General features: G+C 70.3%; 52 protein-coding genes, 3 tRNA genes and 1 pseudogene (1 of these 56 cut by a window edge). 40 read left to right on the forward strand and 16 right to left on the reverse strand.

Features of this window, described 5'->3' with window-relative positions; genetic code table 11:
• Positions 1–100 (forward strand): annotated as a pseudogene (locus OP79_RS58530) (helix-turn-helix domain-containing protein); the annotation flags it as partial.
• A gap of 83 nt (positions 101–183) precedes the next feature.
• Here the strand turns inward: OP79_RS58530 and OP79_RS17670 are convergent.
• A tRNA-Arg gene (locus OP79_RS17670) sits at positions 184–256 on the reverse strand.
• A gap of 197 nt (positions 257–453) precedes the next feature.
• Positions 454–544: transfer RNA gene (locus OP79_RS17675), tRNA-Ser, on the reverse strand.
• A 257-nt stretch (positions 545–801) separates the two neighbouring features.
• Here OP79_RS17675 and OP79_RS17680 point away from each other — a divergent pair.
• Together OP79_RS17680 and OP79_RS17685 are read left to right on the forward strand one after the other, a co-directional pair.
• A complete protein-coding gene (locus tag OP79_RS17680) occupies positions 802–1,251 on the forward strand; it encodes an SSI family serine proteinase inhibitor (protein WP_033321207.1) in 450 nt (149 codons plus the stop codon).
• A gap of 233 nt (positions 1,252–1,484) precedes the next feature.
• Positions 1,485–5,939, forward strand: a complete 4,455-nt coding sequence (locus tag OP79_RS17685; protein ID WP_078491849.1) for a PAS domain-containing protein — start codon at positions 1,485–1,487, stop codon at positions 5,937–5,939.
• Positions 5,940–6,026: 87 nt separating this feature from the next.
• Here the strand turns inward: OP79_RS17685 and OP79_RS17690 are convergent, their stop codons facing one another.
• The 7 genes from OP79_RS17690 to OP79_RS17720 form a co-directional block, all read right to left on the reverse strand.
• Positions 6,027–7,703, reverse strand: coding sequence for a long-chain fatty acid--CoA ligase (locus OP79_RS17690; protein ID WP_033321208.1), 1,677 nt, complete (start codon positions 7,701–7,703; stop codon positions 6,027–6,029).
• Positions 7,704–7,845: 142 nt separating this feature from the next.
• Complete coding sequence (locus OP79_RS17695) at positions 7,846–8,400, reverse strand: SigE family RNA polymerase sigma factor (RefSeq protein ID WP_033321209.1); 555 nt, start codon at positions 8,398–8,400, stop codon at positions 7,846–7,848.
• Between the two features lie 239 nt (positions 8,401–8,639).
• A complete protein-coding gene (locus OP79_RS17700; RefSeq protein WP_033321210.1) occupies positions 8,640–9,812 on the reverse strand; it encodes a lipid-transfer protein in 1,173 nt (390 codons plus the stop codon).
• Complete coding sequence (locus OP79_RS17705) at positions 9,809–10,264, reverse strand: MaoC family dehydratase (protein WP_245685354.1); 456 nt, start codon at positions 10,262–10,264, stop codon at positions 9,809–9,811. The genes OP79_RS17700 and OP79_RS17705 overlap by 4 nt, the downstream gene beginning before the upstream one ends.
• On the reverse strand, positions 10,261–11,340 hold the full coding sequence (locus tag OP79_RS17710) for an acyl-CoA dehydrogenase family protein (RefSeq protein ID WP_033321211.1): 1,080 nt from the start codon (positions 11,338–11,340) through the stop codon (positions 10,261–10,263). The genes OP79_RS17705 and OP79_RS17710 overlap by 4 nt, the downstream gene beginning before the upstream one ends.
• 1 nt (position 11,341) lies before the next feature.
• Positions 11,342–12,379, reverse strand: a complete 1,038-nt coding sequence (locus OP79_RS17715) for a bifunctional MaoC family dehydratase N-terminal/OB-fold nucleic acid binding domain-containing protein (RefSeq protein WP_033321212.1) — start codon at positions 12,377–12,379, stop codon at positions 11,342–11,344.
• Positions 12,376–13,539 (reverse strand): acyl-CoA dehydrogenase family protein, encoded by a 1,164-nt coding sequence (locus OP79_RS17720; RefSeq protein ID WP_033321213.1) that lies wholly within the window; start codon positions 13,537–13,539, stop codon positions 12,376–12,378. Before OP79_RS17720 ends, OP79_RS17715 begins: the two co-directional genes overlap by 4 nt.
• A gap of 165 nt (positions 13,540–13,704) precedes the next feature.
• Between OP79_RS17720 and OP79_RS17725 the strand changes: the two genes are divergently transcribed.
• Positions 13,705–14,574 carry a bifunctional DNA primase/polymerase gene (locus OP79_RS17725; protein WP_033321214.1) on the forward strand — a complete coding sequence of 290 codons (870 nt, stop codon included), beginning with the start codon at positions 13,705–13,707 and terminating at the stop codon, positions 14,572–14,574.
• 436 nt (positions 14,575–15,010) lie between these two features.
• Positions 15,011–15,685 carry a DUF6082 family protein gene (locus OP79_RS58535; RefSeq protein WP_425428578.1) on the forward strand — a complete coding sequence of 225 codons (675 nt, stop codon included), beginning with the start codon at positions 15,011–15,013 and terminating at the stop codon, positions 15,683–15,685.
• 245 nt (positions 15,686–15,930) lie between these two features.
• Here OP79_RS58535 and OP79_RS17730 read toward each other — a convergent pair whose 3' ends face one another.
• Positions 15,931–16,359 (reverse strand): NUDIX hydrolase, encoded by a 429-nt coding sequence (locus tag OP79_RS17730; RefSeq protein ID WP_033321215.1) that lies wholly within the window; start codon positions 16,357–16,359, stop codon positions 15,931–15,933.
• 58 nt (positions 16,360–16,417) lie between these two features.
• Between OP79_RS17730 and OP79_RS17735 the strand changes: the two genes are divergently transcribed.
• The 18 genes from OP79_RS17735 (at position 16,418) to OP79_RS17815 (ending at position 29,864) form a co-directional block, all read left to right on the forward strand.
• On the forward strand, positions 16,418–17,197 hold the full coding sequence (locus tag OP79_RS17735; RefSeq protein WP_033321216.1) for a GntR family transcriptional regulator: 780 nt from the start codon (positions 16,418–16,420) through the stop codon (positions 17,195–17,197).
• A gap of 527 nt (positions 17,198–17,724) precedes the next feature.
• Complete coding sequence (locus OP79_RS17740) at positions 17,725–18,018, forward strand: hypothetical protein (protein WP_033321217.1); 294 nt, start codon at positions 17,725–17,727, stop codon at positions 18,016–18,018.
• Entirely contained in the window at positions 18,015–18,344 is a 330-nt protein-coding gene (locus OP79_RS17745) for a hypothetical protein (RefSeq protein WP_033321218.1), read from the forward strand. The genes OP79_RS17740 and OP79_RS17745 overlap by 4 nt, the downstream gene beginning before the upstream one ends.
• Positions 18,344–18,730 carry an RRQRL motif-containing zinc-binding protein gene (locus OP79_RS17750; protein ID WP_033321219.1) on the forward strand — a complete coding sequence of 129 codons (387 nt, stop codon included), beginning with the start codon at positions 18,344–18,346 and terminating at the stop codon, positions 18,728–18,730. Before OP79_RS17745 ends, OP79_RS17750 begins: the two co-directional genes overlap by 1 nt.
• Positions 18,731–18,734: 4 nt before the next feature.
• The gene (locus tag OP79_RS17755; protein ID WP_157857323.1) at positions 18,735–19,745 is read left to right on the forward strand and encodes a hypothetical protein; all 1,011 of its coding nucleotides are present in this window, start codon (positions 18,735–18,737) and stop codon (positions 19,743–19,745) included.
• A 212-nt stretch (positions 19,746–19,957) separates the two neighbouring features.
• Positions 19,958–20,458: a hypothetical protein gene (locus tag OP79_RS17760; RefSeq protein ID WP_033321221.1), complete on the forward strand. Its 501-nt coding sequence runs from the start codon at positions 19,958–19,960 to the stop codon at positions 20,456–20,458.
• A gap of 19 nt (positions 20,459–20,477) precedes the next feature.
• On the forward strand, positions 20,478–21,041 hold the full coding sequence (traA, locus tag OP79_RS17765; RefSeq protein ID WP_033321222.1) for a plasmid transfer protein TraA: 564 nt from the start codon (positions 20,478–20,480) through the stop codon (positions 21,039–21,041).
• A 12-nt stretch (positions 21,042–21,053) separates the two neighbouring features.
• Positions 21,054–23,102, forward strand: coding sequence for a plasmid transfer protein TraB (gene traB, locus OP79_RS17770; RefSeq protein ID WP_106972416.1), 2,049 nt, complete (start codon positions 21,054–21,056; stop codon positions 23,100–23,102).
• Between the two features lie 169 nt (positions 23,103–23,271).
• Positions 23,272–23,724, forward strand: a complete 453-nt coding sequence (locus tag OP79_RS17775; protein WP_033321223.1) for a hypothetical protein — start codon at positions 23,272–23,274, stop codon at positions 23,722–23,724.
• A 20-nt stretch (positions 23,725–23,744) separates the two neighbouring features.
• Entirely contained in the window at positions 23,745–23,915 is a 171-nt protein-coding gene (locus OP79_RS56005; protein WP_169786203.1) for a hypothetical protein, read from the forward strand.
• 4 nt (positions 23,916–23,919) lie between these two features.
• Positions 23,920–24,372, forward strand: a complete 453-nt coding sequence (gene ssb, locus OP79_RS17780; protein ID WP_033321224.1) for a single-stranded DNA-binding protein — start codon at positions 23,920–23,922, stop codon at positions 24,370–24,372.
• Between the two features lie 89 nt (positions 24,373–24,461).
• Positions 24,462–24,758, forward strand: a complete 297-nt coding sequence (locus OP79_RS17785; RefSeq protein WP_157857324.1) for a hypothetical protein — start codon at positions 24,462–24,464, stop codon at positions 24,756–24,758.
• Positions 24,755–25,561, forward strand: a complete 807-nt coding sequence (locus tag OP79_RS17790) for a deazapurine DNA modification protein DpdA family protein (RefSeq protein ID WP_033321226.1) — start codon at positions 24,755–24,757, stop codon at positions 25,559–25,561. Before OP79_RS17785 ends, OP79_RS17790 begins: the two co-directional genes overlap by 4 nt.
• Positions 25,558–26,466, forward strand: coding sequence for a bifunctional DNA primase/polymerase (locus OP79_RS17795; protein WP_033321227.1), 909 nt, complete (start codon positions 25,558–25,560; stop codon positions 26,464–26,466). The genes OP79_RS17790 and OP79_RS17795 overlap by 4 nt, the downstream gene beginning before the upstream one ends.
• 188 nt (positions 26,467–26,654) lie before the next feature.
• On the forward strand, positions 26,655–26,837 hold the full coding sequence (locus OP79_RS17800; protein WP_033321228.1) for a hypothetical protein: 183 nt from the start codon (positions 26,655–26,657) through the stop codon (positions 26,835–26,837).
• A complete protein-coding gene (locus tag OP79_RS17805; RefSeq protein ID WP_033321229.1) occupies positions 26,834–28,084 on the forward strand; it encodes a DUF3631 domain-containing protein in 1,251 nt (416 codons plus the stop codon). The genes OP79_RS17800 and OP79_RS17805 overlap by 4 nt, the downstream gene beginning before the upstream one ends.
• A gap of 156 nt (positions 28,085–28,240) precedes the next feature.
• On the forward strand, positions 28,241–28,426 hold the full coding sequence (locus tag OP79_RS17810; RefSeq protein ID WP_033321230.1) for a helix-turn-helix transcriptional regulator: 186 nt from the start codon (positions 28,241–28,243) through the stop codon (positions 28,424–28,426).
• 61 nt (positions 28,427–28,487) lie between these two features.
• Positions 28,488–29,864 (forward strand): tyrosine-type recombinase/integrase, encoded by a 1,377-nt coding sequence (locus OP79_RS17815; protein WP_033321231.1) that lies wholly within the window; start codon positions 28,488–28,490, stop codon positions 29,862–29,864.
• A 135-nt stretch (positions 29,865–29,999) separates the two neighbouring features.
• Here the strand turns inward: OP79_RS17815 and OP79_RS17820 are convergent.
• Together OP79_RS17820 and OP79_RS17825 are read right to left on the reverse strand one after the other, a co-directional pair.
• Positions 30,000–30,086 (reverse strand) — tRNA-Ser (locus OP79_RS17820).
• A gap of 58 nt (positions 30,087–30,144) precedes the next feature.
• Complete coding sequence (locus OP79_RS17825; protein WP_033321232.1) at positions 30,145–31,596, reverse strand: S1C family serine protease; 1,452 nt, start codon at positions 31,594–31,596, stop codon at positions 30,145–30,147.
• A 329-nt stretch (positions 31,597–31,925) separates the two neighbouring features.
• Here OP79_RS17825 and OP79_RS17830 point away from each other — a divergent pair, with 329 nt between their 5' ends.
• The gene (locus OP79_RS17830) at positions 31,926–32,738 is read left to right on the forward strand and encodes a glycerophosphodiester phosphodiesterase (RefSeq protein ID WP_033321233.1); all 813 of its coding nucleotides are present in this window, start codon (positions 31,926–31,928) and stop codon (positions 32,736–32,738) included.
• A 102-nt stretch (positions 32,739–32,840) separates the two neighbouring features.
• Here OP79_RS17830 and OP79_RS58040 read toward each other — a convergent pair whose 3' ends face one another.
• Positions 32,841–32,966, reverse strand: coding sequence for a hypothetical protein (locus OP79_RS58040; RefSeq protein ID WP_268979219.1), 126 nt, complete (start codon positions 32,964–32,966; stop codon positions 32,841–32,843).
• Here OP79_RS58040 and OP79_RS17835 point away from each other — a divergent pair.
• Positions 32,923–33,465: an ATP-binding protein gene (locus OP79_RS17835; RefSeq protein ID WP_033321234.1), complete on the forward strand. Its 543-nt coding sequence runs from the start codon at positions 32,923–32,925 to the stop codon at positions 33,463–33,465. The two genes, OP79_RS58040 and OP79_RS17835, sit on opposite strands and share 44 nt — an antisense overlap.
• A 129-nt stretch (positions 33,466–33,594) precedes the next feature.
• Positions 33,595–34,596: a DUF5926 family protein gene (locus tag OP79_RS17840; RefSeq protein ID WP_033321235.1), complete on the forward strand. Its 1,002-nt coding sequence runs from the start codon at positions 33,595–33,597 to the stop codon at positions 34,594–34,596.
• Between the two features lie 275 nt (positions 34,597–34,871).
• Here the strand turns inward: OP79_RS17840 and OP79_RS17845 are convergent, their stop codons facing one another.
• Together OP79_RS17845 and OP79_RS17850 are read right to left on the reverse strand one after the other, a co-directional pair.
• Positions 34,872–35,432 carry a hypothetical protein gene (locus tag OP79_RS17845; protein ID WP_051744725.1) on the reverse strand — a complete coding sequence of 187 codons (561 nt, stop codon included), beginning with the start codon at positions 35,430–35,432 and terminating at the stop codon, positions 34,872–34,874.
• Between the two features lie 56 nt (positions 35,433–35,488).
• The gene (locus tag OP79_RS17850) at positions 35,489–36,154 is read right to left on the reverse strand and encodes a bifunctional DNA primase/polymerase (RefSeq protein WP_033321236.1); all 666 of its coding nucleotides are present in this window, start codon (positions 36,152–36,154) and stop codon (positions 35,489–35,491) included.
• A gap of 533 nt (positions 36,155–36,687) precedes the next feature.
• Here OP79_RS17850 and OP79_RS17855 point away from each other — a divergent pair.
• From OP79_RS17855 to OP79_RS50450, 6 genes are all read left to right on the forward strand, one after another.
• Entirely contained in the window at positions 36,688–38,136 is a 1,449-nt protein-coding gene (locus OP79_RS17855) for a PP2C family protein-serine/threonine phosphatase (RefSeq protein ID WP_078491851.1), read from the forward strand.
• A gap of 108 nt (positions 38,137–38,244) precedes the next feature.
• Positions 38,245–39,702, forward strand: a complete 1,458-nt coding sequence (locus OP79_RS17860) for an aminopeptidase P family protein (RefSeq protein WP_106972419.1) — start codon at positions 38,245–38,247, stop codon at positions 39,700–39,702.
• Between the two features lie 130 nt (positions 39,703–39,832).
• The gene (gene pdxR, locus OP79_RS17865) at positions 39,833–41,197 is read left to right on the forward strand and encodes a MocR-like pyridoxine biosynthesis transcription factor PdxR (protein WP_033321347.1); all 1,365 of its coding nucleotides are present in this window, start codon (positions 39,833–39,835) and stop codon (positions 41,195–41,197) included.
• Between the two features lie 138 nt (positions 41,198–41,335).
• On the forward strand, positions 41,336–42,610 hold the full coding sequence (locus OP79_RS17870; protein WP_033321239.1) for an MFS transporter: 1,275 nt from the start codon (positions 41,336–41,338) through the stop codon (positions 42,608–42,610).
• A gap of 281 nt (positions 42,611–42,891) precedes the next feature.
• Entirely contained in the window at positions 42,892–46,644 is a 3,753-nt protein-coding gene (locus OP79_RS17875) for an nSTAND1 domain-containing NTPase (RefSeq protein ID WP_033321240.1), read from the forward strand.
• 157 nt (positions 46,645–46,801) lie between these two features.
• Positions 46,802–48,235 (forward strand): polysaccharide deacetylase family protein, encoded by a 1,434-nt coding sequence (locus tag OP79_RS50450; protein ID WP_051744726.1) that lies wholly within the window; start codon positions 46,802–46,804, stop codon positions 48,233–48,235.
• A 79-nt stretch (positions 48,236–48,314) separates the two neighbouring features.
• Here the strand turns inward: OP79_RS50450 and OP79_RS17885 are convergent, their stop codons facing one another.
• On the reverse strand, positions 48,315–48,770 hold the full coding sequence (locus OP79_RS17885; RefSeq protein WP_033321241.1) for an ATP-binding protein: 456 nt from the start codon (positions 48,768–48,770) through the stop codon (positions 48,315–48,317).
• 223 nt (positions 48,771–48,993) lie between these two features.
• Between OP79_RS17885 and OP79_RS17890 the strand changes: the two genes are divergently transcribed.
• The 8 genes from OP79_RS17890 to serS all read left to right on the forward strand — a co-directional run.
• Positions 48,994–49,812: a hypothetical protein gene (locus tag OP79_RS17890; protein WP_078491852.1), complete on the forward strand. Its 819-nt coding sequence runs from the start codon at positions 48,994–48,996 to the stop codon at positions 49,810–49,812.
• Positions 49,813–49,928: 116 nt separating this feature from the next.
• Entirely contained in the window at positions 49,929–50,678 is a 750-nt protein-coding gene (locus OP79_RS17895) for a YcnI family copper-binding membrane protein (RefSeq protein ID WP_033321243.1), read from the forward strand.
• Positions 50,679–50,771: 93 nt separating this feature from the next.
• Positions 50,772–51,422: an SCO family protein gene (locus OP79_RS17900; RefSeq protein WP_033321244.1), complete on the forward strand. Its 651-nt coding sequence runs from the start codon at positions 50,772–50,774 to the stop codon at positions 51,420–51,422.
• The gene (locus OP79_RS17905; protein WP_033321245.1) at positions 51,419–51,910 is read left to right on the forward strand and encodes a copper chaperone PCu(A)C; all 492 of its coding nucleotides are present in this window, start codon (positions 51,419–51,421) and stop codon (positions 51,908–51,910) included. The genes OP79_RS17900 and OP79_RS17905 overlap by 4 nt, the downstream gene beginning before the upstream one ends.
• A 13-nt stretch (positions 51,911–51,923) precedes the next feature.
• A complete protein-coding gene (locus OP79_RS17910; RefSeq protein ID WP_033321246.1) occupies positions 51,924–53,819 on the forward strand; it encodes a copper resistance CopC/CopD family protein in 1,896 nt (631 codons plus the stop codon).
• 8 nt (positions 53,820–53,827) lie between these two features.
• A complete protein-coding gene (gene efeB, locus OP79_RS17915) occupies positions 53,828–55,210 on the forward strand; it encodes an iron uptake transporter deferrochelatase/peroxidase subunit (RefSeq protein WP_033321247.1) in 1,383 nt (460 codons plus the stop codon).
• A gap of 70 nt (positions 55,211–55,280) precedes the next feature.
• Positions 55,281–56,213: a prephenate dehydratase gene (gene pheA / locus OP79_RS17920; RefSeq protein ID WP_033321248.1), complete on the forward strand. Its 933-nt coding sequence runs from the start codon at positions 55,281–55,283 to the stop codon at positions 56,211–56,213.
• Between the two features lie 530 nt (positions 56,214–56,743).
• Positions 56,744–57,538: the 5' portion of a serine--tRNA ligase gene (gene serS / locus OP79_RS17925; RefSeq protein WP_033321249.1), read on the forward strand. The gene runs 492 nt beyond the window's last position; the window shows 795 of its 1,287 coding nt (coding positions 1–795); the start codon lies at positions 56,744–56,746; its stop codon lies beyond the right edge, outside the window.

Genomic DNA, 57,538 nt, shown 5'->3' on the forward strand with positions numbered 1-57,538 from the left:
CCGTACCCAGGGCGAGGTCGCTCGCGCCTACGGGGTGTCACAGGGCTGGGTCAGCCGACTGGTGGCCCGCTACCGCGCCGAGGGCGAGGCGGCGTTCGAGCCGCGCTCCCGGCCCACAACGACGATGACCCCGAACCCAGTCGTGGGTTCGGGGTCATTCCGATGTCCTGAGACATCACAGTGTGCACTCGGCAGGATTCGAACCTGCAACCTTCTGATCCGTAGTCAGATGCTCTATCCGTTAAGCTACGAGTGCCTGTGTGTTCTGTTGTGTTGGCTCTTCCTCGTGGGCTTTTGAGCCCCGTCGGCTTCGCGGGAACAACATTACATGACTGGTGCCGCCTGGCGAAATCCGTTTAGCCGACCCTGCATGACCTGCGGAAACGGCCATGGAACGGTCGATGAACGACCGAAGCCCCGGCCAGTCGTGACCAGGGCTTCAGGATCATGAGGCGGAGGCGGAGGGATTTGAACCCTCGATGGGATTGAAGTCCCAAACCGCATTAGCAGTGCGGCGCCATAGACCGGACTAGGCGACGCCTCCAGCACAGCCGCCCGCGCGAGCGCGAGTGGATGCGTGCAGATGATGACACAGCCCAGCGGGGTGTCACCAATCGCCCCCCACGGTACTAGGCGGAAAGGGCGAAGAGCAAAGGCGTAACGCGACGCAACGTCCCGGGACGGGCAGCGTTAAAGGGGTGGGCCTGCGCCCCGGACCAGCGATCCGACCACAGATCGACCGTGGACCGACCGCAGACCGCCCATCGCCCGCAACCCGCCCCGAACTTCGTGGAGCCCCCCATGTTCCGCCGTCTCGCCCTCACCGCAGCCGCCTCCGCCACGGCTTCCCTCGCCATGCTCGCCGCGGCGCCCCCGGCCGCGTACGCCGAACCGTTTCCCCTTGTGCCGCCGCCGGCCCCCGACAGCGATCGCCTCACCGTGACGGTCAGCGACGCGGGGGACGGGCTGGACGGGACGTACGAGCTGGAGTGTCATCCAGAGGGTGGCAGTCATCCCGACGCCGAGGGCGCCTGCGAGCGGCTGGACAGACGGACGGGCTGGGGTGAGGACCCGTTCGCGCCCGTCGAGCCCGGGGAGATGTGCACGATGCAGTACGGCGGTCCGGCCACCGCTCGCGTCACGGGGACGTGGGCCGGGCGGCCCGTCCACGCCACGTACGGGCGCGGTGACGGGTGTGAGATCGCGCGGTGGAACGCCATGGTGCCCCTGCTTCCGAAGCTCGGTTCCTGAGTCGCCCCCTGCTGAAGGGCGAGGGCTGAAGAGGAGGGTTGAAGAGCCGGGGTTAAAGGGGGAGGTCACAGCTTCTGCGTCTTCTCTACTTGTCTTCTGCGTGCGACCTCCCTCTCATCCGGCGTCGCGAGCGCAACCTCTGCCCGTAGACTCCCTCTCGTGACACGTGGCGGACCGGTTGGCAAGATGGCCTCCGCGGTCGGCAAGATGCGGTAACAGGGAGGAAGCGTCTCGTGAGCAGCAGGCCATCCCGAGGCGCTGCTCGCCTCGCAGCCATATTGGACGCGCTTCCCGATGCGTTGGTGCTGGTCAACGCCAATGGGACCGTCGTCAATGCCAACACCATCGCCCTGGAGGCCTTCGAAGCCCCGGGCACCGCTCTGGTGGGGCGCGGGCTGCTCGATCTGCTGCCCGAGTTCGACTCCCGGCTGATCCCCGGTTCCATGCGCCGACCCGAAAGCATCGACCCGCGTGGGCGGACCAAGCCGCGGCGGATGATGGCCCGGCGTACCGACAGCAGCGAGTTCCCGGTCGAGGTCACGAGCGCGAATCTCGAGAACGGCCACCAGGCGTACGACAGTTCCGGCTACACCAGCGATGAGCTGCTGATGCTCGTCGTACGCGACCTCTCCGGCACCGTCGACACCGAGGCCGAGCTCGCGCGTTCGCAGCGGCAGACGGAGATGATTCTGCGGGCCGCCGCCGAGGGCGTGGTGGGCACCGACATGGAGGGGCGGGTCGTCCTCGTCAATCCGGCCGCCGCGCAGATACTCGGCTTCCGGGCCAGCGACCTGGGCGGGCAGGAACTGCATCCGCTGATGCTGCACTCGCGCGCCGACGGCACGCCTTTCCCGTACGAGGAGTCGCCGCTCGCCGACACGCTGCGCTCGGGGCGCAAGCACCGGGTGCGCGGGCAGGTGGTGTGGTCCAAGAGCGGTGACCAGGTGCCCGTCGACCTGACGACCGCGCCCGTACGGGACGGGGACCAGCTCGTCGGCGCGGTGATGACCTTCACCGACCGGCGGGCGTACGACGCTCTCGTCGAGGAGAAGGACGCGGCGGCCAAGCAGCACCAGGAGGAGCTCGCCCGGGCCGCCGAAGAGCATGCCGCGGCGCTGAACTCGCTCCGGGACGAGCACGGCCGGGAACTCTCCGGGCTGAGAGAGGCGCACGAGGAGGAGCTGGCCGCGGGCGACGACCGGTACGCGGCGCTCGCCGAGCGGGAGAAGGACCGGTACGAGGCGCTGGCCGCGCGGCACGAGCAGTTGCTCGCCGTGCTCGGGCGGTCCCTGCGCGGCCCGCTCGACCAGCTGCGCGGCGACCTGTCCGCCCTCGCCGCCGACGATGCCGGACAGCTGTGGCCCGAGGCCAACCAGGTACTTCACCACCTCTCGGCCGGCTACTCCCGGATCACCACACTCATCGACAACGTGCTCGGTTATCAGCGGCTCGACGCCGGGGCCGAGGACGTCGTACGGACGAAGGTCATGCTCGACGCGGTCGTCGCGGCCGGTGTCGACGGAGCCGTCGAGCTGATCGGGCCCGGGCGGGTGCAGTTCGCCGTGCACGCGCCGCCCATCGAGGCCGAGGTCGACCCGCAGCGGCTCGCGACCGCGCTCGCGCACCTCGTCGCGGACGTCGCGGGCGTCGACTCGACGGGCAACGCGCCGGTCTCGGCCGGTGGCTACATGGACAACACGGTCGTCGTGGCGGCGGCCCAGCGCGGCGAGGTCGTACGGATCGAGGTACGGGGGCCGTATGCCGGGGGAGACCCGGTGCACGAGCCGATCGTGCGCGGGATCGTGCGGGCGCACGGTGGAGTGCTGCAGACGCATGAGGTGCCGGGGATGAGCGGCAGCGCGTTCGTGCTCGAGGTGCCCATCGGGGGTGGGGCCGGGGCGGTTTCCGCTCAGGCGCCGGCGCCGGCTCTTGGTTTGGAGGCGGCTGGTACGGATGTGGCTGCGGGCTCGGGTGCCTCGGCTGCCTCGGCGGAGGGTGGGCCCGGTTCCGCGGTCGCACTGCGCGAGCAGGCCCCCGCGCAGGCGGGTGGCGGGCGACGGCGGGCTCGGCGGGCCTCGGTGGACGCCTTCCTGGAGAGCGAGGTCACTCCCTCGGCCGAGACGGGGGCGGGAGCGGGGACGGAGACCGGAGCAGCCGCACCCACCGGGCGGCGGCGCAGGCGGGCCGCGGCGGATGAGTCGCAGGTGCCGCAGGTGCCCGTTCCGGCACAGGGGACCGGTGAAGGTGCCCTGGTGTCCGGGGGGACCGGGCGGCGGCGAGGGCGGCCGAGTCCCGCGGAAAGCGGCGGCGGGGTTGCCGAGGGTGCGGTCGTGACCGCGGCCGAGCATGCCGCGGGTGCCGCGGCCACCGGGCTCGGGCCGACAGTGCCTCCGCAGGGCGTGCCCGCGCCCGAGGGGCAGCGTGCGCGGCAGCTCGGCGGTGAGCGGCAGGCGCTGCCGGCAGCGCTGCCGATGGGTCAGGGCGGTGACGGAGCCGATCAGCAGACCGGCCAGCCGACCGGACGGCGTCGGCGTGCGCTGGCCGCGGCGGCCGAGCGCCAGGCCGCTCAGGAGGCCGAGCCGCGCTCGGTGTTCGCGCTGCCGCCGGCGGAGGCGGACCGTGGGTCTGAGTACGCCGCTCAGCAGTACGCCGCGCAGCAGGCTCATGGGCAGACCGGTCAGGTCCAGGTCGGTCACGGGCAGGTCGGTCAGGAGCAGGTCAGTCACGGGCAGGCCGATGACGGTCGTCATGATGTGGCCCTGCACGACCCGGCTGAGGATCACACTCCGCCACAGCCGCATCCGGTGTCGGCGCCCACCGGGCGGCGGCGGGCTCGGCAGGGGGATGCCACGGGGGCGGGGCAAGGTGTTCCCGGGCAGATGGCGCCCGCGCAGGCGGTGACTCAAGGGGCTCCCGCACAACTCACTCCCGCTCAGGGGATTCCCGCGCAAGGTGACGCTTCCCAGGGTGTTCCCGGACAGCCCGTTGCCGCGCAAGGTCTCCCGGAACAGGGAGCTCCCGGCCAGAGCGTTGCCGTTCCGGGGACTGCCGGGCAGGGCATGCCCCAGCCGGGTACTTTCGGGCAGGGCATATCGCAGCCGGTGGTCCCGGCGCAGGGCGTACCTCCGCAGGGGATTCCTGCGGAGGCCGCTGCCGCGACCACGCCTGCGGGCGGTATCCCCGCTGCGGGTACGTCGCCTCAGGGCACCGCTGTCGCGCAGAACGCCCTGCCTCAGTCGCAACCCCAGCCTCAGCCTCAGCCTCAGCCCATGGCGGCTCCGAGCCCTCAGCAGCCCCAGTCCCAGCCCTGGCCGGGCACGGCCGAGCTCCCGGCTTCCCAGGCCGCAACCCCCGCCACACACCAGGCCCCGGCAGAAGCGGACGCGCCCCGCACAGCCCAGCCCCTCCCCGCCGAAGCCCCACCTCCCGCGGCGCCCGCTGCCGCCGCGCCCCCCGTGGACCCCAACTCCACCCAGGGACGCGCCATCAGCGTCCGCACGCTCGGGCAGGGCGTCCCCTTCGGCCGCCGTATGAGCGACGCCCAGCAGCCCCAGCCCACGCCCTTGGGGACTCTCCAGCCACAGCCCCAGGCTCAGCAGCAACCCCAGCGGCAAGCTCAGACCCAACCCCAGCCGCAGGCCCCGACCCCTCCTCCCCACGCGACCAATGGCTCCGGCCGCCGCCGCAAGCTCGGCACCCGTAACGAAGCCATTCCCGAGCCCGCCCCCGCCGCCGAGCACCCGGAGACGGCGGCCCGCCCGCACCCCCAGCCGACCGCGACCCAGCCCCAGCCGACCGCGCCCGCGTCCGAGCCCCGGCCGGCCGACGCCACCGAGGGCCCCGGCCGCTCGTACGCCATAGGAGCACCGGACGAGAATGCCGCCGAGGGTCCCGAGCCGCTCGACGGCCCCGGCGGCGCGGTCGAGGTCGCGAACCAGCCCCTGCCGCAGCCGATGGACGACGAGCTGCCTCCAGAGCCCCTGGACAACCCGCGTCGGCTGCTGGTCTGGCCCGCGCCGGACGTCGGTACCCAGCAGGCGCTGAGCGACCGCGGTTACCGGCCGGTGATCGTGCACTCGCGCGAGGAGGTGGATGCGCAGATCGCCGCGTTCCCGGCCGCGCTGTTCGTCGACCCGCTGACCGGTCCCATCACGCGTACGGCGCTCCAGTCGCTGCGTACGGCCGCCGTCGCCGCCGAGGTTCCGGTGCTCGTGACGGCGGGACTCGGACAGGCGACGCGCGAGGCGGCGTACGGCGCCGACCCTGCCGTACTCCTGAAGGCGCTGGCGCCCCGCGACAGCGAGCAGCACCCACCACGTGTGCTGCTGATCGAGGAGCACGCGGAGATCGCGCTGGCGCTGACCGCGTCGCTGGAGCGGCGCGGGATGCAGGTCGCGCGGGCCTCGTCCGACGCGGATGCCGTCACTCTGGCCGGGCAGATGCGGCCGAACCTCGTGGTGATGGACCTGATGCAGGTACGCCGCCGTCGTGCCGGAATCGTCGACTGGCTGCGCGCGAACGGCCAGCTGAACCGCACCCCGCTCGTCGTCTACACCGCCGCCGTCGACCAGTCCGAACTCCCGCGCCTGGCCGCGGGGGAGACGGTCCTGTTCCTCGCCGAACGCTCGACGAGCAGCGAGGTGCAGAGCAGGATCGTGGACCTGCTGGCGCGGATCGGCACGAACTGATCGTTTCGCGTACGTGAGTGGGGGCGCTGTTTCACGTGAAACAGCGCCCCCACTCACGTACCGGCCCACATAGCGGGCGAAAAGCCGTCAGATCTGCGTGACGTCCAGACCGCCCGCCGCGTACTGCCTGCGCAGCACCTTCTTGTCGAACTTTCCGACGCTCGTCTTCGGCACCGCCTCGATCACCGTCCACCGCTCGGGGAGCTGCCACTTGGCGATCTTGCCCTCCTCGGCGAGGAAGGCGCGCAGGGTGTTGAAGTCGGCGGTGGCGCCCTCCTTGAGGACGACGGTGGCCAGCGGGCGTTCGCCCCACTTCTCGTCGGGGACGGCGACTACGGCGGCCTCGGCGACGTCGGGGTGGGACATGAGCGCGTTCTCCAGCTCCACCGACGAGATCCACTCCCCTCCCGACTTGATGACGTCCTTGGCGCGGTCGGTGAGGGTCAGGAAGCCGTCGGAGCTGATCGTGCCGACGTCACCGGTCTTGAGCCAGCCGTCCTCGCTGAACTTGTCGGCGGGGCGCAGGGCTTCGGTGGTGCCGTGGCCGCCGTAGTACGCGCCCGCGATCCATGGACCGCGTACCTCCAGCTCGCCCGCGGACTCGCCGTCCCAGGGCAGCCGCTCGCCACCGGGGCCGGCCAGCCGGGCCTCGACGCTCGCGGGGAAGCGGCCCTGCGTGATGCGGTACGCGAACTCCTCGTCCGTACCGATCACATGGGCCGGCGGCCGGGCGATCGTGCCGAGCGGGGAGGTCTCCGTCATGCCCCAGGCGTGGCAGACGCGCATGCCCAGCTCGTCGAAGGCCTTCATGAGGGAGGGTGGGCAGGCGGAGCCGCCGATGGTGACCTGCGTCAGCGAACTCACGTCCCGCGGCTTGGCCTTGAGCTCCCCGAGCAGCCCCTGCCAGATGGTGGGGACGGCAGCGGCGTGCGTCGGCTTCTCGCTCTCGATCATCTCGGCGAGCGGGCCCGGCTGGAGAAAACGGTCCGGCATCAGCATGTTCACACCGGTCATGAACGTGGCGTGCGGCAGCCCCCAGGCGTTCACATGGAACTGCGGGACCACGACGAGGGACGTGTCCTGGTCGGTGAGGCCCATGGACTGCGCCATGTTGACCTGCATGGAGTGCAGATAGACGGAACGGTGGGAGAAGACGACCCCCTTGGGGTCACCCGTCGTCCCGGAGGTGTAGCACATGGCCGCGCCCTGGCGTTCGTCCAGCTCCGGCCAGTCGTACGTCTCCGGCTTGCCGTCGATCAGCTCCTCGTACTCGTGCACCTGGACCGACGCCCCGTCCAGCAGCGAACGGTCGCCGGGACCCGAGACGATCACATGCTCGACCGTCTTCAGATGCGGCAGCAACGGCGCGAGCAGCGGCAACAGCGAACCGTTGGCGATCACCACGCGGTCGGCGGCGTGGTTCACGATCCAGGCCAGCTGCTCCGGGGGCAGCCGGAGGTTGAGCGTGTGCAGCACCGCGCCCATGGAGGGGATCGCGAAGTACGCCTCGACGTGCTCGGCGTTGTTCCACATCAAGGTGCCCGTCGGCTGCCCCTCTTCGACTCCGAGCTCCCGCAGAGCGTGCGCCAGCCGGGCGGCCCTTGCCCCGATCTCGGCGAAGGACCGCCGCTGCGGCTCCCCCTCGCCGGTCCACGTGATCACCTGCGACGATCCGTGGATGGTCGACCCGTGGGTCAGGATTCTTGAGATCAGCAGCGGTACGTCCTGCATCGTGCTCTGCACGGCGTCCTCCCGGGGCGACATTGCCTGCGCGGTGGCGTGAAAGGTTTGGGGCTGATTGTGCGCACATACCGCGCGGTATGTCACTAGTACCGGGATGATCGATCACGTTGCTGTGCAGGGCTTCCGTGGCGAGACCGGGCTTTGTGAGGCGGTCGAGCACAGATCAGCGAACCGGCTCCAACTCCGGGTCCTCACGCAACTTGCCGAGCGCACGCGACACCGCCGACTTGACCGTGCCGACCGAGACGCCGAGCACCTCCGCCGTCTGGACCTCGCTCAGGTCCTCGTAGTACCGCAGGACGACCATCGCCCGCTGCCGCGCCGGCAACCTCATGATCGCGCGCCACATCGCATCGTGAAGCGCCTGCTGCTCCGCCGGATCCCCGGCCGGCGGAGCCTGGGGCTCCGGCAGCTCGTCGCACGCGAACTCGTCGACCTTCCGCTTCCGCCACTGCGACGTCCGCGTGTTCAGCAGCGCCCGGCGGACGTAACCGTCGAGCGCCCGGTGGTCCTCGATCCGCTCCCACGCGACATACGTCTTCGCCAGTGCGGTCTGCAACAGATCCTCGGCGTCGCTGGGGTTCGCGGTCAGCGAGCGCGCGGTACGCAGCAGCACGGGCTGGCGGGCCTTCACGTACGACGCGAACGACGGGTACGCGAGGGTCTGGGCCCTTGGCGTAGCGGCGTTCGAAGCGCTGGTGCAGACGGGTGTGGTCATGGCTCCACGCTAGGATCGCCCCCTACTCGAGCGGATCGGCCGGAGGTCCTGAAGCCTTGTCCGCCTCAGGTTGTAGGAGTGGTGCCACCTCCACCTCCTGGAGGTGGACGTAACGGCCCGTACCCCTGAGGGTCCACCCCTGAGAGACCGCTCCCTCAGGAGTAGTACGGGGGCGCCGCGCGGTTCCGGAGGAGTACGGATGGGCTGTGGGGAGCAGCGCAACGCGGCCCACTCGGTGTTCAGCCTCCGTCATCCGCCCCCAGGATCAACCCCGAGGTGGGGACCCCTGTGCCCGCCGTGACCAGTACCCGTCGGGCGTCGGGTATCTGGTTCACGGACGTCCCGCGCAGCTGCCGTACCGCCTCCGCCACACCGTTCATCCCGTGCAGGTACGCCTCCCCGAGCTGTCCCCCGTGTGTGTTCAGCGGCAGCCGCTCCTCGGCGACGAAGTCCGCCGCCTCGCCCGGCTTGCAGAACCCGAACTCCTCCAGCTGCATCAGCACGAACGGCGTGAAGTGGTCGTACAGAATCCCCACGTCCATCTCGGCCGCCGTCAGCCCGGACGTGCGCCACAACTGCCGCGCCACCACCCCCATCTCCGGCAGCCCCGTCAGATCGTCCCGGTAGAAGCTGGTCATCTGCTCCTGTCTCCGGCCGGCGCCCTGGGCCGCCGCCGTGATCACCGCGGGCGGCTGCGGCAGGTCACGCGCCCGCTCCACGGAGGTGACGACCAGGGCCTGACCGCCGTCGGTCTCCTGGCAGCAGTCCAGCAACCGCAGCGGCTCGACGATCCAACGCGAGGCGGCATGGTCGGCGAGCGTGATCGGTCTGCCGTGGAAGTACGCCGCCGGATTGGTCGCCGCATACTTCCTGTCCACGACCGCGACCTGCCCGAACGCCTCTGACGTCAGCCCATACGTGTACAGATAGCGCTGCGCCGCCATCGCCACCCAGGAGGCGGGCGTGAGCAGCCCGAACGGCAGGCCCCAGCCGAGCGCCGCACCCTCGGCCGACGGCTCCCGCCGCTGCACCCCGGACCCGAATCTCCGCCCCGACCGCTCATTGAACGCCCGGTAGCAGACCACGACTTCGGCCACCCCCGTCGCCACCGCGAGCGCGGCCTGCTGAACGGTCGCGCAGGCCGCCCCGCCGCCGTAGTGGATCCGCGAGAAGAAGGACAGCTCCCCCATACCGGCCGCCTGGGCGACCGTGATCTCCGGGCTGGTGTCCATCGTGAACGTCACCATGCCGTCCACATCGGCCGGCGTGAGCCCCGCGTCGTCGAGCGCGGCCCGCACCGCCTCCACCGCCAGCCGCAGCTCACTGCGCCCCGAGTCCTTGGAGAACTCGGTGGCCCCGATCCCCACGACCGCCGCCCGTCCGCCGAGCGTGTCCCTCGTCCGTACGCTCATGACCGGCCCACCCCGTCGGTGCCGCCCGGGACCGTCACGATCACCGTCCCCGTGACGTGCTTGCCGATGCCGTTGGCCCCGGCCACCTTCACCGTGACCGTCTTGCCCGCGGCGTCTTCACCCTCGACCTCCGCGACCTCCTCGACCGTGCCGGTCAACACCATCGTGTCTCCGGGGTAGTTGGGCGCCCCCAGTCTGATCGCCACTCTGCGGAGGACGGCCGTGGGACCGAAGTGGTCCGTGATGTAGCGGCCGACCAGACCATTGGTCGTCAGGATGTTCATGAAGATGTCCGGCGAGCCCTTCTGCCGTGCGAGCTCCGCGTCGTGGTGCACGTCCTGGTAGTCGCGCGACGCGATGGCCCCGGCGACGATGAGCGTGCGGGTGATCTCGATCTCCAGTGGCGGCAGCTCATCGCCGACACAGACCATCTGCCCGACACCGGCGCTCATGCCTCCACCGCCCCCTTTCCCTCTCCCTCGCCCTCTCCGTTCACGATCAACTCCCCCAGCTCCTGGAGCAGTTCGCTCCCGCATCCCAGATACGCGTCCAGCTGCCGCCCCCACAGAAAGTGCCGGTGCACGGGATGGTCGAGGTCGGCTCCCATGCCGCCGTGCAGATGCTGACCCGTGTGCACAACGCGCTGCCCCGCCTCCGAGGCCCACCATGCGGCGGTCAGCGCATGACTGGCGTATTCCAGCCCCTCGTCACGTCGCCAGGCCGCCTCGTACGCCGTGACCCGTATCGCCTCCGTGTCCATGTACGCGTCCGCTGCCCGGAGTTGAACCCCTTGCTTGGCCGCGAGCGGCCGTCCGAACTGCTCGCGGGTGTTGGTGTGCTCCACCGCCCGGGCCAGCGAACCCGCGCACACCCCGGCCTGCAGCCCCGCGAAGGCGGTACGCGCGGTGGCGAGCACGTCGTCGTACGCACGGCTCTCGTACGCCTCCTCGTTTCCCGCCCCGTCGCCGAGCCGCTCCGCCGGCGTGCCGTCCAGCGTCAGCCGCCCCGCCGACCAGGGCGCCGTCAGCTCGACGGGCTCACACTCGGCCTCACCCGTCCGCACCAGCCACAGTCGACGCGCATCGTCCGCGACCAGGACATGCGTGGCTTCGCGGAGCCACGGCACCACGGCGACCGTACCGCTCAACCCGCCGGGCCCTTCCTCCCGTACGGCCGCTCCGCGCAGCGCCCCGCTCACCACCACCGTCCCGTCCCCGATGCCCGGCAGCAGCCGCTCCTGCTGCTCCGCCGAACCATGCGCCGACACCGCCGACAGCCCGTACACACAGCTCGCCGCGAACGGCACCTGGGCCGTCGTCCGCCCCTGTTCCTCCAGCAGGAGCACCAGCCCGAGGAGCCCTATGTCCTCGACGGCGGCCACGAGCCCGGCCTCGCACAGCGCCTTCCACAGCTCGGCATCACTGCCCGTCCCGGCGGCGGCGAGCCGCTCATGCGTGGACAGGTCGCCGAAGATCCGCGCGGCCAGCTCACGGGCCGCCGCCTGCTCCTGTGTGGGTGTGAAGTCCATGTCAGCCCCCGTTCCCCTCGACCGGCGCGACGGCCGCGACGGCACGGAAGACCGGCAGCTCCAACTCCTCGTCCGCCTGCTCGAATTCGAGCCGTACCGGCATCCCGATCCGTACCTCTTCGTGCGGTACCCCCACCACGTTGCTGATCATCCGCACACCCTCGTCCAGTTCGATCAGTCCGACCGCATGGGGAGGATCGAAGGCCGGGAAGGGCGGGTGGTGCATCACGACGTACGAGTACACGGTGCCCTCGCCGCTCGCCTCGACCGTGTCCCACTCCAGTGACCCGCATGCGTTGCACCCCGGCAGCCAGGGAAAGCGCAATGTCCTGCATCCGTCGCAGCGCTGGATCAGCAGCCGGTGCCGGGCCACGCCCTCCCAGAACCCGGCGTTGTCACGGTTGACGACAGGACGAGGACGCCGGGGCTGTGACACCGTCGAGGCCTCTGAAGCGGTCGCGGCCGTCGCCGGTGACGCAGCCTCTGAAGCCGCCGCCCCGGTCTCTGATGCCGCATCCTCCGGAGCCCTCGGTTTCCGGACCGCGGGCGCGTACTTGAAGATCCGGAACCGATGCGTCCCCGTCGGCCGATCCCCTGCCCGTACATCCATGCGCGTAGTGACGAAATACCCCGTGCCCAGCTTGGTCGTCTTGCGCGCGGAGACCGACTCGATCACCGAGTCGAAGGTGATCTCGTCCCCCGGCCGCAGCGGCCGCAGATACTCCTGCTCGCAGTCGGTGGCGACCACGGAGGTGTACCCGGCACCGTCGAGCAGCCCGAGCAGTTCGTCGTACGCCTGCGACCGCCCCGTATGCCCGGAATGACCGGACAGGCCTCCCATGGTCCACGCCTGGAGCATGGTCGGCGGAGCTATGGCATCCGGCCCCGCATACGCCGGATTCCTGTCTCCCATCGCCTCGCACCAGTGCCGGATCATCGGCTCGTTGACCGGGTCCTTGCCCACTCCCGCGACCGCTGCCGCCCGCCCCTCGTACGCTTTCAGCCGTGCGTCGAGGTCCCCGCCGGACTCCTCGCTCACCGCCGCCCCCTCGTCATCCCGAGCCGCATCGTCGCCACGATCTCCCGCTGCACCTCGCTCACCCCGCCCCCGAACGTGTTGATCTGCGCCGCCCTGTTCATCCGCTCCAGCTCGCCGCCTTCGAACACACCCGGCGAGCCCGAGCGGATCAGCCCGTCCGCTCCCACAATTTCCTGACACATTCGATACACCGCGACCGTCGATTCGGTTCCCGCGAACTTCACGCCGCTCGCATCGCCGGGCGCCAGCCGGTCGGCCCCGACATCCCCCGCCAAACGCCAGTTGAGCAGGCGCGATGCCGCCAGCCGGGCATGCGCCTCGGCCAGTCTCGATCGCACCCACGGCTCGTCAACCCTGCGCCGCCCGGTCACCGGATCGGGCGTACGGGCCGCGGTCAGCGCGGCGGCGTAGAAGTCCTCGGCCTGCATGCCGATCGCCGCGAGCGCGACCCGCTCATGGTTGAGCTGGTTGGTGATGAGACCCCAGCCGCCGTTCTCCTCGCCGACGAGATTGCCCGCCGGAACGCGGATCTCGTCGTAGTACGTGGCCGTCGTGGTCAGCCCGCCCACTGTCTCGATCGGTGTCCATGAGAACCCGGGGGCGTCGGTGGGCACGAGCAGGATCGAGATGCCCTTGTGCTTGGGCGCGTCCGGGTCGGTGCGGCAGGCGAGCCAGATCCAGTCGGCGTTCTGCGCGTTGGAGGTGAAGACCTTCTGCCCGTCGACGATCCAGTCCCCGCCGTCACGCACGGCGCGCGTCCGCAGCGAGGCGAGATCGGTCCCGGCCGACGGCTCCGAGTACCCGATCGCGAACACGACGTCCCCGCGCAGAATCCGCGGCAGAAAGAAGTCCTTCTGCTCCTCGGTCCCGTACTTCATCAGCGTCGGCCCGACCGTGTTCAGCGTGACCATGGAGACGGGTGCGCCCGCCCGGTAGGCCTCGTCGAAGAACACGAACTGCTCATCGGCGCCGCGCCCTTGACCGCCGTACGCCACCGGCCAGCCCAGCCCCAACCAGCCGTCGGCGCCGATCCGCCGCAGAAGCGCCCGCTGCCGCCCCGAATCGGCGGCGGGCAGCGGCCCGTCAGGCATCAGGTCCCGGAAGTACGTACGGAGTTCGGCGCGCAGCCGTCGCTGGCGCTCGGTGGGGGCGAGGTGCACGACGACGGCCCTCCCGGACCTCGTACGAACAAGGATTTCTGACTGTCCGTCAGATCCTGGGGACTGTCAAGGTCGCCGGAAACACCCCGTCGAAACCGAGGCCCAACCGCCTCCACGGGGCCGCCCCCTCTTCCTTTTTTCGAACACCCGTACGAACATGGAGTCATGGCCACCATCGACCGGCAGGCCACCACGCTGGCCCTTGCACACGCGCTGTCAGCCGCCGAACGCGGACTGGCCGTCTTCCCGCTGTCCCGAACCAAGCTCCCGGCACTGCGCTCCCCGCACCGCGACGACCCGACGGCGCCGCCCTGCCACGGGGAGTGCGGGCGCTTCGGGCACGGTGTGTACGACGCCTCGACCGAACCCGAACGCATTCGCGAGCTCTTCGCCGCCGCCCCCTGGGCCACCGGCTACGGCATCGCCTGCGGTCTTGAGCCACACCACCTCATCGGCATCGACCTCGACACCAAATCGGGCACCGACTCCTCGGCGGCGCTGCGCGAACTCGCCCTGCGCCATCTGTTCACGATCCCGGAGACGGTCGTCGTCCTGACTCCCAGCGGCGGCCGCCATCTGTGGCTGTCCGGCTCACCCGACGTCGTCGTCCCCAACTCCGCGGGCCGCCTCGCCCCCGGCATCGACATCCGCGGCGCCGGCGGCTACCTCGTCGGCCCCGGCTCGCGCACCGCGCACGGCGTCTACGGCACGGCTCCGGGCACCTCCCACCTGGCGCCCGCACCCTGCCCACGCGCCCTCCTGCGCTTACTCACGCCCCCGCCCCGAACGCACCACCCCACGCCGTCCTCAGCGGGCGGGCACGGCCAGGGTCTGGTCCAGTTCGTCGCCGCCGCCCACGAGGGCCAACGCAACACCCGCCTCTTCTGGGCGGCCTGCCGGGCGTACGAGAACGGGATCGGCGACGAGCTCGTCGAACCGCTGGTGGACGCGGCGGTCCAGGTGGGCCTTTCGGAGCGGGAGGCACGGTCGACGGTGGGGTCGGCCCGGCGGCTGGTGGGAGGCCGACGGGGGTGAAGGAGGACCGGGCTCCTGACGCAGAAGGGGTGCCTCTCAGCGAGAGACACCCCTTCTGACCTGCAATCCTTCTGACCTGCGCGGTGGGTGTGGGATTTGAACCCACGGTGACATCGCTGCCACGACGGTTTTCAAGACCGGCCAAGAAACATTGCCGATGAGGTCCGTGACCTGGCCCTTCTTCGGCAGCGCAGGACTAGCGAGCGATGTCCTGGCCAGAGGATGGCCACAGACCCACTCGCCGCCTGCTACTTCGCCGCGACCGCTCGCCCTTCAGGCCGTGCCCTGGCGCGGCTCCGCGGGTGCGCCGTCGTTGGCGTCGGCGCCTGGCTCGACGACAGGTCCCGGCACCCAGCCGTGCCGAGACCTGTCATCTCTTGATCTCGTCCTGCAACCATGTCCCCAGGTCTGCGTCTTGATCTGAAGCGGGGGCAGGATGGTTCATCCGAACGCAAACGGCAGAGTCAACAAGATCATCAAGCGTTTCAGCGCCTACGCCGCCATAGGGCTTGTGTTGCTGGGCTCTCTACTCGGCACTCCCTTCCTGCTACGAGCAGTGGCACCCGAGCGGACTGACTGGTCAGAGCTGAGCGACATCAGCCAAACGTACGGAGCCGTCTCAGTCGGCGTATCTGCACTCGCGTTGGCCGGGGTCGCGGCATCGCTGATCTACCAGGCTCGACAGACTCGGGTAGCTCAAGAGGAAGCAGCTCGGGCTGCTCACAGAGAGCTGGTCCTCTTCTCGCTGAGCGATCCGGCCTTGTTTGCGTGCTGGGAGCCCTCACGAGATCCAGTCACCGTAGAGGAATGGAAGCGACTCGCCTTCACCAACTTGATCTTCCAGAGGTGGGCAAATTCCTTCGCACTGGGACGCACCACGGAACAGCAAGCACGCGGGATCCTGCTAGAGCACTTCCGGGGACAGCCCGCCCGAGCGCACTGGGAGCAGGCTCGCACTGGGTGGATCCGGCATGCAGAGGCCGGTACCAATCGCCGCGCGCGTCTGTTCGCTCACATCGCGGAGGAGTGCTACCAAGCAGCGGTCGCAGCCGGTCCTGCGGTCGCGGTGAACCAGTACTTCGAGCCTCACACCACAGCAACGGCGGACTGATCATCCCATTGGCGTACCGGTTGGCGTAACCGACACGAAAGCACGCCCGTCGACGATCTTCGACGGGCGTGTATTCCCTCGTCAGGGCTTTGCGGCTGGGGCCGGGGTCGAACCGGCGACCTTCCGCTTTTCAGGCCGTGTCCTGGCGGGGTGAGCCCTGATCATGCGGTGTGTGAGCGATCGCGGCCGGCCGTGGTTGTACGCCACTGTTGGCGTACGGGTTGGCGTACGCCACGGGGCGCGACTCAGGCGGATTCGAGCAGGTGGCGGCCATCGTGGACGCGCACGTGAGGTGCGCTCGCCGCGTCCAGGGCGTCGAGCACGCGGACCGCGTAGACCTCACCCATCCACTTCTCGGCTTCCTCGGGAGTCAGCCACTCCACAGCCGTCGACTCATTCGACGTGCGCTCCACGCCGTCGACCGGACGGCACAGGAAGACGAGAGCGACGATGCCCCGGCTCATGTTCTTGTAGACGCCCGTGAGCCGTTCCACGGAGACGCGGACGCCCGTCTCTTCCAGTACCTCACGTACGGCGCCATCCTCCGGCCGCTCGTCCAGTTCGAGCACCCCGCCCGGAGGCTCCCAGGTGCCGTTGTCCGCGCGTCGGATCGCGAGGACGCGGCCATCATCGCGCACAACCACGCCAGCGACCGAGACCGAGTGAAGCGGCATAGACGCGCCTTCCGGGTAGCGTTGCTTATGTACAGGAGCTTAGGAGGAACTGAAGGACATGGGGCCCACCCCTTCCCGGAACTCCGGGAAACCAAGGTACCTACAGATCGCGGACGACCTTGTCCAGCAGATCCAACAGAAGGTTCTGGAGCCTGGAAAGCAGGTACCCAGCGAATCCGACCTCATGAAGAAGTACGCCGCGTCGCAGGGCACGGTTCGCAAGGCGATGTCCGAACTGAGGGCAACCGGCCTCGTGGAGACCCGGCACGGCAAGGGCTCTTACGTGAAGCGACGCCCGCCGGTGAACCGAAAATCTTCGGACCGGTTCCGCCGGTCGCACCGCACTGCCGGTAAGGCTGCGTACCTGGCTGAGGCCGAGCAGGCAGGAAGCAAGCCCAGCGTCAGCGTCCTGTACGTCGGGCCCGTCGACGCTCCGGAGGAGATCGCGGAGAGGCTGTCAGTTCCGACCGGTGAGAAGGTGCTCGCGCGTCGCCGCCTGTACTTCAGTGACGGCATCCCGACTGAAGAGGCCACCTCCTACCTCCCGTGGGACATCGCCAAAGACATCCCGGAACTGTTCCAGGAGAACCCTGGCGGGGGCGGCATCTATGCCCGCCTGGAGGAGCACGGGCACACGCTGAAGGAGCTGTCAGAGACGGTCCGCGTCCGTCTGGCCACGAAGCAGGAGATCGGCGCCCTGAGCCTGAGCCCCGGCTCGCCCATCATCCATCTGACGCGCAACGCGGAATCTGAGGCGGGTCGGGTGGTCGAGGTCTGCGACACCTTCATGGCCGCTGACCAGTTCGTTTTGGAGTACCGGATCCCGGCTGGCGACTGAAGCGCCCAACTCCTGAGCCCCGGCCCGTCGCAGCGATTTCGCGCGGCGGGTTGACTCATGTACATGAGTTGGGCACTCTCTTACATGTCACTCCTGCACATGAGTGCAGGAGTGCAGGTGTCTGCCATGCGCGACGCCTGCACGGCAGCGCCCGGAAGCAAGGCCCGGATTCCGCACTGCGAAGAACTCAACAGAGTGCCGACCCAGCCGCCTGAACACGGGCGGTCGATGGGTGCGGGTCACCACCCCGACCGCCCATGTCGGGCTGGGTGACCTGCCCGGATCCGCCCTCCGGGGCGGTGACGGCATTGCTTGATCTGACACCGCAGAACCTTCCGCGGGCCGTACGAGCCCGCGCTGAGCACCAGTGCTCACGGTCCCCGACACCGCGCCGTACGCGGCGGTGTGTGCCGGGTGTCCGTGAGCGCTCGTACTGCACGAGACGCCGACGTACAGCGGCTCGCGGCCTTCTGGGAGCTCCCAGAAGGCCGCTGTTCGGGCCGCTCCATTGTGAGGAGAGAAGTCCTATGAAGTGCATCGTCGCCGGCCGTGAGGCCGTCACCGCGGCGGAGTTCGCGGAACTGGCGCTGGGCACCCCGGTTGAGTTGTGGCTCGGGGTGGAGGGCGAGACGGACGAAGAGCGCGCGGCCCGTCTGGACGCGGCCCGCGACATCCTGGCCGACCCCGAGTTCTGCGACCTGCCCGACGACCTGATCCGCCTGGCCGCGCGGGTCGTCGACGACCACCCGGACCTGTTCAACGTGGTCCCGCTGGTCCGTCCCGCCCTGCGCCGCACAGCGCGTAAGGGGGTTGCGGCATGAGTGAGGGTCTGACGCTGGATGACTTGGCCGTACCGCTGCGGGCGCTGCGCCTGCTGGCCGCGGACTTCGGGCACCTGCCGGCGCCGTCCGTGGAGGTGTCCACCATCTACCCGGACCGGCTGAAGCTGACGTTCTTCGACGACCTGTCCGGCTTCGAGGCATGGCGCGACGCCTTGGGCATCGCCCCGGACGCCGTGACCTACCGCGAGCAGAGCGGCGGCCGTACGCGCGTCCTGAAGGCGACCGCGGAACATGCGGGCGCGGGTGTGGACTTGGTCGGTTACAGCGACGTCACCGCCCCGCAACTGGTCGGGACGACGGTCTGATGCCGCCGGCGTTCGGCAAGTGCTACGACCCTTCCGGCGCCCGACACGGCATCCCCACCTACCCGTGGCGCTACGCACCCGACGGCCTGGCGACCAGACGGCAGTTACGGGCCCGCGGCCTGCGCCCCGGCGGACAACCGATCGCGGCGCAGGTGCTGAGGCCGCGCTATCGGCGCGGCCCGCTGGTCGCTTACCTCTACCGGCTCGACCGGGCCAAGCCCGTGCGGCCGATGACCCCGGGCCGCGCCGCCGCGCTCGCCAAGGCGATGCGCGCCCGCCGCACCTGCCCGCAGTGCCGCACGGACGCCGGATACGTCATCCCCGCATCGCTCGGGGTGTGCGTCCCGTGCGCCTACCCCGATGACCAGGAACAAGAGATGGAGTGAGTACATGGACTGGAAGGCAGCAATGCGAAAGGCGGCTCACTGGAGCCTGCCGGTCGGTCTGACCGGCCTGTCGCTGGGGTGGACCGTCTACGCGGTGGGGGAGATCCTCTCCCGTCAGGCTCCGGCGCCGCTCGCGCTGACCGTGGCCGGTATCTACGACGCGGTATGGCTGTACGCGCTGGCCATGGAAACCGCGCACCGCAGGCAGGGTTCCAAAGGGACGCTGCCCGCCGTTCTCGGGTGGGTTTTCCTCGTCACGTCGGTCGGCGTGCTCTTCACGCACGGCCTGATGTACGCGACGGGCGTCGTCGCGGTCATCGGAGCGGTGGTTCCGGCCGCCGCCAAGGCGACGCTGATCATGGCTGTGGAGCGGGATTCCACTCGGATTTCCCCCGCGGCGCAGCAGCAGATCGACGCCGTCCGCAGCGCCACGCGGGATCAGGTGGCGATCGGCCGTGCCGTCACCCGGGCCAAGGTCGACCGGCAGAAGACGGCGGCCGTCCTAGAGCGCGAGGAGCGCAAGGCTCGCGGGCAGGCCCAGAAGGTGCGCCACGAGGCGGCCGAGGAGCTGACGAAGGTCACCACAGAGCACCCGGCGGCCGGCGTCCCAGAAGAGGTTCCGGCGCTGTTCTCGGACGAGGATCTCGCCCGGGTGCTGGGCCAGTGGTCGGACTCGGGTGTGTCCCCGGGTGCGTCCCCTGTGTCCCCGCAGGTCGACCCCGTGTCCCCGGTACCGGCGATCCCCGCACCGCAGGGCGCGGGACACGCCCCGATCGACCGGTCCGGTCTTGCCGAGGTGGCGGCCGTGGCCGGCGTCGAGACACCGGAGCCCGGTGAGCCGCTGACCGAGGACCAACTCACGGTCGTCCTGCGGTGGCTGCGCCACTCCGAGAACCCCCCGCTGAGCTACCGGAAGGCTCTGGCCGCGTACCGCGCGGCGGGCTTCTCCGCGAAGGAAGAGCGGGTGCGCAAGGCATACGCCGCCCTGATCGACGCGGAGGACGCGGAAGCGTAAGAAACCGTCCGGCACGACGCAATGAAGGCCAGCCCAGGGCTAGTGGGCTGGCCTTCGTCGCGACTGCCGGAAGCAGTCGACCGCACCAGTGAAGCAGACCCGGTGAGCCCCGGCGAGCGGCATGTTCGCAGACCCGGCGCGCAGACCCGGTGAGCTGGCACATCGCGCACCGCACAGCACGCCAACCACCCCTCCGACCAAGGAGTTTCGCTGTGTCCAGCCGTACCCGTACCCGCACCGTGAAGACGGCCGCGGGTGTCCACACCGTCCGTCTCCCGCGTCAGCGCGGGCGCCGCTCCGCTCAGCCGTTCGTGGTCGTGGTGCCCGAACGCCCGTCTCTGACCCGCGAAGTGCTCGGCTTCCTGGGGCGCGCGCTGTGGCGCTTCCGCGGCTCGCTCGCCCCGACCGGCTTCGCCCTGCTGGCCCTGGTCGTGACCGCGCTCCTGCACCTGCTGGGCTGGTGGTCCGGCCTGGTCCTCGCCCCGCTGGCCGCGGCCCCGGTGCTGTGGCTCGGCATCCTTCAGCGCCGCCGTCCCGCCCGCGGTTCCGCGCTGGCCTGGCGCATCGCCCTGGCCGCGCTCACCACGGTCGCGGCGGCGTGGGCGGCACTGGCCGCCGGCTTCGGCCCGCTGGCCGGTCCGCTGGAGCTGGTCTGGCTCCTGACCCTGATCGCCGCGCAGTCCGCCTGGCTCATCGTCCGCCGCACCCACTGACTCCAGAGGAGAACGCCTGATGGCACCCACTTCCCGCCCCCGTACCGCCACCGGCCGCCCCGCTTCCGGGGCCAACGGCGCGGCCAACAAGCCCAACAAGTTCGCCAACGCCGGTGCCGCCGCGGGCGGGTTCGTCGGCGCGGTCGGCGGCTCGTTCGTCCCGCCGATCAACGTCACCGTGAACAACAACAAGGGCGCGGCCCGCGCCAACGGGGGCCGCTCGCACTCCCAATCCCTGCTGCCTGCCCCGGAGTTCACCTCTCCGGCGCAGGTACGGAACTACTGCAACACCCTGCGGGCGGCCGGTGTGACGCTGTCCATCGAGGTCGCCATGGCCGCCGAGATCCTCAAGGGCATCCTCGCGGCCGTACCGGACCCGGAAGGCCGCGCGTTCGGCTCCCGCATCCGGGCGCAGAAGGTGGCCCGCAAGATGCAGCGGTCCGCCGACGCGCTGCGGGACGCCGCGAAGAACGCCGCCGCCTGCTACTCGACCTTTCAGCAGCAGTACGAGGAAGAGATCAACCGCGTCCGTCACCGTGCCCGGAAGCCTCAGCAGCCGGTCATCGACTGGGCCCAGCAGTAAGGAGGTTGCTCGATGGCTGAGCGCAACGCACAGCAGCAGCTCGCGGAGCTGCTGGAAGTCCAGCTTCAGGGCGGCTCGAACGCCGGAGGCGTCGGCCAGTACCTGCTGCACCGGGCCAAGCCGCACATCCCGCCGTGGCTCGGCTGGGCCGGAACCGGTCTGGCCGGTGCCCTCGGGCACTGGAAGTGGGCCGACAGTGCGGGCGCCGGGGTCGGCCTGACCCTGGCGTCCGTGGCGCTGACCGGCGGCGCGTGGCTGATCGGCAAGTCGACCAGCCAACAGCGGCGCCTGCACTCGGCCATCACCGTGGCCGCCGGGTCGGCGTGGGTCACCGCCGCCTGCCTGGCCGGACCCACCGCCGGGCCGCTCGATGACCTGTACCTGATGGGCGGCCCGGCGCTGGCCCTGTCGTGGAACGTCCGCATGCTCATGCGGCACAACCCCGACGCCACCGGCGAAGGCTCGGACAAGGGCCTGCTGGACAAGGTCGGATTGGCGCGGGCGCAGATCGGCACGGCGAAGGTCGAGCCGAACCGCGTGACCGCGCCGGTCGCGCTGGCCCCGGGCGAGCAGACCAACGACGACATGACCAAGGCACTGGGCAACCTCGCCTCCGCCCTGGACCTGCCGAAGAGCGCCGTCCGCTACACCCCCGATCCCGGCTCCGAACGGCGCGGGGACCTGGTGATCGTGCCGGAGGACATGCTGGCCGACGTCGTCGAATGGGAGGGCCCCTCCAACCTAGGCGGGTCGATCGCGGATCCGCTGGTGATAGGCCGCTACGACGACGGCGCCCCGCTCGTGATGTGGCTGCCCGGTGACCCGGAAACGGGCCGCAACTCCACGCACGGGCTGATCGCGGGCGGCACCGGGTCCGGCAAGGGCGATGCCGCCCTGAACCTGCTGACGGAGATCCTCTCCCGCCGGGACGTGATCGTGTGGTTCTCCGACCCGAAGGCATTCCAGGACTACGCGCCCCTGCGGCCCGGTCTGGACTGGGGCGTGGAGGGCGGCACGGGCACTGAGGTGATGGTGGCGGCCGTCGAGGCCGTCATCCCCGCCCGCACGCGCTGGCTGGGTGCCCACGGCTACCGGCAGTGGGTTCCCCAGGCGGCTCAGGTGCAGAACGACCCGGCGCACTCCTGCCGCACGGATGGCACCGCGTGCGGGTGTGCGGGGATGCCGTTCCTGGTCACCTGGTTCGAGGAGGCCGCCAACACCCTCCGCGCGCTGGGGGATGACGCGTTCACCGGCATCGCGCAGGAGGCCCGCTCCGCGGGTATCTCGCTGGTCGTGTCGCTTCAGCGCCCGTCGTACGACCAGATGTCGACCAGCACCCGTGCTTCGCTGCCCTCGGTGATCGCGCTGGGCTGCGATGCGCGGGACGAGGGGTTCTCGCTGCCGGATGAGGTGCTGGCGCAGGGCGCCCACCCGGGCGCGTGGGGCAATCGGCGGCCCGGCTACTGCTACGTCGTCAGCCCCGGCATCCCCGAGGACCGCTACGCCTCCCCGGGCCGTACCTGGCGGTTCACCACCCGGGCCGTGTCGGTCATGGAGCTGCTGGCCACGTGGGCGCAGCGCAACGGCGCCACCGCCGACCCGGTCACCGCCGGTGCGGCATCCGGCGTGGCCGGCCGCGCCTACACCGGCCGCACCACCGACGACGGCACCCCGCAGCCCCTCGTGCTGCGGGCCGTCGAGGAGGAGGACGACATGGACCACGGCGGACTCCTGGTCGACCCCGAGAACGCGCACATCGACCCCGAGGCCGACTTGCCCGACACGGAGGAGGGCGACGACGCCCCGATCTTCGGGCAGGAGACGGGCCGCAAGCCGTCCCCGGAGGAAGCACGGCGGCTGTTCGCCGACGCGCTCGCGGAGTTCGAAGCCGAGGGCCGCATGATCGTGGGCCCGAAGGACTTCACCGACTGGTGCGACCGGCACAACCTCTCCCGCTCCTGGGTGTCCCTGCGGCTGAAGGAAGCCGCACAGGAGGGCCGGTTGGACGCCACCAACGCCACCGGCCGGTGGCGCATCGTCCCCGCCCTCACGGCCGCCTGACACCCGTAACGCGTTACGCCCGCCTAACACCCAAACCCCTAGGCAGGCACACGCGTTACGCGCCCTAACAGCGGCCGTTCACACCGCCTAACACCTGCTCGTAACACCCCACCCGCGGGCCCGCGCACGCCTCCGTGCGCGGGCCCGCAGCCGTCCCGAAGGGAGCCCCGTGACCCACCTCGAACGGCCCGCGGCCGTCGAACTCCACCACCCCGAACCGATCACCGTGGACCCACCCGCCGCACCCCTGATGCCGGTGCAGCCGGGCCCGCCGCCGGCCGTGCAGTCCATCGTGCTGCCCGACGGCCGCGTCGTCACCGGCTACAGCCTCAACCGCCCGCCCGCTCCGGCGCCGGTCGCCACACGGCCGGCCGTCTCGCGCACGGCGGTGAACATCGCGCTCGGCGGCATCGGGTTCGGCGCGGTGTGCGGCGGCCTGGTCCTGCTCACCTCGTTCATCGCCGCCCTGACCGCGTTCATCACCCAACTCATCACCCTCGCCGCGGTCATCTTCGGCGGCTGGATCGCCGTGCAGATCTTCGGCGCCACCGGCCACCGCAACGGCGGAACCACGGTCAACATCCGCAGGGCCGTCATCAAGCGCAGCCACTTCCACGGCTAAACACCCCGAGAGGAACACACGTGTTCGAGATCCGCGTCATCTGCGAGCCGGACGACGCCGAACGCGTCGGCCAGGCCCTGGCCGACGCGTTCGACACCGGCCCGGCACGCCAGTACCCCACCCGCGACGGCAGGCGCACCCGCCTGTATTTCACCGCCGACCACCGGCCCACCACACCCGAAAGCGAGTGATCCCATGTCGTTCGGAGAGACCCCGATCACCATCATCGGCAACCTGACCGCCGACCCCGAGATCAAGGTTCTCGAATCCGGGCAGGCCCTGGCCCGGTTCACCGTCGCCTCCACCCCGCGCATGTTCGACCGCGACGCGAATCAGTGGAAGGACGGCACGTCCACGTTCTTCCGCTGCGCCGCCTGGCGCGCCCTCGCGGAACACGTCGCCGACTCCCTGACGAAGGGTTCGCGGGTGGTGCTGTCCGGGCGGATCCGTCAGCACGACTGGAAGACCCCGGAGGGCGAGAACCGCTCGATGCTCGCGGTCGAGGTCGACGAGATCGGCGCCTCACTGCGCTTCACCACCGTCACGATCAACGGCAAGACCGCGAGCAAGCCGGACCCGTCCGCCGACCCGTGGGCCACCGACAAGGCTTCGGCGGGCTCGCAGTTCATGGACAAGCCGCCGTTCTAGATACGCCCGGGGCGACCGCCGCTCTCGCCAAAGAATCGCGGTCGCCCCGGCTTCCAGCACATCCCAAGAGAGAACTGGAGACCCCCAGCATGACCCATTCAGCATGGGCGCGCAGCGAGCAACGGACTGTGTCCCTGCCGCCGGCCGCATTGCGGCTGCTGCGCGAGATCGCCCAACGCGACACCGGCGCCGGTGTCGCCTTCAGCTCCGCGCCGTACGGGCGCTGGCAGATGGACGGCACCGCCTACAAGGTCAACGACCGCACCTTTCACCCGCTGGACGCAGCCGACTTCATCGACATCGGCAACGGGCGCACCGACCGCGTCAAGGTGACCGCGGCCGGCCGCGCGTACCTGGCCACCCTCGATGGGGAGGGCAGCGCGTGAGGTTCTACCTGACCACCCACAAACGCCATTGGGTCCGCCTCACAGACGTGCCGCTGTTCCTGAAGTCGGAGCACTTCGTGCAAGCCGTCAAGCTCCCCGAAGCCCGCGGCCGTTATGCGGTCGACTCGGGCGGCTTCTCGGAGCTCCAACGGCACGGCCGCTGGACGCGCACCCCGCGCCAGTACGTCGACGATCTGCGCCGCATCTGGGAATGCGTCGGCCCCTACGACTGGGCTGCACCGCAGGACTGGATGTGCGAAGACCTCATCATCCACGGCGGCAAGGCCGGACCGCTCACCTTCGTGGGCACGCACCTGAGCGTCGCCGAACATCAGCGCCGCACCGTCGCCAACTTCCTCGAACTGCGCTCGATGGCTCCGGAACTGCGGATCATCCCCGTATTGCAGGGCCGCACCGTTGCGGACTATGAGCGCTGCCGGGAGCTCTACGAACGCGCCGGGGTCGACCTCACCCGAGAAGCGACGGTCGGGCTCGGCTCGGTCTGCCGCTTGCAGTCCACCCGTGAGGGCGCGGCCATCGTCACCGCGATGGCCGCTCACGGGCTGCGCCTGCACGGCTTCGGCTTCAAAACCCTCGGTCTGGCCCGGGTGGGCCATCTGCTGGCCTCCGCGGACTCCGCCGCCTGGAGCTCCCACGCCCGCTACCGGCCCGCGCTGCCGGGCCACACCACGCACAAGAACTGCGCCAACTGCCTGCCCTACGCCCTGCGCTGGCGCACCCGCGTCCTGAGCGCGATCCCCGCATGGCACCAACCGCCTCTGGACGGGAGGACAGCCACATGACCACCCGCCAACACCTGCTCGATGCCGCCCTGGAAGCCGCCGGCCGCGGCTGGCCCGTCCACCCGCTCCGGCCCGGCGGCAAGGGTTCAGCCCTGCACGGCGAACGCGCCTGCCCCCACACGGGCGAGTGCGCCGGCGGACACGTGAAGTGGGAACAGCGCGCCACCACCGCCCCCGCCCGCATCCGCGCGGCGTGGACGGCGGGCGCGTTCAACGTCGGCATCGCCACCGGACCCTCCGGCCTGGTCGTCGTCGACCTGGACGTACCCAAGGAGAAGAACGGGAAGGGCAGTTCGGACGCGCCTGACGGCGCGACGTCCTTTGCGGCGCTCTGCGAGCGCGCCGGAGTGTCCTGGCCGACTACCTACACGGTGCGGACGCCCTCCGGCGGCATGCACCTGTACTTCCAGGCGCCGCCGGGTGTCCATCTGCCCTGCACCGCCAAGTCCGTGGCGCCGAACGTCGACACCCGGGCGTGGGGCGGCAACATCGTGGCCGCAGGCAGCATCACCAGCGCGGGCGCGTACGAGGTGGCCGACGACGGCCCGGCGGTGGCCCTGCCCGGGTGGCTGTTGTCGCGGCTTCGGACTGCGCCCAAGCCCGTTGCGGCGCCCGCCCCGCTACTCATCCCGGGGCAGGCCACGCGCCGGGCTGAGGTGGCCCTGGAGCGCGAGACCGCGCGAGTCCGGAAGGCCCCGGAGGGGCAGCGGCATCACCTGCTGTTGACCCGCACGATCGTCATCGGGCGGTTCGTCGTCTGGGGCGAGATCGCCCGGGACGTGGTCGAGCAGGCATTTGGGGTGGCCGGTGAGGCGGCCGGACTGCCGGCGGCCGAGTGCCGCGCGACGATCCGCGACGCGCTGGCCTACTCCGCCCGCACCTGCCGCGCCCGGGAGACGGCATGAACCACAACCCGCCCCGCCCGCAGCCCAAATGCCCTCCCCACACCGCCGACCGGCCGGACTGCGCCGACACGGCGTCACCCCTAGTTCCGGGGTGCGGCCAAGAGAAGGCCGCCCGTCAGGGCGTCCTTTCAGCCCTTCCCTCAGACCAGCCCCCGAGCACCCCACCGCCCGGTGACGGGCGCTTCCCCGTGGCCTGGCTCCACATCCGCGCACCCCGCGGCGCCACCCCCACCGCCACCTCGAAGTGCCTGTGCGGCCGTGACCGCAGCGCCATCGGCCACCGCAAGGTGCGCGCCCTGATCGCCGACCACGAAGCCCACCGAGACCTCTGTCCACTCCGTACCACCCAGGAAGGGAGGAACGCCGCATGACCAGCCCCAACCCGCCCGCGCCGCCGATCGACGGCGCGGCCCTGCTCGACGAGGTCGAAGCGTTCCACCGGCGCTTCAACGTCTTCCCCACCGAATCCGCCTACGTCGCCGTCACCCTGTGGGACGCACACGCTCACCTAATCGACGCGTTCGACGGCACGGCCCGGCTCGCGTTCCTCTCCCCGGAACCTGGATCGGGCAAGTCCCGCGCGCTGGAGATCGTGGAAACCCTCACGCCGAACGCCGCGATCACCGTCAACGCATCCGCCAACGCCCTGTTCCGGCTGGTCGAAGCCACCGAAGGTACGCCTACCCTGCTCTTCGACGAGATCGACACCGTGTTCGGCCCGAAAGCCGGCGACAACGAGCCGGTGCGCGGCTTCCTGAACTCCGGCTACCGGCGCGGTGGGCAGGCTCTGCGCTGCGTCGGGGACGGCTCCAACCAGAACGCAGGATGGTTTTCGTCCTTCTGCGCCGTCGCCATGGCCGGTCTCGGCTCTCTGCCGGACACGATCCTGACCCGCTCCGTCATCATCCGCATGCGCAAGCGCGCCCCCAACGAGAAGGTAGAGCCCTACCGGCGCCGCAGCCACGAGAAGCAGGGCCACGCACTACGTGACCGTCTCGCGAAGTGGGCCGACACCATCCGCGACGCCATCGCCGAAGCCTGGCCGGTCATGCCCGAAGGGGTTTCCGACCGTCCGGCCGACGTGTGGGAACCCCTGCTCGCGGTCGCCGACGCGGCCGGCGGACACTGGCCGGAGCGGGCCCGCGCCGCATGCGTGGACCTGGTCCACGCAGCCCAGGATGACGACGAAGCCTCCCTCGGGATCCGGCTGTTGACCGACCTGCGCGACAAGGTGTTCTGCGGTGCTGACCGCATGCCCACCGCCGTCATCCTCGAATGCCTGCTCGGCATGGACGACGCACCATGGGGCGACCTGGACGACAAGCCGATCAACTCCCGCACCTTGGCGAAGTTGCTCGGGCAGTACGTCACGTCGGCGAACAAGCCGATCAGGCCGCGCGGCATCCGCACCTCTTCCGGCACCCCCAAGGGCTACTACGCCGAAGACCTCCAGGACGCGTGGGCGCGGTACTGCCCCCCTCCCCCCGGAGAGTCCGCAACAGCCGCAACGTCCGCCACACCGCAGGTCAGCGGGGGTGAAAGTGTGGCGGATCCCCTGCCTGGCATCCGCCACACGCCCCCGGAAACCGACGCGCGCCCGCTCCGGGTGGCTGGCTGACCAGCACGGATGCACAGGTGCCGCCACGCGCTTGCGTGGCGGCACCTATCCGCCACACATCCGCCGTCCGCCACAAACACAGGCCGCTGACCAGCAATGTTGCGGCGTGGCGGATGTTGCGGATCCCCCAGAGGCCTGAAGCCAAGGAGTCGCAACATGGCCCGACCCCAGATGCTCAAGCTCCCCGAAGTCCTCGAAGAGATCGAGATGAGCCGCGCCGCCTTCTACCGCATGCGCGCCCGCGGCAAGGCACCGAAGCTCATCAAGTTGCCGAACGGGCAGATCCGTTGCCGCCGCCGCGACCTGGACGCGTGGTGGGCCAAGCACGAGATTTCAGCCTGACCGTTGACCGACCGAAGGGACCCCACCGCACGGTGGGGTCCCTTCCCCGTGAGGGAGCAAGATGCACAGCTACGACGTGCGCATTTGGAGCGTCCGGAAGCGTCCGAGCAAGGCCGCTCCGTTCCAACTCCGTTGGCAGGTGGACGGGACGGAACATCAGGAAAGGTTCGTAACCAAGACACTCGCGGACGCCCGACGTGCGGAGCTGCTGACCGCGACCCGCAAGGGCGAGCCGTTCGACACGGAGACCGGTCTTCCCGTCTCGGAGGTGCGCGAGCGCAACCGCACGAGCTGGTACGCCCATGCTCGTTCGCACGCCGCGCGGAAGTGGCCGACCGCAGCGGCAAAGCACCGTGCGAGCATCGCGGAAAGCCTGACCATCGCCACGATGGCGCTGTGTCCCACGGGCAAGGGCCGCCCGGAGGACGACCTCCTACGCCGCGCGCTCTACCAGTGGGCATTCAACGCGGGACGCCACGGCCAGGAACCGCCGGAAGCGGAGGCCAAGGCGTTGGTCTGGGTGGAACGCAATGCCCCGGCCGTCGTCGACCTGGATAGCGCCAAGCGCATGCGCACGGTCCTGGAACACCTGGCCAGGCGCCAGGACGGCAAGCCGGCCGCCGCGAACACCTTCCGGCGCCGTCGCGCCGTGCTGAGCAACTGCTTGCGCCTGGCAGTCGAGCAGGAACTACTCCCCGGCAACCCCCTGCACCGCGTGCATTGGGAGACGCCCAAGGCGGTGGAGGAGCTGGACGTACGCAGCGTCGCCACGCCCGCACAAGCGCGGGCCCTGCTGGACGCGGTTCGCGCGCAAGGAACGCGCGGCGCCCACCTGGTCGCGTTCTTCGCATGCATCTACTACGCCGCAATGCGGCCGGAAGAGGTGTCCATGCTGAGTGCCGACCAGTGCGAACTACCCGAACAGGGATGGGGGCGGCTCTTGCTTTCCGGCGCCCGGCCGCAAGTAGGTTCCGCCTGGACGGATGACGGCAAGCCCTATGAGGAACGGCAGTTGAAGCACCGTGCCCGCCGGGCGGTCCGGCCAGTGCCCATTCCGCCGGTCCTGGTCGCCATCCTGCGCGCTCACCTCGACACGTTCGGCACCACGGCCGAAGGCCGACTGTTCAGCGCCGTACGAGGGGGCCCGGTCCGGTCGCAGGAGTACGGCGTCGTCTGGAAGGAAGCCCGCAGGAAAGCGCTCACCGCCACGCAGGTGGCCTCTCCACTGGCCGCCATCCCGTACGACCTGCGACACGCGTGTGTGTCGTTCTGGCTCCGCTCCGGAGTGAGTCTCGCTGAGACCGCCCGCCGCGCAGGGCAGAGCGTCGCAGTTCTCCAGCGCTACTACGCCAAGGTGCTGGACGGCGAGGAGGGGAAGATGAACGCGCTGATCGACCAGGGTTTGGCGGAGCACGAGGGCGAGGGGGAAGGGCCGTAGTTCTTGGCCGCAGGTTGGCCGCACGCGCTGGTCAGAAGTGGGATACCGGCGATCCAGGGTGAGACAAGGTCACGCAGAAGGGGCGCCCCTCCGGAGAGTGGCACCCCTTCTGACCTGCAACGCTTCTGACCTGCGCGGTGGGTGTGGGATTTGAACCCACGGTGACATCGCTGCCACGACGGTTTTCAAGACCGTTCCCTTAGGCCGCTCGGGCAACCCACCCCGCGCCGGCCGGAGACTGGCGCGGGATCAAGACTAACGGGTCAGCTGTCGTGGCGGGTCAGCTGTCGCCCTCCCGCTCGCCGAGGGTGACCTCGGTCGTGTTGGTCTTGCCGTCGCGGGTGTACGTGAGGGTGACGGTGTCGCCGGGCTGGTGGGTCCAGATCTCGCCGATGAGGGCGGGGCCGCTGTCGATCGCCGTGTCGTCGATCTTGGTGATGACATCGCCCGGCTTGAGACCGGCCTTGTCGGCGGGGCCGCCCTGCTCGACCGCGTCCGCGCCGCCCGCGCCCTCCTCCGTGATCCTCGCGCCGCCGGTGCCCTCCTCGAGGGAGACCGAGGCGCCGATCACCGGGTAGACCGGCTTACCGGTCTTGATCAGCTGCTGGGCGACGTTCTTCGCCTGGTTGATCGGGATCGCGAAGCCCAGGCCGATGGAGCCGGACTGGCCGGTGCCGCCCAGACCGTTGCTCGCGGACTGGATGGCCGAGTTGATGCCGATCACCGAGCCGTTCGCGTCCAGGAGCGGACCGCCGGAGTTGCCCGGGTTGATCGAGGCGTCGGTCTGCAGGGCGCTCATGTACGAGGCCTTGCCGCTGGAGCTGCCGTCGCTGGAGGCCACCGGGCGGTTCTTGGCGCTGATGATGCCCGTGGTCACCGTGTTGGACAGACCGAAGGGCGCGCCGATCGCGATCGTCGAGTCACCGACGGTCACCTTCTCGGAGTCGCCGAGCGGCAACGGCTTCAGATCCGCGGGCGCGTTGTCGAGCTTGATGACCGCGACGTCGTAGCCCTGTGCGTTGCCGACCACCTCGGCGTCGTACTTCTTGCCGTCGGGGAAGGTCGCGGAGAGCTTGCCGCCGTCGACCGCCTCCGCCACCACGTGGTTGTTGGTGAGGATGTGGCCCTGCTTGTCGAAGACGAAGCCGGTGCCCGTGCCGCCCTCGCCGCTGCCGCTCTCCGCCTCGATGGTGACGGTGCTGGGCAGTGCCTGGTTGGCGATCGCCGCGACCGTGCCCGCGTCGCGCTTGAGGTCACCGCCGCTCTGCGAGGCGGACACCGTCGTCGAGCCCGTGGAGGTGTCGTTGCTGTCGGCCGCCCAGTAGCCGATGCCGCCGCCCACGCCGCCCGCGACGAGCGCGGCCACCAGGACCGCGGCGATCAGGCCGCCGCGACCGCCGCCGGACTTGGGCGCGGGCTGCTGGTACGTGGATCCCCAGCCGGCTCCCGAGCCGCCGTTCGCGTACGCAGGCGTGGCCGGCGGAGGCGGAGGGGGCCAGGCGCCCGTTTCCGGACCGGGGGCGGCACTTGTGTCGTCGGGCGCCCCGGAGGGCACTGGGGGCAGCACGGCCGTCGGATCGCCCTCCTGGGATTCCGGACGGGGACCCGTCCGCGGCGGAACCCCGTGCTCCGGGTGCGTGGAAGCAGCGGGAGCGTCCACCGGCACAGGAGGTGCAGACGGGGCGGGGGGTACCGCGTTGCCCTCGTTGGTGCCCTCGTTCTCGGTGCTCACAGCTCTTCCTCTCGATCCACTGCTGCTGTTTCCGGTCGCGCTCGGTCTCGCTCACTCATATGTGCTCTTACGTGTTCGTGATCCGGCGCGATTCAGCTGTGCATGTACTTCTTTGTATGCCGTCAGCTTTTCCCACGGGACGTCAGGGCGCCATAAGCGGTGCCTGTGGGTCCGCGACCTTACCTTTACGCCTCATGAGTCACGACCTTCCTTTATATAGGACCAGTCCGACATAACCATCGCAGCTTCTGGGCCACCGCCCTTGGCGCGTACCCACGCGCGCGGGCACCATGACGCAGCCACGCGCGCGCGGGTGGCACCATGACGCGGTGACCCACGCACGACAGCACCTGATTCAGGTGGTCGCCCACCGCGGCGCCTCCGAAGAGGCCCCGGAGCACACCCTGGCCGCGTACGAGAAGGCGATCGAGGACGGGGCGGACGCCCTGGAGTGCGATGTACGGCTGACCGCGGACGGCCACCTCGTCTGTGTCCACGACCGCCGCGTCAACCGCACCTCCAACGGCCGCGGCGCCGTCTCCGCCCTGGAGCTCGCCGACCTCGCCACCCTGGACTTCGGCTCCTGGAAGAACCGCGACGAGGCGCCCGACTGGGAGCAGCAACGGCCGCCGTCCTGGGAGCAGCAGTCCGTCCTGACGCTCGAGCGCCTCCTTGAGCTCGTCGCCGACGCCGGCCGCCCCGTGGAACTGGCCATCGAGACGAAGCACCCCACTCGCTGGGCGGGCCAGGTCGAGGAACGCCTGCTGCACCTCCTGAAGCGCTTCGGCCTGGACGCCCCGGCCTCCGCAGCCGAGTCGCCCGTACGCGTCATGAGCTTCTCGGCACGCTCGCTGCACCGCGTACGGGCGGCCTCCCCGACGCTGCCGACGGTCTATCTGCTCCAGTTCCTCTCGCCCCGGCTGCGCGACGGGCGGCTGCCCGTGGGTGTCCGGATCGCGGGTCCGTCCATGCGGATCGTGCGCAACCACCCGCTGTACATCGAGCGCCTGAAGCGGGCCGGTCATCAAGTTCACGTATGGACCGTGAACGAACCCGAGGACGTCGATCTCTGCGTCGAGCTGGGTGTCGACGCCATCATCACCAACCGCCCGCGCGCGGTACTGCGCCGACTGGGCCGCTGACCTGCGAGGTCCCGAGACCTCGGCCAGACCGTCGAAATCCGGCCACGTGCTTACGGGGAGTGCTCCGGCGCGTTCGGTCCGTGTTCGACGGTTACGAGTGCGTCACTGCATGTGCATCGGCCGGTTTCCGGTCCAGTCCAGGGGGGCATCCACACCGTGGCGTGGGGCGAAGGAGGTCTCGGGGGTGGCGTTGGTGGTGGCACAGGAGGTGCCCACGTCGTCGAGCATGGCCGTACCCCATGGCCCTGCGGGCGTGGGGGAAGCAAGACAGCGGATGCGCGATCAGTTGCGCACCGGTGGCGTGGCGGAAGCGGTCATCGACGATGCCGTACTGATCCTTTCCGAACTGCTGAGCAACGCGTGCCGGCACGGCCGGCCGCTGGGCGACGCGCTGGCGGGGGACGGCGATGTCCGGGCCGCATGGCGGGTTGATCCGGGCGGACGGCTGACCGTCGAGGTGACGGACGGCGGTGGTCCGACCCGCCCGGTTCCGGCCACGCCCTCGGTCACCGCGCGCGGCGGCCGTGGGCTGAACATCATCACCGCACTGGCCGACGACTGGGGCGTCAGGGACGACGTCCAGGGCGAGGTCACGGTGTGGGTGGTCGTCCAGAAGAACGGACACACGGAGCACCGGCGCGACGACTTCGCCACGCGCATCACAGCTCCGCCGGTGTCCGCGATACCCGACCTGGACTTCGGGAACTCCTTCGACGACTTGGACTGAAGCGCGGGCTGGACCGAAGCGCCGGTTCCGGGACGACTCGGCAGGTTGTCCACAGGGTCCCGTCGGTCCTCGTACGAGCGGCTAGGCTCGCGCCCGTACGAGAGACGCCGTAACCGGGAGAAACCCACGATGGCCAAGAAGCGATCCCAGACGAAGGCCAGGCAGCCGCGGCCGCAGGACGGCGACATCCCTGTGGTGGGAGCCCGCGAGCCCTGCCCCTGCGGCAGTGGCCGCCGCTACAAGGCGTGTCACGGGCGGAGCGCGTCGCATGCCGTGACCGAGCTGGTGCAGCGCCCCTTCGAGGGGCTGCCGGGCGAGTGCGACTGGGTCGCGTTGCGCGAGCTGGTGCCCGCGGCCACGGTCGAGTTGACGCTCAAGGAGTCCCTCCCGGAGGGTGTTCCTTCGGTCACGCTCGCGACCGTCCTGCCGATGGCGTGGCCCGCGCTGCGCCGCGACGACGGCTCCGTGATGATCGGCCTCCAGAACGACGCCTCTTCCGGCGACATCAGCCGCGACCTGGCCGACACCCTTCAGCGAGCACTGACCGCCGAGCCCGGCACTCCGATCCAGGGCCGGCGCGCCCCGGGTGGGGGCACCTCCCGGTCGACCGGATTCGAGACTGGGGGAGGGCCGCGGCTGCAGGATCTCCTCGACCCCAAGGGCGCGTTCGAGCCCGTGGTGCACTCGGGCTTCGAGTTCTGGGTCCCGGACTCTCAGAACGCGACTCCGGACGTGACCGCGTCCCTGGAGCGCGCCAACGCCGCCGCCATCCCGACCGTGAAGCTGTCGGGCGTCGACGCCGCGTACTGGTGCGAGACCCCGGACAAGAACCATCTGCGCTGGGTCATGCCGCACGCCGAGGAGCAGCTTCTGGACGCGCTCGCGCGGCTGCACGCGGCCGGCCGGTCGAGCCTCGGAGAAGGCACCCGTCTCGTGGGTTCCTTCCGTGCGCACGGCCTCACGGTGCCAGTCTGGGATCTGCCGACCGGTGTCACCGCGGAGGACATCGAGAAGCCGGCCGCCGAATTCGCCGAGCGGCTCGCCACCGCACTGGCCACCGACGCACCGCTCACCGGGGACGAGCGCCGGGCGCGTGGCGGTCTCACCAACCGCCAGGTGACGCTGAGTTGACGCCCGTTCGACACCCCGTCTGCGGCTGACCGACCGGTCAGCCGCCAGGTGTCTCGCGGAATCGGTGACTCCTGTCACAACTCTCTGTCGTGGCAGGAAAATCGGTCTCCGAATAGCCGAGATCGAATTTGCGAACCGCCGATCTCTTGTTACCGTTCAATAGCCCGGTTGCTGGTGCATCCCCCGTCGCCAGCAACCGGGTCTTTGCGTTTCCGGATCCCGGCCCGCCCTCAGAGCGAGTCCCAACCGGCCCTCCCCGCAGGCGAGTTGACCATCTACGTGGCGGAGTCGCTCCCCGAGCGCAGCAGCAGAGGCCCCTCGGTGTCCGCCGCGAATTCCACGACCGCCGTGTATGCCCGCGTGTCCCCGATCGTGCGCTCCCGAGGTGTCTCGCACGCCCCCGGCTCGTCGTCCGCGCCCACCGCGCAGTGCATCCGGACGGTACGGCCGCCGGGTGCCATGAGGGTCAGTACAGCGGTGAGGTCGTGGCCGGTCGCGTTGCGGTAGTACGTGCGCGCCCAGGTGTCCCGCCCCTGGGTCAGCACGCAGGTCTGTGCCTCGATGCCGTCGGAGGAGAAGAGTTCGGGTCCGCAGCGGGCGGTGCCGACGAGATCCCGGCCGAGCAACAGCGGACTCCTGACCGGGCTGGGCCGCGATGCGGCCGCCTTGTCGTCGACCCGTTCGGATGTACGTACGGCCGCGGGACTCCTGTCGTCCACGGGCCCGGCGGAGGTCACGGCCAGCGGCAGCGCGGCCGCGAGCGCGCCGACGCCCGTCAGCGCCGGCAGACGAACTCTTCGGGAGCCCGGGGGTCGCCCCCCGGAGAAGCGCAGCATGAAAGGGACGATAACGACCAAGAAGGGCTGTTCGGTTCGCCGCGCGCCCGATTCCCCTACAACTCGGGTGCGCTCACACCCGGACGAGTGAGGGCCTCCACCACGGCGTCCACGACAGCCTCCACATCGGGCACCCAGGGCGCGGCCGAGCCGGGCAGCGGCGCCCGCTCCCAGCGGATCTGGCCCTGTCCGGTCTCGGAGGGGGGCAGCGCGAGATAGCCGCCCTCACCGTGGAAGCGCAACGAGCCGGGCACGAAGTCCTTGGCGTACAGCAACTCACCCAACTGCTCGAAGGAGTACGGCTTCACGAGCAGCGCCCAGCGCGTGGAGGAGGCGACCACCGGGCCGAGGCGCATACCCATGTGGTCGAGCGCCCCGAGCGCGCGGGAGGCGGCGAGCGCCGGCAGGCTCACCGCGCACGGGGCCTGGCCGCCGGTGGCGAGGACGATCGGCGCCGTGGGGCGGTTCGTCCACCACCAGCGCACCATGCGCTCGTCGGTGGTGGCCGCGAGAAGGGCGGGGTCGAAGGGGTGGGCACCTGGAACCGTGCACTCGGGATCGGGGCATCCGCAGCCGACCCGCCCCTGCGGGTCCGGCGCGACACCGGGGAGCACGGGCCACTGCCATGCGGTCGCGAATGTCAGGGCCGCGCCGAGCATCTCAGGCCTTCCATTGTTCCGCCTGGAAAGGAGCCTGCGTCGCCTTCCGAGGATCTCGCGCATGAGCGCTCGTTCCTTTCCGTTGCACGCCTGGCAACACCGAGGACCACATCACATCATGTGTCGATCACTTCACTGTGCGTACCTACTGGCGCATCACACCCCTGTCCAGGACAAGGGGAACCCCTATGGGCCGAGCACTGGCTGCGTCCGCGTCCATACTGCGCCTATCAACAGCATGGGCATGGCGTGGGGGTGGCGGCGCCTGGCGATTCTGTCCCGCGTATTGCTTGCCGCCTCCGTCACGGGAGGATGGGGCACGGTCGTCGGTGGTTAAGACGCCCGGGTCCGTCGCCAGGTTCCGGGACGAGCCCAACCACCCCTGGCCTTCACCGAGTACGTACCCATCACGACCGCTGTGACGCTCCGTCGAACAAGGCCAGTCGACCGCAATACACCGTAACCCGAGGCGGTTTTAAGCCAACTTTGCCTTTCTCGAGTTTCCCACAGACACCAGGAATCTCAGCAGGACAATGCTGGACATCCCCTGACGAGTACGTGTACATGTGGAGACACTGCTAGCGGCGCAGAATGACATGGGGGTTTGCGATGTTTTTGAGCAATACGCACCGGTCGGAAAGCCGGGCGCCATGAACGCCCCTCACCTTCCGAAAGTGGCTGGAATCGATTCAACGGTTCCGGGCCCCACACACACTGTCGCGCCCGCGCCTGCCGCCTCGGGTACCTCTTCGGCCTCTGCTCCAAACCCCCCAGGAGCCGTTCTCCAGGACCGTCTCGCCAGCTGGGTGTCCGATCTCACGACGCTGCACGAACTGACCGAGCGGATGGTCCGCACGGCGTCCTTGAGTGACGCACTTCATGAACTTCTGCACGCGGGAGCCGCCCTCGTGGGTGCCCGGCGCGGTCTCGTCGTCATGGAGCCGGGCGACGGCCTCGGCCCGGACACGACCATCGGCCTGGGCCTCGCCCGCGCCGATCTCGGTCATATCGAGACGGTTCCGCGCCGCTGCATGTCGTACGGGAAGATCCTGGACGGACTGCCCGGCGGCGAGGGAGAGATCACACAGCCCGATCTGTTCTCCGAGGACGGGCTCGACCCGCGTCACCGCGAGGTGGCCGCCCGGCTCGGCTACGCCGCGAGCTACGCGCTCCCGCTGTCCACCGAGACGGCGGGCCGCCTCGGCGCCGCCGTCTGGCTGTACGACGAGCCCGCCGAGCCGGTCGAGCGGCAGCGGCACCTCGTCGGTCTGTACACGCGGTACGCGGCCGAACACCTGGCCCGGCTGGTCGAACTGGAACGCACGCGCGCGTGCATGACGACGATCACCGGCGAGCTGCTTCCCTCGCGGCTGCCCCGGGTCTCCGGCGTCCAGCTCGCCGCCCGGCATCGCACCGGTCCGCGCGGCGGCGGCGACTGGTACGACGCGCTGCCCCTGCCGGACACCGCGCTCGGTCTCGCTGTCGGGTCCGTCACGGGGTCGGGGCCCAGCGCGGTGGCCGCCATGGGACGGCTGAGGGCGTCCCTGCGGGCGTACGCCGTGATGGAGGGCGAGGATCCCGTCGCCGTCCTGTCCGACCTGGAACTGCTGCTCAGGCTGACCGAGCCCGCCCGCAGCGCCACCGCCCTGTTCGCGTACTGCGAGCCCGCCTCGCGCAAGATCACGATGGCCGGGGCCGGGCACAGCCCGCCGCTGCTGATCAGTGAGCGGCGTACCGAGTTCGTGGAGACGTCGCTGTCCGCGCCGCTGGGCATGCTCGCCTGCTGGGAGGCGCCGAGCGTGGAGTTCCAGGCAGCGCCAGGAGAGACGGTTCTGCTGTACACGGACGGTCTGCTGCAGCGCACCGGCGACCCCACGGACCGGGCCTTCGCGCGACTGCACGCGGCGGCGACGAACGTGCCCAGGTCACTGCGTGCGGACCCGGGGGCGCTCGCCGACCATGTGCTGCGGACGGTACTTCCGGAGGAGCTCGACGCGGCCGACGGCCGGGAGGACGTGGTGTTGCTTGCGGCACGCTTCGAGTGAGTCGCCCGTAAGCCCGTAGGCCGTGTAAAAGGAATTCCGACTCCCTGGGCCCCCTTCCGTACGACCGTACGATGGAGGGGGTCCAGTGCCGTATCTAGGAGGATGACCGTGGCCGAAGAGCTCACTCCGGAGACAACGGACGAAGCTGAGGAGCCGATCAAGCAGCGCAAGAACGGTCTGTACCCCGGCGTGTCCGACGAGCTGGCCGAGAGCATGAAGTCCGGCTGGGCCGACACCGAGCTGCACGGCCTGGAGCCCATCCCCCAGGCCGAGTACACCGCCGCCCGCCGCGCCGCGCTCTCCGCGCGTTTCCCGGGCGAGCGGCTGGTCATTCCCGCCGGCAACCTGAAGACTCGCTCGAACGACACGGAGTACCCCTTCCGCGCCTCCGTCGAGTACGCGTACCTCACCGGCAACCTCACCGAGGACGGCGTCCTCGTCCTGGAGCCCAAGGGCGACGGCCACAAGGCGACGATCTACCTGCTGCCGCGCTCCGACCGGGAGAACGGTGAGTTCTGGCTCTCCGGCCACGGCGAGCTGTGGGTCGGCCGCCGCCACTCCCTGGCCGAGGCCGAGCAGCTGTACGGCATCCCCGCCGCCGACGTCCGCGAGCTGGCCGACAAGCTGCGCGAGGCGACCGGGCCGGTTCGTGTCGTCCGCGGTTACGACGCCGGGATCGAGGCGGCGCTCACCGACAAGGTGACCGCCGAGCGCGACGAGGAGCTGCGGGTCTTCCTCTCCGAGGCCCGGCTGGTCAAGGACGCGTTCGAGGCCGACGAGCTGCAGAAGGCCGTCGACTCGACCGTGCGCGGCTTCGAGGACGTCGTACGGGTCCTCGACAAGGCCGAGGCGACCAGCGAGCGCTACATCGAGGGCACCTTCTTCCTGCGCGCGCGGGTCGAGGGCAACGACATCGGTTACGGCTCCATCTGCGCGTCCGGCGCGCACGCCTGCACGCTGCACTGGGTGCGCAACGACGGTCCCGTCCGCTCCGGGGACCTGCTGCTGCTGGACGCGGGCGTGGAGACCCACACGCTCTACACGGCGGACGTGACGCGCACGCTGCCGGTCAACGGCACGTACAGCGAGATCCAGAAGAAGATCTACGATGCCGTGTACGAGGCCCAGGAGGCCGGTATCGCGGCCGTGAAGCCGGGCGCCAAGTACCGCGACTTCCACGACGCCGCGCAGCGCGTGCTGACCGAGAAGCTCGTCGAGTGGGGTCTGGTCGAAGGGCCCGTGGAGCGCGTGCTGGAGCTGGGGTTGCAGCGCCGCTGGACGCTGCACGGCACCGGTCACATGCTCGGCTTGGACGTCCACGACTGCGCGGCGGCACGGACGGAGACGTACGTGGACGGCACGCTGGAGCCGGGCATGTGCCTGACCGTCGAGCCGGGCCTGTACTTCCAGGCGGACGACCTGACCGTGCCCGAGGAGTACCGCGGCATCGGTGTCCGTATCGAGGACGACATCCTGGTCACGGAGGACGGCAACAAGAACCTCTCGGCGGGACTGCCGCGCCGCTCCGACGAGGTCGAGGCGTGGATGGCGTCCCTGAAGGGCTGACTTTTCCCGCGTACGCATGAGTACGTCACGCGGGGCCGAAATGGCCTCCCTATAAGGGCTGATACGAGAGTGATGGCCGGGTGCCCTTCTGGGTACCCGGCCTCTTGGTGTGCCTAGGGGGGCGGCTTTGGTGGACGACTTCTGGTCCGGCGTCGGTGTCGATCTGCATCTGGAGCCGGACGCGCGGGCAGGGCGACGGGCGGGGCTTGAACGGGCTCTACGGGATGCCGTACGCGACGGGCGGCTCTCTCCGGGTACGCGGCTTCCCGCGACCCGGCGACTGGCGGCCGAGCTGGGGGTCTCTCGGGGTACCGCGAAGGCGGCGTACGACCAGCTGGTGGCCGAGGGATATCTGACGGCACGGCAGGGTTCGGGGACCGAGGTGGCGGCGCTGCCCACGACGTCCCTGGACGCCTCCGGAAACGGGGCACGCGCGCGTGCGCCTCGTTTTGATCTGCGGCCCGGCAGTCCGGACGTCGGTACGTTCCCGGCGGCGGCCTGGCTGCGGGCCTTGCGGCGGGCCATCGCGGCGGCGCCCTCCATGGCGTACGAATACGGCGATCCACGCGGCCGCATCGAGCTGCGGACCGCCTTGTCGGGGTATCTGGGGCGGGCGCGCGGGGTGATCGCGCCACCCGAGCGGATCGTGATCACCTCCGGTTACGTTCAGGGGCTCGCGCTCCTCACACGTGTGCTGGGGTCCGGGGTGATCGCCATGGAGGACCCGGGGCTGCCCTTCCACCGGGACGTGGTGCGGCACAACGGCGGATCCGTGGCCCCTGTGAGCGTCGACGAACGGGGCGCCCGCGCCGAGGAGTTGGGCGACGCGGCAGCCGTCGTCGTCACGCCCGCGCACCAGTACCCGACCGGAGTGACCCTTCAACCGGAGCGGCGGCGGGCGCTCACGGACTGGGCACGCGCGCGTGGAGGGCTGATCGTCGAGGACGACTACGACGGGGAGTTCCGCTACGACAGACAACCCGTGGGCGCACTCCAGGGAATGGCACCGGGACAGGTCGTCTACCTGGGGACGGCTTCCAAGACGCTCGGGCCCGCGCTGCGGCTCGGCTGGATGGTTCTGCCGCCGCATCTGGTCGACGCCGTCGCCGACGCCAAGCTGCACAGCGATCATCACACCGAGTCCATCGGCCAGTTGGCCCTCGCCGAGCTGATCACCAGCCACGCCTACGACCGGCACATACGCGCCTGCCGACTGCGGTACCGGCGGCGGAGGGATCAGCTGCTGGCCCGGCTGGGGCCGCGCCGGGGTGTGCGCGGGATCGCGGCCGGGCTGCACGCGCTGGTGGACGTGACCGACGAGGACGCGGTAGTCGCAAGGGCCGCCGAGGAGGGGCTTGCGGTGGGGTTCCTCGGGGAGCACTGGCACGGGGCGCGTGAGGGGCGGCCCCAAGGGCTGGTGGTGGGGTACGGGACGCCTCGGGAGCGGGTCTATCCGGAGGCGTTGGAGGTGCTGGGGCGGGTGCTGGAGGGCTGAGGAGCGGAGGGCTGAGGCCGCGGGCACCCGGGTTTCTCGAGGGCTGCGCAGAGGGCACGTCAGCGCTGGAATTGGAGCATGAAATGGCGTGCTGATTGGTTCTGTTGAGGGATCCACTGCCTCCGTAGCGTCGTCGCCATGTCGAACTCGCTTCTCCCGCCCGCGGGCCCGCAGCGTGTCCTGGCCGTCGCCCAGTTGAGCAACTCCGTCGGAGACGGCGCCTTCTACGTCACCTCCGCCCTGTACTTCACCCACGTCGTCGGCCTCGCCCCCGCGCGCGTGGGCCTCGGGCTCACCATCGCGTGGGCGGTCGGGTCACTGGCGGGTGTGCCCCTGGGGCGGCTCGCCGACCGGCGCGGGCCGCGTGGCACGGCGGTGCTGCTGGCGCTGGCGACCGGTCTCGCGGTGGCGGCCTTCCTGGTCGTACGCGGCTTTGTGCCGTTCGTGCTCGCGGCGTGCGGGTACGCGGCCGCGCAGTCGGGTCTCGCGGCGGCCCGGCAGGCGCTGCTGGCCGGGCAGGTGTCCCGGGAAGAGCGGACGGGGCTGCTCGCGCATCTCCAGTCGACGCTCAACGCCGGTCTCGCGGTGGGGGCGGCGCTCGGCGGGCTCGCGCTGCACATGGGGACGCGGGAGGCCTACCTCGGGGTGTTCGCGCTGGACGCGGTGAGCTTCCTGTTGTGCGCGGGGGTGCTGCTGCGGCTGCCGGTCGTGAAGCCCGTGCACGCGCGCGTGGGCACCGGTCAGGGTCGCGCAGGGGGCCGCCGGGGCGACGCCCTCGGAGTGCTGTGCGACCGCCCGTATGCGGTCGTCACGCTGCTCAACACCGTGCTGCTGCTCCGGATGCCACTGCTCAGCCTGGGCATCCCGCTGTGGATCGCCGAACGGACGGATGCCCCTGCCTGGCTGGTCTCCGCGCTGTTCGTGCTCAACACCGGTGCAGTGACGCTCTTCCAAGTGCGGATGGCGCGCGCGGTGACGGGCCTCGCGTCGGCCACGCGCGCGGTGCGGCGTTCGGGGCTGGTGATGCTGGCGTCGTGCGCGGTGTTCGCGCTGTCGGCCGGGGTCTCGGCCTGGGTGGCGGTGGGTTTGCTGGTCTCCGGCGCGGTGCTTCAAGTCGTCGCCGAGATGCAGCAGTCGGCGGGTTCCTGGCAGCTGTCCTTCGATCTCGCCCCGGCCGACCGGGTCGGCGAGTACCAGGGGTTCTTCGGTACGGGCGTAACCGTGGCGCGCACGGCGGGACCGCTGGTGCTGACGGCGCTGCTCGTGGGGTGGGGGACGCCGGGCTGGCTGGTCCTCGGCGGACTCATGCTGGCGGCTTCGTACGGGATGGGGCCGGCGGTGCGGTGGGCGGCGGCCGGCCGGCCCACCGCACCGCGGGCCGAGCAGGTCAGGCAGCCCGCGCCCGCGAACTGAGCAACACCGGAAGGGGGCCCCGAGCAGTCCGCTGCTGCCGCGGGGCTCCACGCGCGCGTGAGAGGTCGTCGTCGAAGGCGGCGAGGGCCGCGCGGCCCGCCTCAGCAGGGCGTCGAGGCAGGCGTACGGCTCGGGGTCGCCCGCCGAGCGGGCTGTGGCCTGCGCATCCAACGCCCGCTTCCGTGAACAGCTTCACAGCTGGGGCAGGATTGCGCGGGGATGGGGTGAAACGTAGCTTGTACGCCTGCTGTGCGGGTCAAAGTGTGTGAAAGGTGTTCCCGGTGGGACGACGCGAGAAGCCGGTCGATCCCGATGCCGGTCCCATACAGCGACTCGCACATGAGCTGCGTGTCCTCCGGGAGAAGGGCGGGAAGCCGCCGTACCGGGAGATGGCCAAGCGCGCGGGCTACTCCACGACCGCGCTGTCCCAGGCGGCGGCCGGTGAGCAGCTGCCGTCCCTTGCCGTGGTGCTGGCGTACGCCGAGGCACTGGATGCCGACCCCGACGAGTGGGAACGGCGCTGGCGGGAAGCAGACGCCGAGGTCCGGGCACCCGCGCCGGACGAGAGGCCGCCGTACCGAGGGCTGGCCCGCTTCGAGCCGGACGACAGTGATCTGTTCTTCGGCCGGGAGACGCTCGTCGCCGGACTGGTGGAGCTGGTGCGCGAGCACCGGTTCGCGGCGGTGTTCGGGCCGTCCGGCAGCGGGAAGTCGTCGCTGCTGCGGGCGGGGCTGATTCCGAGGCTGCGGCAGGCGGCGGGGGCGGAGCGGCCGGCGGTGATCCGTGTGTTCACCCCGGGTGAGCGGCCCGCGCATACGCATGAGAAAACGCTCGTCCCGCTGGACGGCGACGGGGAAACCTGGGTGATCGTCGACCAGTTCGAGGAACTGTTCACCCTGTGCCACGACCGCGAGGAACGGGATCGGTTCCTCGACCTGCTGCTCGCCGCGCGACGACCGGGGAGCCGGCTGCGCGTGGTGATCGCGGTCCGCGGTGACTTCTACGGGCACTGCGCCGGCCACCGTGAGCTGGCCGAGGCCGTCTCCCGGGCCAATCTGCTGGTCGGGCCGATGAGCCGGGACGAGCTGCGCGAAGTGATCACCGGCCCGGCCACATCCGCCGGTCTGAACGTGGAACGTGCTCTCACCTCCGAGATCATCGGCGAGGTCGTCGACCAGCCGGGCGCGCTGCCCATGCTGTCCCACGCGTTGCTGGAGACCTGGCGCCGCCGCCGCGGCCGGTTGCTGACTCTGGCGACGTACGAGGAGACAGGCGGTGTACGTGGCGCGATCGCCGCCACTGCTGAAGAGGTGTACGGCGGGCTGTCGGCGGAGCAGGGGCGTATCGCTCGGCGGATCCTGTTGAGGCTGATCGCCCCTGGTGACGGCACGGCCGATACTCGTCGCCCCGCGTCCCGGGCCGAGCTCGGCAGCGGTGCGCAGGACGTGCTGGAACGCCTGGTCGTCGCCCGTCTGGTCACCCTGGACGGCGACACGGTGGAGCTTGCGCACGAGGCGCTGATCACCGGCTGGCCGCGCCTGGCCGGCTGGATCGAGGAGGGCCGGGACCGGCTACGTGCGCAGCGCAGGCTCGGCGAGGCCGCCCGCGCCTGGGAGGAACTGGAGCGCGACCCCGGCGCGCTCTACCGGGGTACGCGGCTGGCCCGGGCCGAGGAGCTGTTCGCCCGGCAGCCGGACGACGCCCTCACCCGGCACGGGCACCCGAACGACGACCTCACCCCGCTGGAGCGGGCCTTCCTCACCGCTTCCCTCGCCGCCCGGGAGACCGAGCAGGAAGTCCAGACCCGCACCGCACGGCGGACGCGTTCCCTGACCGTCGGTCTGTCCGTGTTCCTCGTCCTCGCGCTGGCCGCCGGGCTGGTCGCCTGGCAGCGCGACCGGGTGAGCCAGGAAGAAGCCGCCAAGGCCGCCGCCCGCCGCCTGGCCACCGTGGCCGACAGCCTGCGCTCCACCGACCCGCGCACCGCCTCCCTGCTCGGGGTCGCGGCGTGGAAGATCGCCCCGCTCACCGAGTCCCGCTCGGCGCTGCTGGGCGCTCTGGCGCAACCGGAGCGCGATGCCTTCACCGACCCCCTGGCCGGGAAGGGCGTCCGGCGTTTCCTCGCCGACGGCGGCCGGACCCTGCTCAGCGTCGACGGCACCGCGGTGACCGCCCGGAACGTGGCCGACCACAAGGTCACCGCCACCTACAACCTGCCGAGCGGTACAGAGGTGGGCAATGTCGGGCCCGACTCCCGGTTCCTCGATGTCACCGGGCCGGACGGAGGCGAAAAGCTGTGGAACCTTCCGCTGAGGAGATCTGCCGCTGAGTTGGGCGACGCCTCACTGCTGGAAGGCAGCGCGTCCGACGGGAGCGCGTACCTCACTGGGCCCACGGACGGCCCAGGCACGGTACGGCTGCACCGTACGGACGACGGCAAAGTCCTCTTCAGCACCGCCCTCACGCGCACGCTCTCCACGGCGGCCGTCAGCCCCGGTGGACGTCTGCTCGCGCTCTGCCCCGCTGACGGACCGCTCGAGCTGTGGGACACCGAGGACGGCAAGCAGCTGCCCGGAGACTGGGAGAAAGCGGACAAGATCCTGTGTGGCACCGGCTCCGGCGCGGACAACGGCCCGCGCCTGCTGCGGTTCAGCGCGGACGGCCGGCGGCTGGCCGCCGCCTACGGCACCGACGCCCTGATCTGGGACGTCCGCAGCGGACGTACGCTCAGCGACTTCACCAGTGGCGGGATCACCGGCTTCACACAGGCCGCGCTCTCCCCCGACGGCGAGTTCCTGGCCACCGCGGACGACCACGAACTCGCCGTGTGGCGACTGTCCACCGGCGGTACGGAGGTCTTCCACCGGCAGCTTTCCAAGGATGAGGCCACAGAGCTGACCTGGGACCCGGGCAAGCCTCGCCTCCTGCGCTACCGCGCCAGCGCCACGGTGCACACATTCGACCTGACCGACCACCTCACCCCGCGATGGCAGAGCACTCCGGTCGACGCGAGCGTGCTCAGCCCGGACGGCGCATCCCTGGCCACCGTCACCCGGTCCGGCGGCGGCTACCGCTTCGAGCTGCGTTCCACGGGCACGGGTACGGTCCTCGCCCGCGCGAGGCTCGGCGCGCTGCCGAGCCTGTCCGACGCGGAGATGCCCCGGCTGGCCTTCAGTCCGGACGGCGATGCGCTGGCCGTCGCCGACACCGTGTCCTCGGGCGGCTCGCTGCGGCTGCGCTTCACCGTGTGGGACGTGGACGCGCACCGGGTGCGTACGGTCTTCGAGACCTCGGGCGCGGCCGACCGCCCGGCCACCGCCCTCGCCCTGGGGCCCGGCGGCCGTACGCTGCTGGCCGTCCGCTCTGCCGCTGGCAGCGACGGGACGGAGATCTGGGACACCGAGAGCCACAGGCGGTCGGGGACCGTGCAGGGCTTTTCCGGGGAGGTACTGGCCGCGCGGCCGGACGGAGATCTGCTCGTGAGCTCCGACGATCAGTACGCCGATCCAGGGACCGGAGATGTCACCGGGCGTGCGCTCGCCGACGGCCGCCAAGTCACCGCGCTGGCGTTCAGCCCGGACGGCACCCGGCTCGCCGTCGGCGACTCCACCGGGCACGTCACCCTGTGGGACGGCGACGTCCGGCACCGTACGGGTGCGCTGACCGGTACCTCCGACACGGCCTCCCAGGGCGAGCCGGAGGGCGTGGGGGCACTCGCCTTCTCCTCCGACGGCGGCACGCTGGCCGTGGGCGGGGCGAGCGGAACCCTGCGGCTGTGGGACACCGAGGGGCAGCAGCTCCTCGGGACGGACCTGCCCACGCCCGGCGACGAGATCCGCTCCCTCGCCTTCGCCGAGGACGGCGGCACGATCTACGCCGGCGGCCTCCATGTACCGCTTCAGCGTCTCCCCATCTCCCCGGACCGGGCCGTCCGCACCATCTGTGCGCGCACGGGCGGTGGACTGACCGAGGCGCAGTGGCGCACCTACATCCCTGACGCGCCCTACGAGCAGGTGTGCGCCAAACGCGACTGAAGCGTCTGAAACCAGCAGGAATCGACCCGGGACTGATTGTTCAGGGTGGCTCTGTGCGTCGCTGAAAAATGCCTCTGCCCTGAACGATCAATGACCAGAACGACCGCGGCGTCCCGTCGGCGGCGTCTGCCCGTCTCCTCAGTCAGGTTCTGGTCTCATGCGCACTCGCATTCTGCTCCCCTCGCTTCTGCTGCTCGGCGCCCTCTCCTTCACGGCGGCCTGCTCGTCCGGTTCGGACGGCTCCTCGGGCACGGGATCCGCCGACGGGCGGCCCGGATCCACCCCCGCCCCGTCGCCGGTCCGCAGTGTCGACCCGTCGAAGATCAAAGGGCTGGAGATCGTCAGCGACAGCAGCGAGCAGAGTTCCTGCCCCTTCGCGACGAGCTACCCGGACGTGCCCGGGGCGGAGGCGATGACGGCCGCGATGAAGAAGGACGTGGAGGAGCGCCTGGCCGGCTTCCGCTCAGGAGGGTGCGAGGACAGCGTGGAGGGCCGCGAGCTCAACATCAGCCATCATTTCCTGGTCGCCTCCGGCGACGTCCTCGGCGTACGGCTCAGCACACACGACCACACTGGCGCGGGGCCCGGGCTGTCGACCAGGACGTACTGGTACGACGGCAAGGCCGGCGCGTACGACACGGCCCTCGGACTCGTCGACGAAGGCTCCCGGGACGCCTTCGTCGCCGCCTTGAAGGATCAGCTCAAGGGCCGCGAAGGCTTCGCCCCCGACCTCTTCGACGCCACGCTCTCCGAGGACTCCATCACCGCCGCCCTGGACGACATGGCTTTCACCGCCGACGGCGGACTGCGAGTGACTTTCGACCGCGGCGAGGTGGGCGTCCCGCCCGCCGGGAGCTTCATCGTGGCTCTGTCCAAGGAGACGATCACGCCCTGGCTGTCCGGGTTCGGAAAGCGCGTCCAGCGGCAGACCGTGAAGCCCAGCCGTTCGCTCGACCTGGGCGCGGCACACGTCCCCGAGCCGGCCGTCCCCACCCACACCGCCTCCGGCGACGACGACACCGACTGCAAGAAGGTCAAGTGCGTTGCGCTGACCTTCGACGACGGGCCGGCGGCGCCGGAGACCGGGACCCTGCTGACCTACCTCGCGGAGTACAAGGCGCGCGCCACCTTCTTCACCACCGGCCAGAACGTCGCCGCCCACCCCGAGCTGGTGCGCGCCGAAGCGAAAGCCGGACACGAGGTCGGCAACCACTCCTGGAACCACCCCGATCTCACCAACCTCACGCCCGAGCAGGTCGCCTCCCAGCTGGGCCGCACCAGTGCTGCCATCAAGGCCGCCACCGGCAAGGCTCCCTCTGTCTTCCGCCCGCCCTACGGCGCGATGAACGCCCAGGTGAAGGCCGTGACCACGCTCTCACCGGTGATGTGGGACGTGGACACCGAGGACTGGAAGTACCGCGACGCCGACAAGGTCGCCCGGACCGTCATCGACAAGACGCAGCGCAACGACGTCGTCCTGATGCACGACATCCACCCCACCTCGGTCGCCGCGGCCCCGCAGATCCTGCGCACGCTGACGGCCCAGGGCTACCATTTCGTCACCATCAGCCATCTGCGCGCCACCCTCTGAACCACCGAGCCCTTCCGCATAGGTGAGTCCGGGGTGCTGTTTCACGTGAAACAGCACCCCGGACTCACCTTCAGCGGCACTACACCGCCACCAGCGGCATGTCCTTCCGCCACTTGAGGATCTTGTCGAAGCTGACCACCGCGCCGCCTCGCCCCGGCTTGTTGCCGATCTGGACGTGGTCGGCGAGCTCCTCGATCAGGCACAGGCCTCGGCCGTGCTCGGCGTCGCTGGGCGCGGGACGAATGGGAGTGCGCCTGCGTCCGGAGGGAAAGCCTGGGCCGGAATCGGTCACCTCGATACGGCATTTCTCGTCATCGAGATAGGCGGTGACTCGGAAGGCCTCGGCCGACTGCCCTTCGGAAGATTCGCCTCCGTGCTCGACGGCGTTGGCGCAGGCCTCACTCAGGGCGACGGAGAGGTCGTACGAGATGTCCGGATCCACCCCTGCTGTCTCCATGGTGCCCATCAGGAGACGTCGGGCGAGCGGGACGCTCGCGGCTTCGCGCCGGAGATGGAGTGACCACCAGATGCTCATGCTCCAGCCTCCTGGCCGCGGCTCGACATACCGTTACGTATTGCCCCAAGGGGCGGACTGTAAGCGTGAGATTGACGTGATGCCGCCCATACGGCGGATGTGCGGGCGGCTGCGATCGGTGTAGATGAGGGCGACTTCCACCAGAACGTGACCTTCCGGGCTGTACGGACCTTGCGGACCTGCCGTATGGAGCGGGTGGGCCCAGTGCGATGATGAGCCCGCAATGAGTGCTCCCCGACTACGTGCACGCACCGGAGGTGATCTCCGGGTTCCGAGGGCCGCGATGTTCGCCGCGGTCTGTGTCGTGCTGGCCGGGGCCGGGCACGCGGTCGCCTCCTGCGAAAGCATTCCGCTGTGGTCGCTGGGGACCGGATTCCTCGCCGTCTTCGCCGTCGCGGTGCCGCTCGCCGGGCGTGAGCGCTCGCTGCCGGGCATCGCCGCGCTGATGGCGGTCGGCCAGACCGTGCTGCACACACTCTTCGGGCTCGGGCAACACGGCACGGCGGCTGAAACCGGGAACATGGACGCCTCGCTCGTGGCGCGGGCCGCGCGGCTCGTGTGCGGCACGTCCGTCGCGGCGATCAGCCCGGCGCAGGCCCAGCGGATCCTCGCCAACGCGGGGATCACCCCAGGCACAGGCGCGGGCGCGAGCACCGGCTCGGGGCAGTCGGGGCACCACCACGCCGCGGACGCCATCACGGCCGCCGCGGACCCCTCGGTGTCGCTGCTTCCCTCCCTGCCCATGCTGCTCGGCCACGTTCTCGCAGGCCTCGCCGCCGGGTGGCTGCTGCGCCACGGGGACATCGCGTTGCGGCGCCTCATGCGGCTGTCGGCGCACGGAGAGGGACCGGTCCGCGCGCTGCGCCGGGCACTCGCGCTCGTACGGGCCCAGCTGGCGGGGCTTCCGGGTACACCCGAGGCGGCGCCCTGCGCGCCGCGCGCCACACAGCTCGGGCCACCGGCCCCGCGTACGACCGTTCTTCATCACTCGGTGATCAGACGCGGACCGCCGTCGGACGCGGACCTCGTCCTCGCCGCCTGACGCGACGCACCGCCACTCCCAGGGGTGCCGTCATGCGGCACGCGCGTGCCCGTCTTTTCGGATACGCGACCCCGTTCTTTCACCGAACCAGTGCTGAAAGTGGAGTACTCCCTGCCATGAAGGCTTCCCGTATCGCCGCCGCCGGTGTCGCCGCCGCCACGGCCGTCATCGTCCTGTCCGCCCCCGCCTTCGCGCACATCAGCGTGCAGCCGGAGGGCACGGCCGCCAAGGGCGGCTATGCGACGGTCAACTTCAAGGTGCCGAACGAGCGCGACAACGCCTCGACCACCAAGATCGAAGTGAGCTTCCCGACCGACCACCCGCTCGCCTCGGTCATGCCGGCGCCCGTCGACGGCTGGAAGGTCGACGTCACCGAGTCCAAGCTCGCCAAGCCCGTCGAACTGCACGGCGAGAAGATCGACGAGGCCGTCAGCAAGGTCACCTGGACCGCCGACGGCAAGGGCATCGAGCCCGGCTACTTCCAGAAGTTCCCGCTCTCCATCGGTGCGCTGCCCGAGAACACCGACGAGCTGGTGTTCAAGGCGATCCAGACGTACTCCAACAAGGAGGTCGTGCGCTGGATCGAGGTCCCGCAGGAGGGTCAGGAAGAGCCCGAGTCGCCGGCGCCGGTGCTCGCGCTGTCCGCCGCCGAGGACGGCCACCACGGCTCGGCCTCGTCCGACAGCGGCTCCGACGACGCCGAAGACGTTCAGGCCGCCGCCAACGAGTCGACCGAACCGGCCGCCGCCACCTCCTCCGAGACCAGCGACACCACGGCCCGCGTCCTGGGCATCGTGGGCATCGTCGTCGGTGTGGCGGGCGTCGCGTACGGCGTTCTGGCCAGCCGTCGGCGTTCCGACGCCTAAGGACCAACACCCCTCCGGTGCGTGCCCTCGGGGTCGTACATCGCCGTACGACCCCGGTTCGGGCCGCAGCTCTCACATCTGGGACATTTTCCTATGCGCAAGAAGACGTTCGCCGCCGCCCTGGTCGCCACGGCCGCACTGACCCTGACCGCCTGCGGCAGCAGCGACAACAGCAGCTCGCCCGTCGCCGAGGTCTCCGCCGAGACCGGCCCGGAGAAGGCCGCGACGGTCCTCGACAAGCCGTTCGAGAAGCCGGACCTCGTCCTCACCGATACGCAGGGCAAGTCGTACGACCTCCGCGAGGCGACCAAGGGGCAGCCGACGCTGATCTACTTCGGCTACACCAACTGCCCCGACATCTGCCCGCTGACGATGAACAACATCGCAGTCGCCAAGAAGCAGCTGCCCAAGGCCGAGCAGGACAAGCTCCGCATCGTGTTCGTCACCACCGACCCGGAGCGGGACACGCCCTCCGAGCTCGGCAAGTGGCTCAAGGGCATCGACCCCGCTGCCGTCGGCCTGACCGGCTCCTTCTCCACGATCCAGGGGGGCGCCCGGCAGCTCGGCATCTCCATAGAGGCGCCGACGAAGGACAAGGAGGGCAAGGTCACCTCCATGCACGGCACCCAGGTCGTCGCATTCTCGCCGAAGACCGACGCCGGCTATGTGCTGTACGGGGAGGACACCACCGTCGACGACTACACCAAGGACCTCCCCAAGCTGGTCAAGGGGCAGACACCGTGAGGCGTCCCATCGCGCCGGCCGTCGTCATGGCGGGCTGCCTGGCCCTCGCGGGCTGCGGCGGCTCGACCGACGGCGCTGACGCGGCCCCCGAACTGTCGGTCCAGTCCGCTTACATGCCCCAGCCGGTCACGGAATCCCTGGCGGCCGGTTATCTGACCGTCGTCAACGACAGCGACAGCTCCGTCGACCTGGTCTCCGCCACCAGCGACATCGCCGAGGACATCAGCGTCCATGAAACGTCCGGTCAGACGATGAAGGAGGCCGGCCCGCTGGAGATCCCCGCGGGCGGCCGGCTCGTCCTTGAGAGCGGCGGCAACCACCTGATGTTCGAGAAGCTGAAACACAGGCCCAAGGAGGGCGAGACGGTGTCCGTGAAGCTGCGCTTCACCAAGACCGACCCGATCACGGTCGAGATGCCGGTGAAGTCCGCCACGTACCAGCCGACGTCCGCGAAGTCATCGTCGACGTCGTCGAATTCGCACCACTGAGGGAGGGACCACCGTGAGGCAGGCCATCGCTCCCCGCGTACGGATCCTGTTGTTGCTGCTCCTCGCCGTCACCGGCGCGCTGTTCGCCCAGGCCGCGCCCGTCTCCGCGCACGCCGCGCTGACCGGGAGCGACCCGCAGCAGGGAGCGGTGGTCGACCAGGCGCCCTCCCAGGTGTCGCTCACCTTCTCCGAGAAGGTCGCGATGTCCGACGGCTCGATACGCGTCCTCGACCCGAAGGGCAAGCAGGTCGACACGGGCAAGACCACCGACCTGGGCAGCAACACGCATGCCGTGAACCTGCACGAGGGCCTGCCCGACGGCACGTTCACCGTCACCTACCAGGTGGTGTCGGCGGACAGCCACCCCGTCGCGGGGGCCTTCACCTTCTCCGTGGGCGCGCCCTCGAAGACCTCCGTCTCGCTGTCCGACCAGGAGGCGGGCGGCGGAGTCGTGGGCGGACTCTATGATTTCGCGCGCTATGTGTCGTACGCGGGGTTCATACTCTTCGTCGGCGGCGCGGCTTTCGTCCTCGCCTGCTGGCAGCGCGGCGCCGGGGTACGGCCCATGCAGCGCCTTGTGGTCTCCGGGTGGCTCGCGCTCACCGCGGCCACGCTGGCCACGCTGCTGCTGCGCGGCTCCTACGCCGGCTCCGGGAAGGTCGGGGACATCTTCGACCTGAGTCTGCTCAGCCAGGTGCTGCAGACCAAGACGGGCGCGGCGCTGGTCTCGCGGCTGCTGTTGCTCGCCGCGGGCGCGCTGTTCATCGCCGTACTCTTCGGGGCCTTCGAGAAGCGCGAGGACGAGAAGGAGAAGCAGGACCTCACCTTCGGGCTGGCCATCGGCGGATCCGTCGTGGCGGCGGGCCTGGCCGCGACCTGGGCCCTGGCCGAGCACGCCTCGAGCGGCATCCAGACCGGGATCGCGATGCCCGTCGACGTCCTGCATCTGCTGGCCGTCGCCGCCTGGCTGGGCGGCCTGTCGGCGCTGCTGGTGGCGCTCTACCGCGCGCCGTCGATCGAGTCGTCCGCCGTACGCCGCTTCTCCGGCGTCGCGTTCGGCAGCGTGGCCGTCCTCGCCGCGACCGGGATCTACCAGTCGTGGCGGCAGCTCGGGTCGTGGTCGGCGCTCACCGGTACGTCGTACGGACAGCTGCTGCTCGTCAAGATCGGGCTGGTGACCGTGCTCGTCGGCGTCGCGTGGATCTCCCGGCGCTGGACCGCCCGGCTGACGTCGGCTCCGGAAGCCGTGCTGGAAACTTCGGACGCTGAAGACCTCGAAGACGCCGAGGAACATGTGAACGAGAAGGAACCGGCCGCCGCACAGGTGGGCGGCGGTGACAGCAAGCGTGCGGCCCAACTGGCCCGGCAGCGGGCCGCCGTGGCCACCGCGCGCGAGAAGCGCGCCCGCGACGCCGACCCGCGACGCTCGGGCCTGCGCCGCTCGGTGCTCGCCGAGGCGGGCGTCGCCGCGGTCGTACTCGCCGTGACCACCGTGCTGACCTCCACCGAACCCGGTCGCACGGTGGAGGACGCCAAGGCCGCCACCGCCGCCTCCCAGCCGGAGTCCGCAGCGCTGTCCCTGGAGATGCCGTTCGACACAGGCGGCCAGGACGGCAAGGGCGTCGCACGGCTCGAACTCGACCCGGCTCGCGTCGGCGGCAACGACATGCACGTCTACGTAGAGCGGCCCAACGGCAAGGCCTTCGACATTCCCGAGGTCAAGGTCGCCCTCACCCTTGAGGCTAAGGACATCGGACCCCTGCCCGTGGTCCCCGACCGCATCGCCACCGGACACTGGACGGCGAGCGGGGTGCAGATCCCCATGACCGGCAACTGGAACATCGCGGTCACCGTGCGGACCTCCGACATCGACCAGGTGACCGTCGACAAGAACGCGCAGATCGGCTGAACGACACCATGGCTGAACAGTCCACTCCGGCCACTCCGGATGCGTCTCCGCCGACGCCCTCTTCCAAAAGAGACGCTTCCAAGGAGGGTGCCGTAGGAACGGCCTCTCCCAAGGAGGCCTCTTCCGGAAATGACCCTCTTAGGGAGGCTGTTTCCCAGAAGCCCTCCCCTGGAGGGGCCATTTCGCGGCGGCGGCTGATCGGTACCGCCGGTGCCACCGGGCTCGCACTCGGCGCGGCGGGCGGGGCCGCCGGTTATGCCGCGGCGCCCTCCGCCGACCAGGCCGTGCCCCTCAGCTCGCTCGGCGCGGACGAGGTGATGTTTCACGGGAAACATCAGCCGGGCATCACCACCGCCCTCCAGGCACGCGGCCACCTCGTCGCCTTCGACCTGGCGGCGGGCGCGGGCCGCAGAGAGGCCGCCGCGCTGCTGCGCCGCTGGTCCGCCACGGCCCAGCGGCTGATGGCGGGCGAGGCGGCGGGCAGCGAGGACACGGATGTCGCACGCGACGCGGGCCCCTCGTCCCTGACCGTCACCTTCGGCTTCGGACACAGCTTCTTCGCCCGTACGGGACTGGAGAAGCAGCGCCCCATCGCCCTCGATCCGCTGCCCGACTTCTCCTCGGACCACCTCGACAAAGCGCGCAGCGACGGCGACCTGTGGGTGCAGATCGGCGCGAACGACGCCCTCGTCGCCTTCCACGCCCTGCGAGCGATCCAGAAGAACGCCGGATCGGCGGCCCGGGTCCGCTGGCAGATGAACGGCTTCAACCGCTCGCCCGGCGCCACCACGCAGCCGATGACGGCACGCAACCTGATGGGCCAGATCGACGGCACGCGCAATCCGAAGCCTTCCGAAGCGGACTTCGACCAGCGGATCTTCGTACCCGACTCGGGCGAGCCCTCGTGGATGGCCGGGGGCTCCTACGCCGTCGTACGCCGCATCCGCATGCTCCTCGACGACTGGGAGAAGCTCTCGCTCAAGGACCAGGAGGACGTCATCGGGCGACGCAAGTCGGACGGGGCACCGCTGACCGGCGGCACCGAGACCACCGAGCCGGAGCTGGAGAAGACGGACGCCTCCGGCAAGCTCGTCATCCCGGTCAACGCGCACGCGCGCATCACGCGACCCGACCAGAACGGCGGCGCCGCGATGCTGCGTCGGCCGTTCTCCTTCCACGACGGCTTCGACACGGACGGCGTACCGGACGCGGGCCTGCTCTTCGTCTGCTGGCAGGCCGACCCGCTGCGCGGCTTCGTACCGGTGCAGCGCAAGCTCGACCGGGGGGACGCGCTGTCGGCGTTCATCCGGCACGAGGCGAGCGGGCTTTTCGCGGTGCCGGGCGGGGCGGCGGAGGGGGAGTACGTGGGGCAGCGGTTGCTGGAGGGATGAGGAAGCCCCCTGGGGCGGCCGGGGCCGGAAGCGTGAGCCCTGACTGCGTACGGCCCATTAGGGTGAGGCCATGCCAGCCAGCTACGCGTATCTCGGCCCCGAGGGCACCTTCACCGAAGTCGCCCTGCGCACACTCCCGGAGACCGCCACCCGGGAACTCGTCCCGATGGTGTCCGTACCCGCCGCGCTCGACGCGGTCCGAAGCGGCGAGGCCGAGGCGGCTTTCGTACCGATCGAGAACTCCGTCGAGGGCGGCATCACCACGACGCTCGACGAACTGGTCGCCGGCGAACCGCTGATGATCTACCGCGAGGTGCTGCTCTCGATCACCTTCGCACTGCTGGTCAGGCCGGGCACCAAGCTCTCGGACGTCAAGACGGTGACCGCGCACCCGGCCGCCCAGCCGCAGGTGCGCAACTGGATGAAGAACAACCTCCCCGACGTGATCTGGGAGTCGGCGGCCTCGAACGCGGATGGCGCGCGCCTGGTGCAGGAGGGGCGCTACGACGCGGCCTTCGCGGGCGAGTTCGCGGCACAGCGGTACGGCCTGGTACCACTGGAGACCGGCATCCACGACGCGGAGAACGCGCAGACCCGGTTCGTACTGGTGGGCAAGCCCGCCCGGCCCGCGGCACCGACCGGCGCGGACAAGACGTCCGTGGTCGTCTGGCAGAGCGACGACCACCCCGGTGGGCTGCGCGATCTCCTGAGTGAGTTCGCCGTACGCGGCGTCAACCTGATGCTGCTGCAGTCCCGGCCGACCGGTGAGGGCATCGGCAACTACTGCTTCGCCATCGACGCCGAGGGCCATATCGCGGACCGCCGGGTGGGCGAGGCGCTGATGGGCCTCAAGCGGAGGTGTCCGCAGGTGCGGTTCCTCGGGTCCTATCCGCGGGCCGAAGTCGACCTCCAGGACGTACGCGCGCCGGAGGCCGGTACGTCCGACGGCGAGTTCGCGGCGGCCTCCGACTGGCTGGCGCGCTGCCAGGACGGCCGGTTCTAGCCGGTCCTACCAGCCGCTCTTCTTTATCCCCAGAAGTTATCCACAGGCCTCGTTCTCGACCTGGGTACAAGTCGACAACGAGGCGTGATGCAGTCGATAAATCGCTCTACACTCCCCAAGTGGGTCCACGGCCTGCAGGTCACCCTTCGTCTGCCCGTTTCCCTCAACTCACCCTTCGGGGCGAACCATTTCCACTCGAAAGCGGGCATAGAGGGGGTCTGGTTCGGGAGTTTTTCGTCCGCGCGTGCCACTTTCGAAACGATCACCTCCGAAATCCACAGATCTTTCGCACAGCCTGTGGATAACTCTCCGAGGGGTACGGGCGCCTGTGGACAACCGACTCCCCAAGTCCCCCTCAACACAAGAGAATCGAGTCGACTCGCCGAATCCTGGGTGCCCCATACCAGGGAGTTTGCCTACTTTCACTGACACAGTTGATCAATTCCCGCATACGTACCACATGCGTACTGGAAGGGATAGATCGAAATACCGGGTCGTGGGCCCGAACCCCACACCGGTAGCCTTGAGGGGTGATTGACCTTCGCCTGCTCCGTGAGGACCCCGACCGTGTGCGTGCGTCGCAGCGCGCCCGTGGAGAGGACGTCGCGCTCGTCGACGCCCTGCTCTCCGCCGACGAGCGGCGCAGGTCGTCCGGCGTCCGCTTCGACGAGCTGCGCGCCGAGCAGAAGGCCCTCGGCAAGCTCATCCCCAAGGCTTCCGGCGACGAGAAGGCCGAGCTCCTGAAGAAGGCGGGCCAGCTCGCCGCCGACGTCAAGGCAGCCGATGCCTCGAAGGACGAGGCCGCGGCCGAGGCCCAGGAGCTGCTGCTCCAGCTGAGCAACCTCGTGCACCCCGATGTCCCGGTCGGCGGCGAGGAGGACTTCGTCACGCTGGAGAAGCACGGCACGATCCGTGATTTCGCGGCCGAGGGCTTCGAGCCGAAGGACCACCTGGAGCTCGGCACGACGCTCGGCGCGATCGACGTCGAGCGCGGCGCCAAGGTCTCCGGCTCGCGCTTCTACTTCCTCACCGGCGTGGGCGCCCTGCTGGAGCTCGCGCTGGTGAACGCAGCGATGGCGCAGGCCACGGCCGCCGGCTTCACGCCGATGCTGACTCCGGCGCTGGTCCGTCCGCAGGCCATGGCCGGCACGGGGTTCCTCGGCCAGGCCGCGCAGGACGTGTACCGCTTGGACAATGACGATCTGTACCTGGTCGGCACCTCCGAGGTGGCGCTCGCCGCGTACCACATGGACGAGATCATCGACGGCGACCGCCTCCCGATGCGCTACGCGGGCTTCTCGCCGTGCTTCCGCCGCGAGGCCGGC

Origin of the sequence: Streptomyces yerevanensis, from assembly GCF_000716805.1 — a bacterium.
Lineage (GTDB): Bacteria > Actinomycetota > Actinomycetes > Streptomycetales > Streptomycetaceae > Streptomyces > Streptomyces flaveus.

Coding starts and splice junctions, on each gene's coding strand:
- OP79_RS17680 (WP_033321207.1), top strand. CDS start 802: ATGTTCCGCCGTCTCGCCCTCACCGCAGCCGCCTCCGCCACGGCTTCC.
- OP79_RS17690 (WP_033321208.1), bottom strand. CDS start 7,703: ATGTCGCCCCGGGAGGACGCCGTGCAGAGCACGATGCAGGACGTACCG.
- OP79_RS17695 (WP_033321209.1), bottom strand. CDS start 8,400: ATGACCACACCCGTCTGCACCAGCGCTTCGAACGCCGCTACGCCAAGG.
- OP79_RS17700 (WP_033321210.1), bottom strand. CDS start 9,812: ATGAGCGTACGGACGAGGGACACGCTCGGCGGACGGGCGGCGGTCGTG.
- OP79_RS17705 (WP_245685354.1), bottom strand. CDS start 10,264: ATGAGCGCCGGTGTCGGGCAGATGGTCTGTGTCGGCGATGAGCTGCCG.
- OP79_RS17710 (WP_033321211.1), bottom strand. CDS start 11,340: ATGGACTTCACACCCACACAGGAGCAGGCGGCGGCCCGTGAGCTGGCC.
- OP79_RS17725 (WP_033321214.1), top strand. CDS start 13,705: ATGGCCACCATCGACCGGCAGGCCACCACGCTGGCCCTTGCACACGCG.
- OP79_RS58535 (WP_425428578.1), top strand. CDS start 15,011: ATGGTTCATCCGAACGCAAACGGCAGAGTCAACAAGATCATCAAGCGT.
- OP79_RS17730 (WP_033321215.1), bottom strand. CDS start 16,359: ATGCCGCTTCACTCGGTCTCGGTCGCTGGCGTGGTTGTGCGCGATGAT.
- OP79_RS17735 (WP_033321216.1), top strand. CDS start 16,418: ATGGGGCCCACCCCTTCCCGGAACTCCGGGAAACCAAGGTACCTACAG.
- OP79_RS17740 (WP_033321217.1), top strand. CDS start 17,725: ATGAAGTGCATCGTCGCCGGCCGTGAGGCCGTCACCGCGGCGGAGTTC.
- OP79_RS17745 (WP_033321218.1), top strand. CDS start 18,015: ATGAGTGAGGGTCTGACGCTGGATGACTTGGCCGTACCGCTGCGGGCG.
- OP79_RS17750 (WP_033321219.1), top strand. CDS start 18,344: ATGCCGCCGGCGTTCGGCAAGTGCTACGACCCTTCCGGCGCCCGACAC.
- OP79_RS17755 (WP_157857323.1), top strand. CDS start 18,735: ATGGACTGGAAGGCAGCAATGCGAAAGGCGGCTCACTGGAGCCTGCCG.
- traA (WP_033321222.1), top strand. CDS start 20,478: ATGGCACCCACTTCCCGCCCCCGTACCGCCACCGGCCGCCCCGCTTCC.
- traB (WP_106972416.1), top strand. CDS start 21,054: ATGGCTGAGCGCAACGCACAGCAGCAGCTCGCGGAGCTGCTGGAAGTC.
- ssb (WP_033321224.1), top strand. CDS start 23,920: ATGTCGTTCGGAGAGACCCCGATCACCATCATCGGCAACCTGACCGCC.
- OP79_RS17785 (WP_157857324.1), top strand. CDS start 24,462: ATGACCCATTCAGCATGGGCGCGCAGCGAGCAACGGACTGTGTCCCTG.
- OP79_RS17795 (WP_033321227.1), top strand. CDS start 25,558: ATGACCACCCGCCAACACCTGCTCGATGCCGCCCTGGAAGCCGCCGGC.
- OP79_RS17805 (WP_033321229.1), top strand. CDS start 26,834: ATGACCAGCCCCAACCCGCCCGCGCCGCCGATCGACGGCGCGGCCCTG.
- OP79_RS17810 (WP_033321230.1), top strand. CDS start 28,241: ATGGCCCGACCCCAGATGCTCAAGCTCCCCGAAGTCCTCGAAGAGATC.
- OP79_RS17815 (WP_033321231.1), top strand. CDS start 28,488: ATGCACAGCTACGACGTGCGCATTTGGAGCGTCCGGAAGCGTCCGAGC.
- OP79_RS58040 (WP_268979219.1), bottom strand. CDS start 32,966: ATGCTCGACGACGTGGGCACCTCCTGTGCCACCACCAACGCCACCCCC.
- OP79_RS17840 (WP_033321235.1), top strand. CDS start 33,595: ATGGCCAAGAAGCGATCCCAGACGAAGGCCAGGCAGCCGCGGCCGCAG.
- OP79_RS17845 (WP_051744725.1), bottom strand. CDS start 35,432: ATGCTGCGCTTCTCCGGGGGGCGACCCCCGGGCTCCCGAAGAGTTCGT.
- OP79_RS17850 (WP_033321236.1), bottom strand. CDS start 36,154: ATGCGCGAGATCCTCGGAAGGCGACGCAGGCTCCTTTCCAGGCGGAAC.
- OP79_RS17855 (WP_078491851.1), top strand. CDS start 36,688: ATGGGGGTTTGCGATGTTTTTGAGCAATACGCACCGGTCGGAAAGCCG.
- OP79_RS17870 (WP_033321239.1), top strand. CDS start 41,336: ATGTCGAACTCGCTTCTCCCGCCCGCGGGCCCGCAGCGTGTCCTGGCC.
- OP79_RS50450 (WP_051744726.1), top strand. CDS start 46,802: ATGCGCACTCGCATTCTGCTCCCCTCGCTTCTGCTGCTCGGCGCCCTC.
- OP79_RS17885 (WP_033321241.1), bottom strand. CDS start 48,770: ATGAGCATCTGGTGGTCACTCCATCTCCGGCGCGAAGCCGCGAGCGTC.
- OP79_RS17890 (WP_078491852.1), top strand. CDS start 48,994: ATGAGTGCTCCCCGACTACGTGCACGCACCGGAGGTGATCTCCGGGTT.
- OP79_RS17895 (WP_033321243.1), top strand. CDS start 49,929: ATGAAGGCTTCCCGTATCGCCGCCGCCGGTGTCGCCGCCGCCACGGCC.
- OP79_RS17900 (WP_033321244.1), top strand. CDS start 50,772: ATGCGCAAGAAGACGTTCGCCGCCGCCCTGGTCGCCACGGCCGCACTG.
- efeB (WP_033321247.1), top strand. CDS start 53,828: ATGGCTGAACAGTCCACTCCGGCCACTCCGGATGCGTCTCCGCCGACG.
- pheA (WP_033321248.1), top strand. CDS start 55,281: ATGCCAGCCAGCTACGCGTATCTCGGCCCCGAGGGCACCTTCACCGAA.